Annotated in this window: 40 protein-coding genes, 6 pseudogenes and 1 riboswitch (2 of these 47 only partly in view); of the genes and pseudogenes, 18 read left to right on the plus strand and 28 right to left on the minus strand. The window is 45.2% G+C overall.

Going from position 1 to position 57,671, the window contains the following annotated elements; translation table 11 throughout:
• From VY86_RS13585 to ubiK, 3 genes and pseudogenes are all read right to left on the minus strand, one after another.
• On the minus strand, positions 1-97 hold the 5' portion of the coding sequence (locus VY86_RS13585) for a VRR-NUC domain-containing protein (protein WP_046975336.1). 1,262 nt of this gene lie to the left of the window's left edge; 97 of the gene's 1,359 nt are visible here — the first part of the coding sequence; its start codon is at positions 95-97; the stop codon falls past the left edge of the window.
• Between the two features lie 2 nt (positions 98-99).
• Positions 100-2,422, minus strand: a pseudogene (gene tssI, locus VY86_RS13590) (type VI secretion system tip protein TssI/VgrG).
• A gap of 381 nt (positions 2,423-2,803) precedes the next feature.
• Positions 2,804-3,103, minus strand: coding sequence for a ubiquinone biosynthesis accessory factor UbiK (ubiK, locus tag VY86_RS13595; protein ID WP_046975337.1), 300 nt, complete (start codon positions 3,101-3,103; stop codon positions 2,804-2,806).
• 135 nt (positions 3,104-3,238) lie between these two features.
• A riboswitch (FMN riboswitch) is annotated at positions 3,239-3,416 on the plus strand.
• Between the two features lie 154 nt (positions 3,417-3,570).
• Between ubiK and ribB the strand changes: the two genes are divergently transcribed.
• From ribB to VY86_RS13610, 3 genes are all read left to right on the plus strand, one after another.
• Positions 3,571-4,224, plus strand: a complete 654-nt coding sequence (ribB, locus tag VY86_RS13600) for a 3,4-dihydroxy-2-butanone-4-phosphate synthase (protein ID WP_046975338.1) — start codon at positions 3,571-3,573, stop codon at positions 4,222-4,224.
• Positions 4,225-4,418: 194 nt separating this feature from the next.
• Positions 4,419-5,204: a 4,5-DOPA-extradiol-dioxygenase gene (gene ygiD, locus VY86_RS13605; RefSeq protein WP_046975339.1), complete on the plus strand. Its 786-nt coding sequence runs from the start codon at positions 4,419-4,421 to the stop codon at positions 5,202-5,204.
• 101 nt (positions 5,205-5,305) lie between these two features.
• Entirely contained in the window at positions 5,306-5,638 is a 333-nt protein-coding gene (locus VY86_RS13610) for a hypothetical protein (protein ID WP_046975340.1), read from the plus strand.
• Between the two features lie 98 nt (positions 5,639-5,736).
• Here the strand turns inward: VY86_RS13610 and VY86_RS23525 are convergent.
• The 5 genes and pseudogenes from VY86_RS23525 to VY86_RS13630 form a co-directional block, all read right to left on the minus strand.
• Positions 5,737-5,910, minus strand: a pseudogene (locus VY86_RS23525) (type II toxin-antitoxin system RelE/ParE family toxin); the annotation flags it as partial.
• Complete coding sequence (locus tag VY86_RS13615; protein WP_338012151.1) at positions 5,873-6,787, minus strand: transposase; 915 nt, start codon at positions 6,785-6,787, stop codon at positions 5,873-5,875. The gene VY86_RS13615 and the pseudogene VY86_RS23525, both read right to left, overlap by 38 nt.
• A complete protein-coding gene (locus VY86_RS25925; protein ID WP_238591471.1) occupies positions 6,697-7,449 on the minus strand; it encodes a transposase in 753 nt (250 codons plus the stop codon). The genes VY86_RS13615 and VY86_RS25925 overlap by 91 nt, the downstream gene beginning before the upstream one ends.
• Before the next feature lie 84 nt (positions 7,450-7,533).
• Positions 7,534-7,638 (minus strand): annotated as a pseudogene (locus VY86_RS13625) (type II toxin-antitoxin system RelE/ParE family toxin); the annotation flags it as partial.
• Positions 7,639-7,640: 2 nt separating this feature from the next.
• Entirely contained in the window at positions 7,641-7,889 is a 249-nt protein-coding gene (locus tag VY86_RS13630; protein WP_021324144.1) for a CopG family ribbon-helix-helix protein, read from the minus strand.
• A gap of 301 nt (positions 7,890-8,190) precedes the next feature.
• Here VY86_RS13630 and VY86_RS13635 point away from each other — a divergent pair, with 301 nt between their 5' ends.
• Positions 8,191-8,856, plus strand: coding sequence for a hypothetical protein (locus tag VY86_RS13635; protein ID WP_046975342.1), 666 nt, complete (start codon positions 8,191-8,193; stop codon positions 8,854-8,856).
• The gene (locus VY86_RS22610) at positions 8,853-9,305 is read left to right on the plus strand and encodes a hypothetical protein (protein WP_052760838.1); all 453 of its coding nucleotides are present in this window, start codon (positions 8,853-8,855) and stop codon (positions 9,303-9,305) included. The genes VY86_RS13635 and VY86_RS22610 overlap by 4 nt, the downstream gene beginning before the upstream one ends.
• 134 nt (positions 9,306-9,439) lie before the next feature.
• Here the strand turns inward: VY86_RS22610 and VY86_RS13645 are convergent, their stop codons facing one another.
• The 3 genes from VY86_RS13645 to VY86_RS13655 all read right to left on the minus strand — a co-directional run bounded on the left by VY86_RS13645 (position 9,440) and on the right by VY86_RS13655 (position 11,915).
• On the minus strand, positions 9,440-9,919 hold the full coding sequence (locus VY86_RS13645) for an Hcp family type VI secretion system effector (RefSeq protein ID WP_046975343.1): 480 nt from the start codon (positions 9,917-9,919) through the stop codon (positions 9,440-9,442).
• A 112-nt stretch (positions 9,920-10,031) separates the two neighbouring features.
• Positions 10,032-11,192 carry a glutathionylspermidine synthase family protein gene (locus tag VY86_RS13650; RefSeq protein ID WP_046975344.1) on the minus strand — a complete coding sequence of 387 codons (1,161 nt, stop codon included), beginning with the start codon at positions 11,190-11,192 and terminating at the stop codon, positions 10,032-10,034.
• Between the two features lie 6 nt (positions 11,193-11,198).
• The gene (locus tag VY86_RS13655) at positions 11,199-11,915 is read right to left on the minus strand and encodes a DUF1190 family protein (protein WP_046975345.1); all 717 of its coding nucleotides are present in this window, start codon (positions 11,913-11,915) and stop codon (positions 11,199-11,201) included.
• Between the two features lie 436 nt (positions 11,916-12,351).
• Here VY86_RS13655 and VY86_RS13660 point away from each other — a divergent pair, with 436 nt between their 5' ends.
• On the plus strand, positions 12,352-12,753 hold the full coding sequence (locus tag VY86_RS13660) for a DUF2628 domain-containing protein (RefSeq protein ID WP_046975346.1): 402 nt from the start codon (positions 12,352-12,354) through the stop codon (positions 12,751-12,753).
• A 1,528-nt stretch (positions 12,754-14,281) separates the two neighbouring features.
• Here the strand turns inward: VY86_RS13660 and VY86_RS13665 are convergent.
• From VY86_RS13665 to VY86_RS13675, 3 genes are read right to left on the minus strand one after another with little or no spacing between them, the layout of a single operon-like run.
• On the minus strand, positions 14,282-14,671 hold the full coding sequence (locus VY86_RS13665) for a hypothetical protein (RefSeq protein WP_193386953.1): 390 nt from the start codon (positions 14,669-14,671) through the stop codon (positions 14,282-14,284).
• Complete coding sequence (locus VY86_RS25330; RefSeq protein WP_052760839.1) at positions 14,631-15,032, minus strand: beta/alpha barrel domain-containing protein; 402 nt, start codon at positions 15,030-15,032, stop codon at positions 14,631-14,633. The genes VY86_RS13665 and VY86_RS25330 overlap by 41 nt, the downstream gene beginning before the upstream one ends.
• The gene (locus VY86_RS13675; RefSeq protein WP_046975347.1) at positions 15,025-16,260 is read right to left on the minus strand and encodes a multidrug effflux MFS transporter; all 1,236 of its coding nucleotides are present in this window, start codon (positions 16,258-16,260) and stop codon (positions 15,025-15,027) included. The genes VY86_RS25330 and VY86_RS13675 overlap by 8 nt, the downstream gene beginning before the upstream one ends.
• 569 nt (positions 16,261-16,829) lie before the next feature.
• Between VY86_RS13675 and VY86_RS24825 the strand changes: the two are divergent.
• A pseudogene (locus tag VY86_RS24825) lies at positions 16,830-17,000 on the plus strand (IS5/IS1182 family transposase); the annotation flags it as partial.
• A 155-nt stretch (positions 17,001-17,155) separates the two neighbouring features.
• On the opposite strand, the gene tolC reads toward VY86_RS24825, so the two are convergent.
• The gene (tolC, locus tag VY86_RS13680) at positions 17,156-18,547 is read right to left on the minus strand and encodes an outer membrane channel protein TolC (RefSeq protein ID WP_046975348.1); all 1,392 of its coding nucleotides are present in this window, start codon (positions 18,545-18,547) and stop codon (positions 17,156-17,158) included.
• Between the two features lie 217 nt (positions 18,548-18,764).
• Here tolC and nudF point away from each other — a divergent pair, with 217 nt between their 5' ends.
• The 7 genes from nudF to ftsP all read left to right on the plus strand — a co-directional run bounded on the left by nudF (position 18,765) and on the right by ftsP (position 27,973).
• On the plus strand, positions 18,765-19,406 hold the full coding sequence (gene nudF / locus VY86_RS13685) for an ADP-ribose diphosphatase (protein WP_046975349.1): 642 nt from the start codon (positions 18,765-18,767) through the stop codon (positions 19,404-19,406).
• Positions 19,407-19,505: 99 nt separating this feature from the next.
• Positions 19,506-20,345: a 3',5'-cyclic-AMP phosphodiesterase gene (gene cpdA, locus VY86_RS13690; protein ID WP_046975350.1), complete on the plus strand. Its 840-nt coding sequence runs from the start codon at positions 19,506-19,508 to the stop codon at positions 20,343-20,345.
• A 131-nt stretch (positions 20,346-20,476) separates the two neighbouring features.
• On the plus strand, positions 20,477-21,085 hold the full coding sequence (yqiA, locus tag VY86_RS13695; protein ID WP_046975351.1) for an esterase YqiA: 609 nt from the start codon (positions 20,477-20,479) through the stop codon (positions 21,083-21,085).
• Positions 21,086-21,157: 72 nt separating this feature from the next.
• Entirely contained in the window at positions 21,158-23,053 is a 1,896-nt protein-coding gene (gene parE, locus VY86_RS13700) for a DNA topoisomerase IV subunit B (RefSeq protein ID WP_046975352.1), read from the plus strand.
• Positions 23,054-23,096: 43 nt separating this feature from the next.
• Positions 23,097-25,358, plus strand: a complete 2,262-nt coding sequence (parC, locus tag VY86_RS13705) for a DNA topoisomerase IV subunit A (RefSeq protein ID WP_046975353.1) — start codon at positions 23,097-23,099, stop codon at positions 25,356-25,358.
• A gap of 55 nt (positions 25,359-25,413) precedes the next feature.
• Positions 25,414-26,157 (plus strand): 1-acylglycerol-3-phosphate O-acyltransferase, encoded by a 744-nt coding sequence (locus VY86_RS13710; RefSeq protein WP_046975354.1) that lies wholly within the window; start codon positions 25,414-25,416, stop codon positions 26,155-26,157.
• 394 nt (positions 26,158-26,551) lie between these two features.
• On the plus strand, positions 26,552-27,973 hold the full coding sequence (gene ftsP, locus VY86_RS13715; RefSeq protein WP_046975355.1) for a cell division protein FtsP: 1,422 nt from the start codon (positions 26,552-26,554) through the stop codon (positions 27,971-27,973).
• A 51-nt stretch (positions 27,974-28,024) separates the two neighbouring features.
• On the opposite strand, the gene dkgA is transcribed toward ftsP, so the two are convergent.
• The 6 genes and pseudogenes from dkgA to metC all read right to left on the minus strand — a co-directional run bounded on the left by dkgA (position 28,025) and on the right by metC (position 33,713).
• The gene (gene dkgA, locus VY86_RS13720) at positions 28,025-28,870 is read right to left on the minus strand and encodes a 2,5-didehydrogluconate reductase DkgA (RefSeq protein ID WP_046975356.1); all 846 of its coding nucleotides are present in this window, start codon (positions 28,868-28,870) and stop codon (positions 28,025-28,027) included.
• A 290-nt stretch (positions 28,871-29,160) separates the two neighbouring features.
• Positions 29,161-29,832: a DedA family protein gene (locus VY86_RS13725; RefSeq protein WP_046975357.1), complete on the minus strand. Its 672-nt coding sequence runs from the start codon at positions 29,830-29,832 to the stop codon at positions 29,161-29,163.
• A 191-nt stretch (positions 29,833-30,023) separates the two neighbouring features.
• The gene (locus VY86_RS13730) at positions 30,024-30,944 is read right to left on the minus strand and encodes a nucleotidyl transferase AbiEii/AbiGii toxin family protein (protein WP_046975358.1); all 921 of its coding nucleotides are present in this window, start codon (positions 30,942-30,944) and stop codon (positions 30,024-30,026) included.
• Complete coding sequence (gene abiEi / locus VY86_RS13735) at positions 30,937-31,473, minus strand: type IV toxin-antitoxin system AbiEi family antitoxin (protein ID WP_046975359.1); 537 nt, start codon at positions 31,471-31,473, stop codon at positions 30,937-30,939. The genes VY86_RS13730 and abiEi overlap by 8 nt, the downstream gene beginning before the upstream one ends.
• Positions 31,474-31,650: 177 nt before the next feature.
• Positions 31,651-32,366, minus strand: a pseudogene (locus VY86_RS13740) (RNA-guided endonuclease TnpB family protein); the annotation flags it as partial.
• 153 nt (positions 32,367-32,519) lie between these two features.
• Positions 32,520-33,713, minus strand: a complete 1,194-nt coding sequence (metC, locus tag VY86_RS13745) for a cystathionine beta-lyase (RefSeq protein WP_046975360.1) — start codon at positions 33,711-33,713, stop codon at positions 32,520-32,522.
• A gap of 353 nt (positions 33,714-34,066) precedes the next feature.
• Between metC and exbB the strand changes: the two genes are divergently transcribed.
• Together exbB and exbD are read left to right on the plus strand one after the other, a co-directional pair.
• Positions 34,067-35,038 carry a tonB-system energizer ExbB gene (gene exbB / locus VY86_RS13750; RefSeq protein WP_046976876.1) on the plus strand — a complete coding sequence of 324 codons (972 nt, stop codon included), beginning with the start codon at positions 34,067-34,069 and terminating at the stop codon, positions 35,036-35,038.
• A 3-nt stretch (positions 35,039-35,041) separates the two neighbouring features.
• Positions 35,042-35,467, plus strand: a complete 426-nt coding sequence (gene exbD / locus VY86_RS13755; protein WP_046975361.1) for a TonB system transport protein ExbD — start codon at positions 35,042-35,044, stop codon at positions 35,465-35,467.
• A gap of 109 nt (positions 35,468-35,576) precedes the next feature.
• On the opposite strand, the gene VY86_RS13760 is transcribed toward exbD, so the two are convergent.
• Positions 35,577-36,200, minus strand: coding sequence for a transposase (locus tag VY86_RS13760; protein ID WP_162200375.1), 624 nt, complete (start codon positions 36,198-36,200; stop codon positions 35,577-35,579).
• Between the two features lie 308 nt (positions 36,201-36,508).
• On the opposite strand from VY86_RS13760, the gene VY86_RS13765 reads away from it, so the two are divergent.
• The gene (locus VY86_RS13765) at positions 36,509-37,678 is read left to right on the plus strand and encodes an RNA-guided endonuclease InsQ/TnpB family protein (protein WP_046975363.1); all 1,170 of its coding nucleotides are present in this window, start codon (positions 36,509-36,511) and stop codon (positions 37,676-37,678) included.
• 292 nt (positions 37,679-37,970) lie between these two features.
• Here VY86_RS13765 and VY86_RS13770 read toward each other — a convergent pair.
• A pseudogene (locus VY86_RS13770) lies at positions 37,971-38,351 on the minus strand (IS982 family transposase); the annotation flags it as partial.
• 1,344 nt (positions 38,352-39,695) lie between these two features.
• Here VY86_RS13770 and VY86_RS13775 point away from each other — a divergent pair.
• A complete protein-coding gene (locus VY86_RS13775; protein WP_046975364.1) occupies positions 39,696-41,450 on the plus strand; it encodes a GH39 family glycosyl hydrolase in 1,755 nt (584 codons plus the stop codon).
• A gap of 423 nt (positions 41,451-41,873) precedes the next feature.
• Here the strand turns inward: VY86_RS13775 and VY86_RS13780 are convergent, their stop codons facing one another.
• The 5 genes from VY86_RS13780 to VY86_RS13800 form a co-directional block, all read right to left on the minus strand.
• The gene (locus VY86_RS13780) at positions 41,874-44,888 is read right to left on the minus strand and encodes a PfaD family polyunsaturated fatty acid/polyketide biosynthesis protein (protein WP_046975365.1); all 3,015 of its coding nucleotides are present in this window, start codon (positions 44,886-44,888) and stop codon (positions 41,874-41,876) included.
• Between the two features lie 2 nt (positions 44,889-44,890).
• Positions 44,891-49,144 carry a hotdog fold thioesterase gene (locus VY86_RS13785; protein ID WP_046975366.1) on the minus strand — a complete coding sequence of 1,418 codons (4,254 nt, stop codon included), beginning with the start codon at positions 49,142-49,144 and terminating at the stop codon, positions 44,891-44,893.
• 79 nt (positions 49,145-49,223) lie between these two features.
• Entirely contained in the window at positions 49,224-55,898 is a 6,675-nt protein-coding gene (locus VY86_RS13790) for a type I polyketide synthase (protein WP_046975367.1), read from the minus strand.
• A 181-nt stretch (positions 55,899-56,079) separates the two neighbouring features.
• Positions 56,080-56,286 (minus strand): DUF6347 domain-containing protein, encoded by a 207-nt coding sequence (locus VY86_RS26540; RefSeq protein WP_046975368.1) that lies wholly within the window; start codon positions 56,284-56,286, stop codon positions 56,080-56,082.
• Between the two features lie 535 nt (positions 56,287-56,821).
• Positions 56,822-57,671, minus strand: the 3' portion of a protein-coding gene (locus VY86_RS13800; protein WP_238591473.1) for an IS4 family transposase. Its footprint extends 182 nt past the window's final position; the window shows 850 of its 1,032 coding nt (coding positions 183-1,032); the start codon falls outside the window, past its right edge; its stop codon occupies positions 56,822-56,824.

Consider the following 57,671-nt stretch of genomic DNA (forward strand, 5'->3'; position numbering starts at 1 on the left):
AACAGGGATCTTCATCGGCGGGAAAGACGCCGATTTCCATCGTGCAGGTGATTGATGTGACGGCAGGGCACATCTTGCCGCTGTTGGATATTGCCATACTTACTCCTCCATAAATTCCATAACATACTCTACGGGCGCGTTATCACTGACCTCGTATACGGTTTTCTTCGGCTTGGGTGTTGCTTGCGGTGAATTCAGTTGCAGATTTTCCTCTGCCGCACTCTGCACGGTCATCGTTCTGCCCAGCACGTCAGTTTTACCCGGGATGACCTGACCATCGCCAGTGGTGATGGTATAGCGGGTATTCACCAGCGGTTTATCGCTTTGCTCACTTCGCAGGGTATAGCGGGCTGAATAATCAAACAGCGCACCGGCGGATTTCTTGCCGGTGATGTGGTCGGTCATAGTGATGCTGACGCCCTCAATACGGATATTCCCCATGGGATCAATGACTATCTGTCCGCCTGCGTTCCCAATGGTGATTTGCCCGCTGTCAGAGTGCAGCGAGATATGTTTACCCACGGTAATTTGCTGGTTATCGGCGACGTTCAATTGATGACTTTTACTAATGGAAATAGCTTGCTGACCTTTAATGGTCACCGTTTGATTTTGACCGACTTCCAGCGTCTGGCAGCCCTGCACGGCTTCGTCATCATCGTTTTTAATTATCGCAGTGCGGTTATGCTTAACGTCTGTTTTCTGGTCATGGCCTATCTGCGTGGTTTTATCCCAGAGAACCTGGGTATTCATATTCCGCTGAGCATGAATAAACACTTCCTCGCTGCCTTTGGCATCCTCAAAGCGCAGCTCATTAAATCCCTGGCCCCGGTGGGTGCGGGTTTTAAAGGTGGTTCGGGTTTTCTCCGCCGGTAAATCAAGCGGCGGGCGGTTGAGGCCGTTGTAGGTACAGCCCGTCACAATCGGGCGGTCAATATCACCATTCAGATAGCTGACTATCACCTCCTGCCCGACGCGGGGTATCGCCATAAAACCGAAACCGTTGCCGTTCCAGCCCTGTGCGACCCGTACCCAGCAGGAAGCAAGGTCGTCCGCTTCATCGTAACGGTTCCAATGGAAGTGGATACGTATCTCGCCGTGTTTGTTCACATAAATCTCTTCGCTGCCCGCCCCGACCACCGTAGCGACTTCATCACCGTCCGCCAGCGGTTTGTAGCGGTAAGGTGGCCGCCAGTCCTGTCGCCCTGGAATAAAGGTGACATCGTTTGTCAGTGTTGTTCCTTCGCCACCGTCGTTTGACGGCGATAGGCTGCCGCCCATAATGAGTGACAGACAACACCTGCCAGCGGTCATTCATCGTTTCTATTGGATGGGATTGCAGCGTAAAAATTCTACCCGGACGAAGCCGGATACAGTTGGTTTGGGCTGTGCCGACTTTGCTGTAGTTTTGTAACTGCTCTAACCGCAGTTGGGTAAACGGTTTTCCTTCCGCATCCCACTGAAAACGCCCGTAGCTTTCAAATACCGAACCGTACCCACGATTGTCGGCTGTCTTCCGGTGTTCGAGCGAATATTTGGGGTTAAGAAAGTTATAGTCTTTCTGGACAGTGCCATTCGGGCACAGGTATTCGCCATAGCTCCACTGGTATGCCGTGGTATCGGTATCGTCCGTTTCAGGATGCGTATTGTAAGTAAGATCGATATCCGCCCGCATGCCCATGCGGCAATCACAGAACAACATCTGTACTTCATCAAACCAGAAAGCAATGCCCTCTTCCGCCGCCAGCCGGCACCAGAAGTCATAGTCTGATTCCCGTTTTTGCGTGGTGTATTCCCGTTCAGCATGGCGTTTATAGAGCGTATCACGGACAAATAAAATACGATGCTCTTTAAGCAATTGCGCCAGGATTTCCGGTACAGATTGTCGATGGAAGATACGGCTATTCTGATTCAGCGTCATTAGCCACATGGGAGGGCGAATGGTGAAGGTATAAAAAGTACGACGGCCATCGGTATTACCCTGTTCAGCGCCGGCGATTAAACCATTAATGGTGCGTTCGGTAACGCCATTACGGGTAATGGTCAATGATGCACTGCTCCCTAATTGGTCATTCAAAGGAATATCATCACGTGAGCTAACCCCCTTTAACGTCAGGCTATAAAGCTGTGACAGCTCTTCCTGCAAGGTAAATTGCGATACCTGAAAGGTTGTTTGGGGCAATGCGCCAATTTGGCAGGTGAAAACTAATCCATCCATATTTGAAACCTTACATAATTGAACCCTAATTCTGAAACGGGGATAACACAAGCAGCCATTAAACGCATAATCACGTTCAGCTCTTTTAAATAGCGTCGTGCCGCGCTTCTTCATATTATCGAGCCGGTATTTCAACTTTATAGCTCTGAATACAAAAACAGTTCCAGCCTGTTCCGCAGTAAAAAAATGAAAGCGGGGAACACTCATCACTTAATACGTGGCGTTTGAGAGCACAATAAACCGTTTCCAGCTGAGTAGTGTGGAAATAAATAACAGGGAATTTCGTCCTCTGAATGTTATGACCACAAGATCACGATATTTATCATATAAACATGACAAGAATGTGACCAATATCACATAAAATGGTTAATTAATCGCTATCCATCGTGTGGAATGAATAAAAATTGCCGTAAGTTTTTGCTTAATACGGGGGGAATCTAAAACCTCAAAAGCGTCAAGATATTAATCAGGTATATTTGGGCTGACGATATATGCTTTGAGTGTTTCTCTTTGAATGCGGTGACCGTCTTAACGATCACCTTTAATTGAATGGCAATGAGATAAAATGACGTCGGGGTTAATTGGCGATTAGCTTTCCCATGATTCTCTTTTTATTGAGTTGTTATCAGATGGCGTATTCTTATCTTCAAGTTTCTCCTCCAATTCATTTAAACGCTGCTCCATCGCCGTTAATTTTTCACGGGTACGCAGCAGAACCTGAGTTTGAATATCAAATTCTTCGCGGTTAACTAAATCAAGTTTGCCAAGCTGGGATTGCAAAATCATCCGTAATTTTTTCTCTATATCCTCACCAAATTCTTTAACTCCCTTGGGTAAGGAATCCTGGATCTGGCGGGCGATTTGTTCAATTTTTTTGGGATCGAGCATGATGCATCCTTTTTATGACATAAATAATCTCCGATAGTGTAATACCAGATGGTAAAACCACAAACCACTGTGAGCCAGGTTTCACATCTGATTTTGTTGATTGCCCCCGGTAAATATTAGCGTTATAGTTTGCTGGCTTATCTCAGGGCGGGGTGAAAGTCCCCACCGGCGGTAAACATCAGGTCATCTTACGGGTGACTGGGTGAAGCCCGCGAGCGCTCCGTTTGTGGTTATCTTTATGATAAATCGGAGGTCAGCAGATCCAGTGTAACTCTGGAGCCGACGGTTATAGTCCGGATGGGAGAGAATAACGGCATCTGTCGGGCATTTTGCCCGCCTGTTGTTCCGGCTATGGCATGTGAACATTATATTAATAATATTAATGTTATGATGTGGTGTCATAGTGAGAACTCCTCAAGACTGCCCTGATTCTGGTAATCCATAAATTTTAACGAGGTTTTTTTACCATGAATCAGACGCTACTTTTTGAATACGGCACATCATCAGAACGTGTTGAACGCGCTATTGACGCTTTACGTGATGGCGGCGGTGTGATGGTGCTGGATAATGAAGATCGTGAAAATGAAGGTGATATTATCTTTGCGGCCGAAACGATGACCGTAGAGCAAATGGCGCTGACTATCCGTCATGGCAGCGGTATTGTCTGCTTGTGTCTGACAGAAGACCGCCGGCAGCAATTGCAATTGCCAATGATGGTGGAAAATAATTCCAGCCCATTCCAGACAGCTTTTACTGTAACCATTGAGGCTGCTCAGGGGGTGACAACCGGCGTTTCTGCGGCTGACCGTATCACAACCATTCGTGCCGCGATTGCGGATCATGCGAAGCCGAGTGATTTGAACCGTCCGGGCCATGTTTTCCCACTGCGCGCGCAACCAGGAGGTGTCCTGGTCCGTCAGGGGCATACTGAAGCGACAATTGATTTGGTCAGTTTGGCAGGTTTCAAGCCAGCAGGTGTATTGTGTGAATTGACCAATGATGACGGTTCAATGGCTCGTACCCCTGAAGTGGTGCAATTTGCGAAATTACATAATATGCCGGTGGTAACCATTGAAGATCTGGTGGCTTATCGTCAGGCAGTAGATCTGAAAGCCAGTTAAAACGTAATCGTCTGATAATCGGCTGAAATATCGGTTATAACGCACAGATATTTACCAAAACCACAGTTCGCACAAGCTGTGGTTTTCAGTTTTTTTGAATAACTCCATCATCTTCTGCACACTGTTTTGCCTGTCTGAAAGGCGTAATCTCTCTGCAAGTATTAAAATTACCTATATTTGGTGTGAGAGGTCGTATGAATATTTCCAGAATGCCAGCTCTGTTTGTTGGTCATGGCAGCCCAATGAATGTACTGGAAGAAAATCGTTATACCAACGTCTGGCGTGAGCTTGGCGAACGATTGCCTGTCCCCAGAGCTATTCTGGTGATTTCTGCTCATTGGTACACCAATGGCACAGCTGTAACCGCCATGACTCAGCCGAAGACTATCCATGATTTTCGAGGTTTTCCACAGGCATTGCATGAAACTCAGTATCCGGCTAAAGGATTACCTGAACTGGCTGCTTTAGTGCAGGAACTACTGGAACCTGTGGCGGTTTATGCCGATCACCACCAATGGGGATTAGATCACGGGACTTGGGGTATTCTGATTAAGATGTATCCTCAGGCCAATATTCCTGTGGTGCAGTTGAGTATAGATGACGCTAAACCGGCGGCGTATCACTATGAATTGGGGAAAAAGCTGGCTGCTTTGCGAGATGAAGGTGTGTTGATCCTGGGAAGTGGTAATGTGGTACACAATCTTCGTGCTATGAAGCGGCAGGAACCTAATGCTGAACCGCACCCTTGGGCAGAAACGTTTAACTGTTATGTGCGTGATAACCTTACCAGCAATGAGCAGCCTTATCCTTTGGTTCATGCATTGGACAGGGAAGATGGTCAGTTATCTAATCCATCTCCTGAACACTTTTTGCCATTGCTGTATGTCATGGGAACATGGGATAGAAAAGAGGTGGTTTCTATTCCTGTGGATGGCATTGTGTCCGGGTCATTGAGTATGTTGTCTGTGCAGGTTGGTTAAATAGTCAATTTTCGGGCTGTATTGGTTGAAGTTTTTTACCCTTTTGTTAGGTTCCTGGTGGCGAGATCATCGCCACCTTGTCCGCGGAAAGGGCTGCAATCTTGACTCAACCCAAAACTTCATCTTTATTTTCCTCTTCACCATTCAGAATCAATCTTGAACAGCAGCGTAAGCGTGCAAAAGAGTTGTGTAATGCATTACGACAATCGTTTCCTGAGGCAATTGAACGTTTTCGTCGTTGTTATCCGCATTTGACACAAGAGGAATTAGTTCAACAGCACAGTCGATTGAGTGATGCTCAGTGGGTAATTGCCCGTGAACTGGGGCTTTCAAGTTGGGCCAAATTGAAAGCTCATGTGGAAGAGATGGAACAGGCGAGGATGGCTATTCAAACGCAGAATGCAGCGCCAGATAATGGATGCAGGCTTTGTTGAGGCAGAAGCGGTAGGTTGAAATATGCTAAAGAAACAAAACCATATTTCTACAATAACCAAGTTAAGCCACCCTCTTCTTTTGTGAGGACGGCTTTTAACTAACGGTTTTCGCGGGTATGCCAAAGGTCTACAATGTAAATTGTATCGTTGGATATCTCGTAATGGACTTCGTAATTACTAAAAAGTACTTTACGTACCTCGCGGGGTTTATATCTAGGCTGAGGAATCCCTATCTTAGGTTGCAGTGCCAGATCCGTAGTGCTGATAATTAGCAAAAACCGCCGTAAACCCTTGCCCAGTGCGAGGGTGTCGCAAAAGGGTTGAGGTCACTTTTTCAAGCATCAAGTTAAATTCAATCACTGACTTTGGGCAGCCTGTTATTTGTATGGATAACAGGCTAAAAATAATCCCTAATATCAGAGCCACCGCTCTTGATAAGTTATAGGCCATTGCATGCAGGGAAAACTCCAGCTTTACCGCTGACAATCCCTTACGCCGAAAGCGTTCCAGTCTCTGAATTCCCCGTAATGCCGAAAATACCGGTTCTACCAGGCTCTTCCGTTGACTCAATATCTGTTTTGACTCCGGTCGGGCCATATGCAAACGAAGTGTCTCCCGCTCTTCATCTTCCGGATAACGTTTTATTTTTCTTCCTCCTTTAGCCTTTGTGCAGCCCGCTTTCTGCGGGCATCCGGCACAATTGTCAGCGCGATAAACCCGATAGGTCCGCGTTTTTTCAGTGGCTTTCACTGTACTTTGCAGGGACAATTGGTGATGAGCAGGACAAATATAGCAATCTTGCTCAGCATCATAAGTAAATAAGGATTTAGGATAGATTTTTCGGGTACGCTGTCGGTCTGAATTTTCTGCACAAAACAGCCAGATCTGATGTTTCTTCGCCTCAGCAATCACATCGTCATGGAAATAACCGGCATCCAATAACAGCTTTTCCGGGTGACCTCCCGAGATAGTGAGATTCTGCGCCAATAACGCGGCCATCACTTGGGTTTCACTGGAGGGGTCGACCGTTTGAGCGACGATAATTCGTCTGTTGTTGACTAAAACAGACGGTTTATAGGAAGTTGAAAATCCCCTTCCCCGCTTGAGTTTCTGGACGACGGCGTCGGGTTCTGTTGGATTGATACGCAGTTGGCTGGCATCCTTCCTTTTTTTTCGCGATTTTCTTGTCGGCGCCGTAATACGTTGGCTCCCTGTTCCAATTGCTTTATGCGTTTTTCTGTCTGCGCTGTGGCAGGGGTAGCCGTGAGAGTATTTTTTTCACGTGAAATCGCTTCCTGAGTTAAAAGGTGGTAATGAGAACAGGCCGCCTCTATCACTGTCCCGTCACCGGCCAGGCACGAGCCGTCCGAACGACTGCGGTGCAAAATGGATAAGGTCAGTGCCTTAAAAAATGGTCCCGTCAGGACGGATTGGTGCTGATAAATAAAACGCCCAAGACTGGCATGATCGGGCGTAATTCCCTGGCTGACAAAAATACAGCCTAAATCTAAACGCGCAAGTCGTTCAAGTTCTCTGAGCGAGCAGTGTCCTTTCATGATCCCATAAAGCAGGATCCCCATCATGGAGCGTGGAGAATAAGGGGCTCTCCCTGTCGAAGCATAATGGCGTTCAAAGGGGCCCCAATCTTGCTCATCAAGAATGTCAGCAACAATAAATGCGCAACGCTCCCCCATTTGCCTGAGATAATCAGAAAGGGAAAGGGAGCCATCCAATACAGGTAAGTGCTGAGCTTTGACAAACTGACGTTTGGTGTAAGCAGACGGTTCCCGTTTTCGAATGAATAAGGTCATAAAAGAGCTGCGCCTAAAGGAAGAGCGCAGATTTTAATGGATAACATGACCTTTTGCGACACCCTCTTTACGGCGGGGAGCAGTCACATGGTCTAATACATCATTGGCATGTGATTTACTGTATTGACAGGCAAAATGATAGATGCGCTCCAAATCATTTTGAGCTTTAAGTGTCCAATAAACTTCCATGATTATGATGTTTTCAGCTTGGATGCAAAATTAATAACATCTGAATGATTCACAATACGGCCTGTATCGACATCCGCGAGGCCAGCCAAAATCATTTGGTGGCGATGTTCACGCTCCTCAATCATTGAGGTGAGAGCCTCTTTAATGATCCACGATTTTGAGCGGTCTAACTCTTTGGCTAAATCGTTTATAGCTGTAGCTAGTTTGATAGGTATCTGTGCGGTAATCGTTTGTTTTGCTGATATGGACATAAGAGCTCCCAATAAAAACCAATAATAATTATTGACCACTATAGCATCAATAACGGTCAGATTCTTTACTTTTTAAGGCTTGATAGCTGACCGATGAGACAGGGATTTTGTGTGAAAATGCATTGATGTTCTGCCACCAGAAATTTCATTGGCTCAATTATCTCTGTGTTATATAAAGGAATAGGTTTCGTGAGCAGATTAATAGAATGCGATCGAAAAAAAATGTAAAGTGAGTAACTTGAATTTTAGATGAGTAGCTGTAATTTTAATGTAATTAAACATTATATGGGCAGATTAGCGGATGACTAGTAGAAGAGATATAGAAAATGGTAGATTAATTTATACTGAAGATTTAGGGTGGATCGATTTGGGTCATGCGAAAGGTGATGACTCTAAGATGTTGTGGAATCAATTAATCACTGAAGGTAATGACTCACCTTATAAAAAAGGCTATTTCTTGGTTTACTATTTTCAGGGGATGAGTAAATATAATATTTCAACTAGAGTTGCTGCTCAGTGGATGGTAAAAAAAGGATTATCTATAGAAACTAAAAGGTCCATTGCATTTTCAATAATGTACTGTGTTTCATTGGAGTTTGAAAATTTACAATCAAACTCATTTTTTTCCCGTTTTAGCGATAGTGGATTTAGTTGTGAGGATTTGGTTTCAAATTTACTTGGTTTCTATAAATCTATATTACCAAGGGATTATATGTCTTTAATAAAGCCTAAATCTATAGAGTATGCATGTAAGATATGGGATTATTATGGACCAGTTGGTAAATATAAGAATAGAGAGCTAAGGCCTTGGATTTTCCCTGATCCTGACAAGTATCCTAATAATGCTTTTCCGTATAAGAAAAACCTTCCACATTATATGAATATAATTAAGCCTTTTTCTTCTTATGAAAAAGATATTGTTATCAGTCATTATAAACCTACAGCTATTTATGGGTTGAAATTATGAAAAAATTAACCGTGACAGTAATGGTAATGATATCAATAATAGTGTTTTCTTGTGTCGGAATATCATTATGGTTATTTATGATGCCGAATGTTATCTATAAAGAAAATGACTTCTTAAAATATCACCTGCTTACTCATAAAAAAATAAAAGAAGCTACTCGTAATTCTCAAAATTACTTCTTCGAATATTATCCAAATGATGAATCATCGCCTGTATATAGTTCTGTTTATTTTTGTGATTTTGATTTGAAACGTATGGATAATAACTATAATGAAATCATTAATTATATAAAATCAACTGGTTATACAGTAAATAATGACGACGTATGGTATATAAAAGGATTTGAAACTATATATGACGATTCTTTTATATTGTCAAAATCACCTGTGGTTGGAAATGAAAAGAAAGAAAATTGCTTAGGATTAACCTTTGCTGAAAATGTTAAATGACTTTAATAAGCTCTGGTTATCAACTGATATTATTAAGGAATTAATGGTTTTAATTAAGAATGTTTGGTGTCAGGTTTTTCAAAAGAAATAAAATGATCTGAATTATTTGGGGATTTCTCCCCAAAACATTAATTTTAACTAACCCTTTCATCCCATATGCTATATCCTGATGTACCTGCGGTATGGTGTTTCCAAGTTATATTTCCATAGGCAATGGATATAATCTCATAGGGCTGTGCATCATTATGGGTAAGTGAATTGGGGTAATGGGTAGATATATTGGTTATCGATGCATGCATGATTTCAATTGAATAATATTTCTCTTGAGAACCATTATTTGATGTTCTATAGAAATCTAATCTGCAATTTATTGATTCGTTTTCTGATATTGCTATGCCTAATAAAGGCGATGATTTGTCTATTGGCTTAGTGATTGAAATAGGTGAGTGATTAACATTTTGTTCTCGGCTGATATCATGGTCAAATGAATAAACATAAATTTCATTTTCATGACCCGTTTGATATTTATTACCGATGGAATCATAGGTAGAACAACCGCTGGATATCAGCCCTTGCTTTTTACCTATGATGGTTAAATATATTATGTTCGCCATATTATTTATCCTTTTTTATAAGCTTGTAAGGGTACAACGTTTTTTCATCGGATTTTAAAGGGAGGAATTTGCGGTATTTTACGATCTTCCTCATTCCTCCCTTGTCTGGATATTAATCCAAAATAATGTGCGGATAGAAGCGGGATAAATCTTGGGTTATTAGTTCACGGTCTTCACGCAAACCAATACCACAAGGCTGATCATTGACCAGCCAGCTACCAACCAGCGTATAACTGTCACCGAATTTTGGCAGTGTATGGAATTGCTGAACGATCATGCCTTCTTTACCATAAGGGCCATCAGCGCTGGCAATTTCCTTACCATTCTCAATGATGCGAATATTCGCCCCTTCCCGAGAGAACAGCGGCTTAATAACATAGCTGTCCATTGCTGGATGGTTATCATCAGCAAAATAAGCGGGTAACAGGTTTGGATGATTCGGAAACATCTTCCACAACATTGGCAGTAATGCTTTGTTAGAAATAATGCTCTTCCAGGCAGGTTCTAACCAGCGAACGCCGGCATCTTCCAGTTTGGTGGCGAAAATCTCACGGAACATCATCTCCCAAGGGTAGAGTTTGAACAGATTGCTGATCACCTGGTCTTGCAGATCAGTAAACTGGCCTTTCTCACCCAGACCGATATCTTCGATAAATAAGAATTCAGTCGGAACACCCGCTTCCAGCGCACAATCCTGTAAATACTGAATAGTACCGCGATCTTCTTGCGTATCTTGACAGCAGGTCATGTGTAATAAGCCAAAACCATGTTCATCACGCAATTGAGCAAAACGTTCAATCAACTGTTCTTGCATGCTGTTGAATTGATCGGCGTGTGCTGGCAACAAACCGGTATTCATCTGATCTTCCAACCAGATCCATTGGAAAAAAGCAGATTCATACAGTGAAGTTGGCGTATCGGCATTATTTTCCAACAATTTTGCCGGGCTTTTACCATCGTAAGCCAAATCCAACCGGGAATAGAGTGACGGCTGGCTGGTAATCCAGGAACTGCGGACAAAATCCCAGCAATGTTTTGGGATCTGGAATTTAGTCAACAGCTCTTCACTATCGACGACTTTCTCTACCACCTGCAAACACATCTGATGCAGCTCAGCAGTGGTGTTCTCGATTTCTTCAATTTGAGCAAGAGAAAACTGGTAATAAGCATCTTCACACCAGTATGGTTCACCATGCATGGTGTGAAAATTAAAGCCATATTCTGTCGCTTTTTCGCGCCAGTCCGGGCGCTCAGTAATAGCAATGCGTTTCATCCGTGATTAGCCTCCCATTGAACGTGAAGTAGAACCAGAGGAGGAACTACGCTGCATGGTTGACTGTTTTGCAACAGAGTTACCGAAGCCGCCACGGGTGATGGTTGTTGTCGTGGCAGGTTTTGGCGCCATAGCGGTTTTAGGAACCGTCATGGAACGGCCACCGGCGGTTGCAGGGCCATAGCTTTTGCCTGTCGCATCAACAAATTTACCGTTTGCCGGGCTGGTTGCGGATTTTGAGGTAAACAGCGGTTGTGATGGCGCTGCACCGCCGCCCATCAGACGTCCCATCATAAAACCTGCCATCAGAGGCATCCAGAAGCTGCCACTTTGCTGCGGTTGGGCTTGTGCATTGCTATTCGCGGCTGTGCTGGAGCCATCCGTGGTAGATGTGCTGCCAAGGCCCGCCTGTGCCGGAGCTTGGGTACATTGTGCTTCACCAAACTCAGCGATACAGTCTTCTTTGGTCGCATATTTAGGCGCTGTTTTTTCCGCTTCTTTCAACGCGTTGTTGTAAGTCAGCTTACATTGTTCACTTTGCGATGGGTTTGTCTGAGAACAGTCATCTGCATTCATGTAAAGAGAGACGGTTTCATCACTCTGTTCACAGGCAGATAACATGAAAACCGCACTGACAGCGATTGCCACAGGCGCAAGGCGATAACTGCGCCAGGCCTTACGGAATGTGTCGTGATTAATATTTTTGGTCCGCTTTATTGTCATAGTCGTATTATCCAGATTTTAGGTGTCTGTGATTCTTTAATGAAATAGCTCTAAGGTGTAAGGATAGGGGAAAGATGAGCAAAATTAAAGCATAAACCTTCGAATTGATAACCGAATTTTTTGTCTGACAAAGCGGTTGTCGGATATTGATTATCTGGTATTCCACTTAGTTTGGTTTGAATGTTGTAAAATATATATGAATCTTAAAAATCAGTGCTGTAATTGATATTTTGTGGTATTAATCCTACCCGTATAAGTTTCGGTAAATTAAAGATAATTAAATGGGTAACGTTATGATGTAAGTAAATCTACTAATTATATTATCTGCTGTTATAGCGCGAGAAAATAATCTCGGAAATATAATCTTAAATTAGTAACTGATTGTTATTATATTATTGGTTTTGTATTTTCTATTTTAATTAAGGAATTAAGTAGTATGGATAAAAGTCAATATTCAAAAAAATGGCAAGCGCGTTTTACATTCTTTGAACAGCACGGCGCTCCTAAGGCATCTGAGCATAAAGCTGCCATGAGAACAGAACCATTTGGTCGCCGTATCTTGTTGAACATGAATTTTATCGCCTTCTTTTTTGGTTTTATTTACTTCTTTGTTTTAGGTTTATGGCGAAAAAATTTGACCTTATTCGGCGTCTTTGTTGTCGTAATGATGTTATTAGGGGCCATTGAAGGTGTTCTGGGTATTGAGATCCCTCCAGCTGCTGACACGGGGATTAGTTGCGCTTTTGCGGCAATATGGGGAATGACCGCTAACTATGCCTATTATCTGAAAGAAACGGTGAATAGTCAGAGTTGGAATCCATTTGAAGGATTTTTCTGATTTATATATTTTCTGCATTAAGGTAAATATCGTATTTTCTTTCAGAACAAATTGTCGTTGGCAGTAAATAAAACAGCCCGCTTTCTGGCGGGCTCAGATTATTGACAAAGCGCCGCTTTTTAGCCGACACTTTGTTTTAGTCAAGTTCTGTTCGCTAAACGGAGTTTACCACCACGTTAAAACCCACCTTGAGGTAAAATCAGTGTGATTTTAGAATCTGTAAAAAGGGCAAACGCATCACGAAAAAACCGGTAAAAACGTTAGTCATTAAAGATAAAACCGAAAGTCATTAAAGATTTTTTAAAGCAGGTAGAAAACTCGGTACTATACTGATATTGGAAGAGAAAACATCAGGAAAAACGGCTTTTAAATCTATTAACTGCATTAAAAAAATTTTCTCAAACAAAATATTTCGCATGCCTGAAAGAAGTTTACGAAAAATGAGGATAATCGTTAAAAAAACTGAGAAGCTTTTAGATTAGACATGGAAAAAAGAACAAAAACGTTTAAAAGCATTAAAGATGATTAAAGAAATGAGCTATTTTCCTTTTTTGGCGATCGCAAGCACCTTTTTAGCGGTGATTAACTCAGTTATCCATCAGACAAAGGTTAAAAAAATAGGTTCCGATTAATACCAGATTTTTAAGCAAGACAGAATGACTAAAAAACAGTTTACTTCCCGCCATATTTAATGCATTTATCAGCGATGCTATACTCCGTTTATTTTATAATTACCTAATCTGCCATGACCATTTAAAAGCGAAAATACAGAGATATTAAAACTTTTATATAAAAGGTGGATTTAACTAAATACATGCAACTTTTCAAAAGGAGGGTTAATTATATTTAATCGAAGCCATCAACCATTAAGAGAAAGTCGAAAAGAAATCAGTACGCAAAGGAATATTATCCCAACAGATGGTATTAACACACTTTCTCATTGTATTTTATGAAGAAAATCATAAAAACAACGCAATAAAAAAATGGATAAAACAATTAATCTGGCAGGGTTAACACCCTGAAAAAACGGGGGGTTATCTGAAAAAACATCAAGGGTAGTGATTTATTAAAACTACTCAGAATTGCCGGTAAAACAGCGTCAGTAAAGGGTATGATTAACGTTGATTTAACGTAAAATACGATATCCTATAGTAATTAAACTTAATAAAAATCAGGTGGTAAAGTGGTCACAAACCGTCAAAACACTATATTGATTAAAACCCTAAATTAAAACAGTGACTTTAAATAACAGTTTAAAACCTGCTCATGATAAAACTCAAAGTGGGAGAGCCTGTAATATGGCTTTTCTACGGTTCGATTAAACCGTTCCTCTTTATAAAAACCATTGCCCGTGAACTTCACAAATGATTTGGATATTGCTATATCGTTTTTCAAAGCGCGAGCATGCTCATGTTCTAGTGGTGTTGTAGTCAAATAATTTCAGCTAGTTTCATAGATCTTTGTTGCAACTTTCCATATTCAACCAACAATGGATCATTATTGTCTTTTCAATCGATGAATATAATATCTAATCTGGAGCCAACATCCGCAGTGGATTCAGTAAACAGATATCTCGGATGTGTTCTTCACCAAGGCCAGCGGTTTTAAACCAGCGTTCACTATCGTTCAACCATTGCTCAACATCTGGCTGAACTGGCTGTCCAAGATCGGAGCTATAGACAACATTATTCACCTCCGATAACACTTCAAAAAAATCCTCAGTTGTCTGATAACCAAGATAAACAGTTAATGCCGTTTGCTCCACATAAAGCCAATCATGTTTACCCAACGCTTTAAGATCTTTCGCTTTTAATCCTGTCATAGGACTGGCAGGTTGGTTCAGCATGAACTTACAACCACCCGCAGCGGTAATCGCATCAATAATTAATACCCACAGCCATTCCAGTAGATCGAGCAATCTCGCACAACTCTAAGCATGGCTGCGGGTTATCAGCTTTAATACATAACCTAAGCAAACTAACGCCATTCATCTTCACTGCATAAATATCATCAGCATTAATATTGTGAGGATGAGCAATGACTACCAATCTTGCCTCAGGTACCGATTGATGAATATCTCGGATATAACTATCCGGAGACATACCTGTTAGACCAATATTAGAGATAGGTTTAAAAGAACCATTGCGATAACCGATTTCAGACCATTCCACGCCACTTTTAGTCAATGCTTCAACATGCTTTATAGCGTATTCTGTTGTAAAGTTGAAATTATTCAGGTATCCACCATCACGTAATGTGACATCTATATTATTAACCATTTTTCATTCCTATTTTAGTTTCTATTGTTTGTTTTTTACTTATTTCTTTATCACCTCTATTACCCGTTATATAAATAATACTACCGACCAAAGAAACAACTGTGATGATAGATGCCACTTTAATAGGTTCATGGTGAGAGATATAACCGATAAGCAATGACGCCAGTCCTGCACTACCTAATTGCAATGTTCCCATTACGCCGGAAGCTGCCCCAGCGGCTTGAGAATGAGTGGCAATTGCCGATGCAGTACCTAGTGGCAATAAAAAACCATTACCGAAAGTCAATACTGATATTGTTAGCACAGAAGTTATCAATGGGTAGGAACTAAAAAACATTTGTATCGTGAAAGCAATACCTCCAACAGCAAAGATGAGATAACCATGAGAAATTGTCTTTCTCACACCCTGCTGGCGACTTAATTTTTTAGCGGTAAGATTACCCAACACATAACTTAAAGAGAGCATTATATAGGTGTAACCAACATATTTTTCTGGTAATCCCATAGCTGTAAGAATAAATGGAGATTCAATCAAATAAGAAAAATATGCCGTATAAGCGAAGCAAGGTATTGCTGCATAGTAAAGAAACTCTTTATTTATTATCACTTGGTAAGTACTAACTAATACATTTTTAACACTCAATTTTTGACGTTTATTTATTGGTAGTGATTCTTTCAGCACTAGCAAACACAATACAAGCGTAGCTGTTATAAATAAAATAAGAAATAAAAAACAGGCTTTCCAGCCATAATATTCACTTAACATACCGCCGATCATTGGTGCGACAGCGGGTGACATTCCCACAAAAGGGAAAATAATCAGATAAAAATTGGCTGCCTCTTCCTTCCCCATTAAATCACTAATAATGGCACGACTTAATGTAATACCAGCACAAGCGCCTATTCCCTGGAATAAACGCAATAATAGCAACTCACTAATATGCGTACTGTAGAAAATACCGATTGTTGAAATCAGCCATATAATCATCCCAGAAATAAGAACCATTTTTCTTCCTAAACAATCAGTTAATGGTCCATAAATAAGTTGAGAAAAGGCTATACCAAATAGAAATATAGCTATTGCACTTTGTATACTAGATTCGCTAACGTGATAATAGTTTCCCATTTTACTCAAGGCGGGTAGGAATATATCCGATGAAACCAGCCCCCCCATAGAAAGAAAAGCCATTAAAACGATAAATAATAAAGATGAAGATTTATTGTTCATGGGCCATTAACCAATCAATATAATAAACATTATCCCAAAATAAATTCCGTATAAAATAAAAACCACGTGCCAGTTAAATTTACATTAAATGCACACAATCACTTATTTAATGAAAAAATTAACACCTTGCATGTAAGAACAACAAATTACTTTGCATATTATCTTGTGCTACAAGAATTAAGAGCTCTTTATAACAACATAAAGACAAAATCCCACCCACACTTTAGATTAATAATTTTTTACTCTATAAATACCCCCTCCAAATATTGAGATACTTTTACACAACTTATTCAATAATTAACTTTTACAAAAATAAACTCATATAAATATCAATTAAAAAAATAGTAACACCAACATCACTTTTAGCAAACAAAAAAACACAGAATTTAAGTTCAAAAATGAATAAAAAAAACACAAAGCACAACATATAATACTAAAAAAGTCATTTTTGAGATTCCAGCACGAACATGTACTTGCTCTTTTTGTACCAAGCACAATGCAGTCTGGACATCATTCCCAGCAGGGCAGCCTCGGCTGAGTATCAGAGAACAAAAACTTCTACATAAATGCAACATCACTGGCACCGCTATGCCTGTTTTCGTGGGTTGCAGAAAGTGCAAATACAGTGTCTTTTGGCAGCCACAACCCAAAATATCAAGAAGATAGCCTTGCTGGTTGCGATGCTTTGTTGTTTTTATCTCTGGAGAGCGAGCATTTCATTGCAGGAGAAGCGAAAATAACGCCTTGTCGGACGATTAAATTGGCTTAATGAGGAAAATGGATGGCACTATGATTCATAATGAAAGGAGCAAACCCCGTTATTTTCAACGAGGTTTGTCAGCGGTCTGAGCCCGCTTTCTGGCGGGCTGTTATTAGTGAAGGTAGAAAAACTGAATTAGTTACGGCCAGACGTTGCGGGTGTGTTTGTTTCCCGAACAATACTGCTGGCTGATGTTGAGATCTGTTTATCCAGCGTATTATTCAGAGCCGCTAAATCGTTCTCATTAAGCGTGCCAAGTGCGTGCTGAATGTTCAGTTGATTAATCAGATAATCATAGCGAGCATTGGACAGTTTTTGTTTGGCATCGTACAACGTTGTCGTCGCATTCAGCACATCAACAATGGTACGTGTACCGACCTGATAACCTGCTTCCATTGCATCCAGTGAGCTTTGCGCGGAAACAACAACCTGCTTGTAGGCGTTGATACTGCTGATGGAGGCAGAGATGTTGTTAAAAGAGGAACGGACAACCTGTACAACATTGCGATAGGTGCTTTCCAACTGTTCGCTGGCGCTGACAAAACCATATTGTGCCTGTTCAACGCGGGAACTGGTCGCACCGCCGCTGTAAATTGGCAGGCTGAGTGTCAGATCAACACTGTTTTCGCCATTATAGGCATTGCCGGGTTTTCTGCCTAGATCATAGCCGGAGCCATGAAACTGACTGTTTGAAACGCCGGTAGAGGCACCTAAATCGATGGTTGGCATATGACCAGCTTGTGCTGCTTTGATTTGCTCACGGGCCAGATCCTGACCTAAACGTGCAGATAACAGGCTTAAATTACGTTTCTCCGCTTCTTTCAGCAGAAGGTCTACTGCTTCTGGTTTATGCGTTTTGAAACGATCAATGTTCAGCGAGGATAACTGAGGGTAATAAGTACCGGTTACCTGACGCAGAGCCTCTAATGCATTATCCAGATCATTGCGGCCGACCACTTCCTGAGCGAGTACGCTGTCGTAGTTAGCCCGGGCGTTCTGGACATCAGTGATTGCGACTAAACCGACATTAAAACGCTGAGTGATTTGATCCAACTGGCGGTAAACCGCTGCTTTCTGTGCTTCAATGTAGGAGAGTGAATCAATAGCGCGCAGTACTTTGAAATACGCTGTTGCACTATCCAAAATCAGTTTTTGTTCACTGCTCTGATAGCTAACGTCAGCAATACCCGCCGTTTTTTCTTGTAAGTTCAACTGGCGCCATTTAGACATATCAAAAATGGTTTGAGTCAGCTTAAGCGTCGCGCGCAAGGCATTGTTTTCTGTGTCGCGTGTATCGCGGTAACCACTGTTATAGGTGTATCCCGTATTTAATCCCAACTGAGGTAATAATGGACTACGGGATTCATTAATTTTCTCAAAAGCCGCATTACGCTCAGCCATTGATTTACGTAGCTCAGGGTTACTTTCTTTTGCTTGCTTATAAACCTGCAAAAGATCTTCAGCCTGACTGACAGAGCTAAATCCCGCTAGGCTCATAGCGATAAAAAGGGAGAGCAGTTTCTTCATTTGCATTCCTTGTTGTGCAGCTATTTTGCTTGTTGCCTTGATGAAAAACGAAATATCACTGATTCTAGCAGAGTATGCTATCAGTCGAAGGTAGCCGTTTGTGCCATATTGCCTTAATTTAGCTTAACTTTACACCACCAAAAGATGAATTTTTTAACTCTGCTTGATTAATATCATGTAGTGGCTAGCAAATAAGGAAGTATATCAGGAGAATCTCATGAATAAAAAACCATCCATGCCAGTTATGCTGAATAAACAGGATGTGGAAATTATAGCGAAAAAGAGTTTGTACAAAGGATTCTTCAAACTGACAAATTACCGCTTTCGTCATCGTCTGTTTGCTGGTGGTTGGAGTGAAGAAGTCAGTCGCGAAGTTTTTGAACGGGGGCATGCGGGGGCTCTGTTGCCTTATGATCCACGTCGTGATGAAGTTGTATTGATCGAACAGATACGAATTCCGGCGATAGAAACTAAAGCAACGCCGTGGTTGCTGGAAATTATTGCCGGTATGATTGAAGAGGGTGAGGATATAGAGCGTGTGGTGCGCCGCGAAGCGATGGAAGAGGCGGGAATTGAAGTTAAACGTTGTAAACCGGTGTTGAGTTATCTCTCCAGCCCTGGAGGAACAACTGAACGCATCTCTGTCATGGTGGGTGAAGTGGATGCCACTAAAGCTGCCGGTATTCATGGATTGTCGGGTGAACATGAAGATATTCGGGTGCATGTGGTCAGCCGTGAGCAGGCTTATCAATGGATGGAAGAGGGAATTATTGATAATGCCGCTTCAGTGATTGCAATACAATGGTTAGCATTGCACCATGAAAAGTTAAAAAAAGCGTGGAATTCAGATAATTCCTGATTTTTAACCGAGAAAAGGGAAGTGTGTGCCAGTCAGCAGATCTCTTGCGTTAAAACGGGTTATGATGCCCGTCAATGATTTATAGGACAAGGAAACCATTTGGAAAGCCAGTTTAAACTGCCTGTGGTAGAAGGAACCACAGCCAAAATATTGCAAATAACAGATACGCATCTTTTTGCCGGCAGAGAAGAGACTTTGTTGGGTGTTAATACTTATCGCAGTTACCACGCGGTGCTGGATGCCATCCTCAAACAAAATGCTGATATTGATTTAATCGTTGCGACAGGTGATTTGGCACAGGATCAGTCGCTGGAAGCTTATTGGCATTTTGCCGATGGTATTGCCCGTTTGCCGGCACCTTGTGTCTGGTTGCCCGGTAACCATGATTACCAGCCTGCTATGGTAGATGCCCTGGCGGCCGCGGGCGTTTCTCCATCGAAACAGATTTTGATCGGTGAGTACTGGCAACTCTTGATGCTTGATAGTCAGGTATCGGGCGTTCCGCACGGCGAGCTGTCGGAATATCAGCTTGAATGGATGAAAAAGTGCCTAGATATGTATCCTGAACGCTACACGGTGATCCTGCTGCATCATCATCCATTACCATCGGGTTGCACCTGGCTGGATCAGCATAGTTTGCGTAACTCACATATCTTGGCTCAGTATCTGCAAGGTTATACCCGGGTTAAAGCGATGCTTTGCGGGCATATCCATCAGGAGATGGATCTGGATTGGAATGGCATCCATATGATGGCGACACCATCAACAAGCGTGCAATTCAAGCCACATTGCACTAATTTTACCCTTGATACGGTCGCGCCGGGGTGGCGTTATCTCGAATTGTCTATTTCTGACCGTGGCGAATTTAGTTTGACAACTCAGGTTCACAGACTGGAGAGCAATGAATTCTGCCCTGATTTAGATTCGGATGGATACTAGGTTGTGTTTGTCTCCTTGTGCCGCTGTGTTACTCTCTGCTTATTGGGTCTGCCAAGCCTCATAATTTGTGGCTTGTCGCATAGGAGCATAGCGGCCAGTGGTATTTACGCACAATTGAGGGACACAGCCTGATGTCAACATTACTCTATCTGCATGGTTTTAACAGCTCCCCACAATCCGTAAAAGCGAATGCCCTGAAAAAGTGGCTGCATCAGCATCATCCTGACATTGACATGTTGGTGCCTCAGTTACCGCCTTATCCTGAAGAAACGGCTGAACTGCTGGAAAATCTGGTGATGGAACGCGCCGGGGATAATTTGGGTATTGTTGGCTCTTCTCTCGGCGGTTATCTGGCGATATGGCTTTCACAATGCTTCAGTTTGCCCGCGGTTGTTGTCAATCCGGCTGTTCGCCCGTTTGAGTTACTGCGGGATTATCTTGGGGAAAATATTAACCCCTATACCAATCAACGGTATACTTTGGAACAGCGCCATATCCATGATCTCAAAATCATGCATATTGAACCGCTAGAATCACCGGATCTTATCTGGTTATTGCAACAAACCGGGGATGAGGTGCTGGATTATCGTCAGGCCGTTGCCTATCTTGTATTATGTAAGCAAACTATTGAATCTGGTGGTAACCACACTTTTATCGGGTTTGAGCACTATTTCCCGCAAATCATCAACTTTCTTGGGTTTTCCAGTGATGGCGAGAAAAAACTTGCCAAAAATGTTTGAACGACTGTTATTATCAACAGTATACAAAACTGATTAGCCCTTTAATCAAGAAGCAACCGACAGAATTACAACATGACTCAATCTAGTTACAACGCAGATGCCATTGAAGTTCTCAGTGGTCTGGAGCCGGTTCGCCGTCGTCCGGGAATGTACACTGATACAACGCGTCCGAACCATTTGGCACAAGAAGTGATCGATAACAGCGTGGATGAAGCTTTGGCGGGCCACGCTAAACATATTGAAGTGATCCTTCATAGCGATCAGTCACTGGAGGTCATTGATGATGGCCGTGGTATGCCGGTTGATATTCATCAGGAAGAAGGGGTTTCAGCGGTTGAACTGATCCTGAGCCGCTTACATGCCGGTGGTAAGTTTTCTAATAAAAACTATCAGTTTTCCGGTGGTCTTCACGGTGTGGGGATCTCGGTGGTTAACGCTTTGTCCAAGCGAATTGAAGTCACCGTCCGCCGTGACAGCCAGGTTTATCAAATCGCTTTTGAGAATGGCGATAAAGTGCAGGAGCTGGCGGTGATCGGCAGTTGTGGTAAACGCAATACCGGTACCAGTGTTCACTTCTGGCCTGATGAAAGTTTCTTTGACAGCCCACGTTTCTCGGTTTCCCGTCTGACGCATTTGCTGAAAGCGAAGGCGGTTTTGTGTCCGGGGGTGGAAATTGTTTTTAAAGATAAAATCAACGATACCGAGCAAAAATGGTGTTATGCCGATGGTCTGACCGACTATCTGATGGCGGCGGTTAATGGCCTGATAACATTGCCGGAAACCCCTTTTGTCGGCACTTTTAGCGGTGAAACCGAAGCGGTTGACTGGGCGCTGCTCTGGTTGCCGGAAGGGGGAGAACTCCTGACTGAAAGTTATGTGAACCTGATCCCGACGATGCAGGGCGGTACCCATGTAAATGGGTTGCGTCAGGGGTTACTGGATGCCATGCGTGAATTTTGTGAATTCCGCAGTATCCTGCCACGTGGTGTGAAGCTTTCTGCTGATGATATCTGGGATCGCTGTGCTTACGTTCTGTCTGTAAAAATGCAGGACCCGCAATTTGCCGGTCAGACGAAAGAACGTCTTTCTTCCCGTAAATCTGCTGCCTTTGTTTCCGGTGTTGTTAAAGATGCGTTCAGTTTGTGGCTGAACCAGAATGTTCAGGAAGCAGAGCAATTGGCTGAACTGGCGATCGCCAGTGCACAGCGTAGAATGCGCGCCGCGAAAAAAGTTGTGCGTAAAAAACTGACCAGTGGCCCTGCGTTGCCGGGAAAATTAGCTGACTGCACATCACAGGATCTGAATCTCACCGAGTTATTTTTGGTGGAAGGGGATTCTGCGGGCGGCTCGGCGAAACAGGCCCGTGATCGTGAGTATCAGGCGATCATGCCGTTGAAAGGGAAAATTCTGAATACCTGGGAAGTCTCTTCGGATGAAGTGTTAGCGTCACAGGAAGTTCATGATATCTCAGTTGCTATTGGCATCGACCCGGATAGCAATGATCTCAGCCAGTTACGCTATGGTAAAGTCTGTATTCTGGCGGATGCCGACTCGGATGGCTTGCATATTGCGACGCTGTTGTGTGCATTGTTTGTCCGTCACTTCCCAACATTGGTTAAGAATGGCCATGTTTATATGGCAATGCCGCCTTTATATCGTATCGATTTGGGCAAAGAAGTGTATTACGCACTGGATGAAGAGGAAAAGATCGCGGTGTTAGATCGCCTGAGCCGCAAACGGGGTAAGCCTAACGTACAGCGTTTTAAAGGGTTGGGTGAGATGAACCCACTGCAACTGCGTGAGACGACGTTAGACCCGAATACCCGCCGTCTGGTGCAATTGACTATCAATGATGAAAACTACCAGGAAACCTTCTCTGTGATGGATATGCTTTTGGCGAAGAAGCGTTCAGAAGATCGCCGTAACTGGCTGCAAGATAAGGGTGATACTGTGGAAATTGAAGTGTAACGCCCACAGGGATAGTCAAAGAAGATTCTGAGGAAATTAACGAATGAGTGAGATAACTCACGATGGCGTGGAGCGTTTACCGCTCCACTCGTTTACTGAAAACGCCTATCTGAACTACTCCATGTACGTCATCATGGACAGGGCGCTACCTTTTATCGGTGACGGTTTGAAGCCGGTTCAGCGCCGTATTGTTTATGCCATGTCAGAACTTGGTCTGAACAATACTGCTAAATTTAAGAAATCCGCCCGTACCGTAGGTGATGTATTGGGTAAATACCATCCACATGGTGATGGCGCCTGTTATGAAGCGATGGTACTGATGGCGCAGCCATTCTCTTACCGTTATCCGCTGGTGGATGGACAAGGGAACTGGGGGGCGCCGGATGATCCTAAATCTTTCGCCGCGATGCGTTATACAGAATCCCGTCTGTCCAAATATGCAGAGTTGTTGCTGACGGAATTAGGTCACGGCACTGTTGACTGGGTACCGAATTTTGACGGCACGTTGCAGGAACCGAAAATGCTGCCGGCGCGTTTGCCAAATATTTTGCTGAATGGCACCACCGGTATTGCGGTAGGTATGGCGACAGATATCCCGCCTCATAACGCCCGTGAAGTGGCTAATGCACTGATAACGTTGCTGGATAAGCCGCAAAGCTCCCTTGATGAACTGATGGAACACGTTAAAGGTCCTGATTATCCGACCGAAGCGGAGATCATCACGTCGCACGAAGATATCCGTAAAATTTATAAAAGTGGCCGCGGTTCGGTACGAATGCGTGCAGTTTGGTCAAAAGAAGATGGCAATGTGGTGATCACTGCGCTGCCACATCAGGTTTCTGGCGCCAAAGTGCTGGAACAGATCGCCAACCAGATGCGGGCTAAAAAATTGCCTATGGTTGATGATTTACGTGATGAATCTGATCATGAAAATCCAACTCGTCTAGTGATTGTTCCCCGGACAAACCGGGTGGATGTGGAGCAGGTAATGAACCACCTGTTCGCGACAACCGATCTGGAAAAGAGTTATCGCGTTAACCTGAATATGATCGGATTGGATAACCGCCCGACTGTAAAAGGTTTGGTTGAGATCCTTTCCGAATGGCTGGTATTCCGCCGGGAAACTGTACGTAAGCGTTTGAACCATCGCCTGGAAAAAGTCCTTAAACGCCTGCATGTGCTGGAAGGCTTACTGATCGCGTTTCTCAATATTGATGAAGTCATCCATATTATCCGTAGTGAGGATGAGCCAAAACCGGTGTTAATGGAACGTTTTGGTTTAAGTGAGACTCAGACGGAAGCCATTCTGGAACTGAAATTACGCCACTTAGCTAAATTGGAAGAGGTGAAAATCCGTGGTGAGCAGGATGAATTGGCGAAAGAGCGTGATAAGTTACAGGCAATTTTAGGTTCTGAGCGCAAACTGAACACGTTATTGAAGAAAGAGATTATTGCTGATGCGACGACTTATGGCGATGAGCGTCGTTCTCCGATGAGAGAGCGTGATGAAGCCAAGGCCATGAGCGAGCACGACATTACACCTTGTGAGCCGGTGACCATTGTACTGTCAGAGATGGGCTGGGTACGCAGTGCGAAAGGCCATGAGATCGATCCGGCCGGGCTGAATTACAAAGCGGGCGACAGCTTCCGTGGCGCGGCTCGTGGTAAGAGCAATCAGCCGGTGGTTTTTATTGATACAACGGGCCGCAGCTACTCTCTTGATCCGCGGGATATGCCTTCTGCCAGAGGTCAAGGGGAGCCACTGACGGGTAAATTGACTCTGCCCGCGGGTGCGACAGTAGAACATGTGCTGATGGCGCCTGATGAACAGAAATTTTTGATGGCATCTGATGCCGGTTACGGTTTTATCTGTACTTTTAGTGACTTGGTAGCCAAAAACCGGGCGGGTAAGGCATTGATTACATTGCCGGAAAAGGCTGGCGTCATGACACCGTTGGAATTAAATAACCCGCAGGATGATATGCTGCTGGCAATCACTAGCGCAGGCCGGATGTTAATGTTTCCGGTTGCGGATTTACCTCAGCTTTCCAAAGGGAAAGGCAATAAGATCATCTCTGTTCAGTCAGCGACAGAAAATGATCTATTGAGTTGGTTATTGATACTACCGCCACAATCGTCAATTACACTTTACTTTGGTAAACGTAAACTGACTCTGCGTCCTGAGGATTTACAGAAATTCCGTGCAGAGCGTGGGCGTAAAGGAACATCTCTACCTCGTGGGTTGCAACGTATTGAGCGGGTTCAGGTTGATACACCCCCCTCTGCTATCGGTGTAACTAAATAGTGGAATTAAATGAAACTAACGGGCTTGAGTGAGGCCCGTTAAACAAGAGGCAGCTATGTTAGCTATTATTCGTGGCATTATTGTTATTCTGTTTTCGATTGTGGTGTGTGTATTCGGTGGTATTTACTGTTTGTTCAAACCACGTCATCCGGACCATGTCATGGTATTTGGTAATATGTTTGGTCGGTTGTCGAAAATATTTGGCATCAAAATAATTGAGCGTATTCCTGCTGACGCCAAAAATTATGGTCCGAGTATCTATATAGGCAACCATCAGAACAACTATGACATGATAACCATGTCCAATGCGGTTCAGCCGGGTACGGTGACGGTAGGTAAAAAAAGTCTGGTGTTGATCCCATTTTTTGGTCAGCTTTATTGGCTAACCGGTAATATTCTGATTGATCGAAATAACCGTGCTAAAGCACATGGCACTATTACCCAGGTTGTCGAGCAGATTCAGAAACGCCGTATTTCTGTCTGGATGTTCCCGGAAGGGACGCGCAGCCGTGGCCGTGGCTTATTGCCGTTTAAAACCGGTGCTTTCCATGCCGCTATCTCTGCGGGAGTGCCGATTGTCCCGGTCTGTGTCTCTTCCATCACTAATGGCAATATTAAGTTGAATCGCTGGAATAATGGCACCGTCATTGTGGAAATGTTGCCGCCCATTGATACTTCTGGGTATACCAAAGAGCAGGTGCGTGAATTGGCAGAGTATTGTCATCAGATGATGAAAGACAAAATAGACGCGCTGGATGAGGAATTAGCTGCAATGAAGAAGCTGGGTAAGTACTCATAATAGGTTATTTTGTCTGCCGTCTTTTTTGTAATTAAGAGTGGGCCTGACAAAAGCGAACGTACTTTAATCCTTACATACCTGGTGTATGTGAGGATTTTTGCTTGTTGTCCGTGTCCACATTGTCCGTGTCCACAATATATTGATAGAAATGATATGTACTGATTGCTTGCAGAGATAGATTCGTGTAATGCATTCGGATAGTTTAATTCCCAGTCTATTCGCGTTATGATGAGCGCTTGATAAATAATACTTTTGTTAAATGCAATCAAAAGGATAATAAACTTTAATAACTTCAATAATGAGTTATTAGCTTCCAGGTGAATGATTGCAATATTTCAGGTATTTCTGAGGCAGATAATACCCGGAATTTCATTAAGTTTGTCGCGGAGAAAATATGTCATTTAGTCGGCGCCAATTTATTCAGGCATCAGGCTTGGCAATGTGTATCGGAGCTGCTCCTTTTGTGGTTAGGGCCAGCAAAAATCAGCAAACTGCTTTGCCGATTCCCCCTTTATTGGAATCCCGTGGTGGGCAGCCGCTATTTCTGACTTTACAAAAAGCACACTGGACTTTTGATGGGCAATATAAAACCAGTGTGTGGGGGATTAATGGTCAATATCTTGGTCCGACGGTACGGGTTCATAAAAACGATGATGTCAAACTGATATACAGTAATCGGTTGGCAGAGCCGGTTTCGATGACCGTCAGCGGATTGCAATTACCGGGAACGCTGACCGGTGGGGTTGCCCGTCAAATTTCTCCAGGAGCTGATTGGTCGCCGGTGTTGCCTATTCGTCAGCAGGCGGCGACTTGCTGGTATCATGCCAATACACCTAACCGGATGGCTCCCCATATTTATAACGGTTTGGCTGGCATGTGGCTGGTGGAAGATGAAACCAGCCGTAATTTGCCGCTGCCAAAACATTATGGTGTTAATGACCTTCCGGTTATTTTGCAGGACAAACGGCTGGATAATTTTGGTGTTCCTGAGTATCAACCCGTCGCGGGTGGTGGGTTTATCGGTAATACATTGTTGGTTAATGGGGTACAGAATCCTTTTATTGAGGTATCCCGTGGCTGGATCCGTCTGCGTTTACTGAATGCGTCCAATGCCCGCCGATATCAGCTACAGATCAGTGATGGTCGTCCTTTCTATATGATAGGCACTGATTTGGGGTTGTTACCTGCGCCGGTAGCGGTTCCACAGCTGTCCCTTGCGCCAGGTGAACGGCGTGAAATATTGATTGATATGTCTGAAGGGGATGAAGTCTCTGTTACTGCGGGTGAATCAGCCGGCATACTTGACAGGCTGCGTGGGTTGTTTGAACCCTCTACTATGCTGATTTCCAGCACTGTTCTGACCATTAAGCCGACAGGTTTGTTATCTTTAGTGACAGATGCTTTGCCATCTCGTTTGGTCGATGATGTTATGCCGGTTTCTAACGCAATCCGTAACCGGGAAATTTATCTTGATGATAATACGCCGGGAATTAACGGTGTGTTGTGGGATATGAACCGGGTAGATATTACCAGCCAGCAGGGAACATGGGAGCGTTGGATCGTGAATGCCTCCTCTCCACAGCCGTTCCATATTGGCGGTGTACAGTTTAAAGTGATTAATCACAATGGTGAGACACCTCAGCCACAGGATTATGGTTGGAAAGATACTGTCTGGGTTGATGGGCGCGTGGAATTACTGGTTTATATGAACCAACCATCTTATAAACACTTCCCATTCCTGTATTACAGCCAGATCCTGGAAATGGCCGATCGCGGCTCTGTGGGGCAGTTAGTGACCATGCCTGCTAATCAGTGAATCAAAATTTGGTGCGCGATATTAATACCGCGCACGTTTTAACTTTCAGCATTACTCACTGAAATCACTGAAATCAACGAATGTCTCGGGGGTTGGCCCCAGACGTTTGCCGATATCTAGTGTTGTCATAGCGGTCAGATCTTCTTTGTCCAATTTGAAGTCGAATACCTCAAAATTCTCTCTGAGTCTTGATGGCGTGGTTGATTTTGGGATCACAATCATACCGTTATCAATGTGCCAGCGAATAACTATCTGAGCCGGTGTCTTGCTGTACTTTTGCGCCAGATGTTGAACCAATGAATTATCAAATACGCCTTCACCACCTTGTGCCAGCGGACTCCAGGATTCGGTAACAATATTATGAGTGGCATTCCAGGCATGAAGCTGGCGTTGTTGCAGTAGTGGGTGTAATTCAATCTGATTAATCACGGGGTGAACGCCGGTTTCATTGATCAGCTGTTGGAGGTGCTCGGTGTGGAAGTTAGAAACCCCGATACTGCGGATAAGCCCCTCTTTCTGTAATTCAATAAATTGCTGCCAGGCTTCTACATATTGATCCTGCGGTGGTGCAGGCCAGTGCATTAGATAAAGATCAATATAATCCAGTTGCAACTTCTCCAGACTTTCTGTCAAAGCAGCACGAACATCACGATGCCTGTCATTCCACAATTTGGTTGTAACAAAGATATCTTCACGGGGGATATCAGTTTCTTGCAACGCTTTGCCTACTCCTTTCTCATTATTGTAAATAGCGGCGGTGTCGATTGCCCGATAACCGATATCCAGAGCAGCATGGATTGTGGTAACTACCTGTTGATTATCTGCGGCCCATGACCCAAGCCCCAATTGTGGCATATGGTTTCCATCAGCGAGTCTGATGATTGGTTGATTTTCCATGACTGCCTCCTAAAAGATAGATTTAAATTATCAGCTAAAATTAATAAAGTAGCCTCATAGCAGGGTGGTTGATATTAAGTTGATGTTAAAGGTAATTGAAGAAAGTAATACGACTAGCGTGATCTAAGCCATGCATTTTGACTAAGATATGGCTCAATACATGAATTAACCGATTTTATGGAGCAGCGACACCAGGAATATCACCCATTGACTGGGCCGCAGTTCACATAATATTGACGCATTAAGTTAAGAATAAAAATCCTGTTGCGGCTTGTAAACCATAATGACTTTTATTTACGTTTTACCGCAGTGATTTTTCTGTGGTGCCAGTACATCAGCAGAGAGGCGATTAAACCACTTAACAACAGCACGATGGGTAAAATGATCAAAATGTTTATCACCAGATCCTGGTGGTTTTTAATAAACGGGATCTGATTAAGGAGATAACCAAACCCGACCATGGTGCTTACCCACAGTAAGCCACTCAGCCAGTTAAAAATTTGAAAACGCTTATTGTTGAGCCCGGATATACCTGCCAGTGTTGGTAACAGAGTACGGACAAAAGCCAGAAAACGACCAATCAGCAAAGCGGCCAGACCATGTTTGAAAAACAGCATATTGGCCCGTTGGCGGTACTGAATGGGAAGTTGCGCCAGCCAACCTTTAACCCGTTTAGTATCACCAAGCCATCTTCCTTGAAGATAGCCGAGCCAGCAACCGATACTTGCCGCGGCTGTCAATATGAAAACGGTTGGGATAAAACTCATTACCTCTTTGGCAATCAACGCGCCGGCGAGGATTAAGAGCGTATCACCGGGCAGAAAAGCGGCGGGTAATAAACCATTTTCCAGAACCAGTGTTACAAACAGAATGCCATAGATAATCCAGAGAACATCGGGGTTGGCAAGTTTGGAAAAATCATGCTGCCATAATGCCTGCATGATCTCGTTTAGCACTTCCATTGTTTATCCTGTGACTGTTATAAGTGAATTTATTGCAATTGCATTATAAAAGTCAGTTTACCGTAAAATCTTAACCATGGCTTGCTTGATCCTTGATTAATGGTTTTATTGGCTTACCACGACAGCTTTGACAAGAACCCAGAACAACATGAAAATTTATCTGCACATAAATATAAAAATAATTAACTTATCTACATATTGAATTCGTTCTCGGATGTTAAGCTACGGTTTAATACATTTTGTACTTGTTGTAGCAGGCCAGTAATTTCAGTCGTTAAAAATATAAAAAACTTTTCTTTGTGCAGCGTACGTTCCTGTACATCATGAGGGATAAAACGCGTCATTTCATTACGAAAAGCATCACCTTTAATGATTTCAGGTAAATGTGTCAGTATATTGGCTAGCTTTGCCGGATAGTCATTAATACGATAGTCCATAATCTTGTTGTTCACCCAATCCATACGCAGGCTGGCTCCTTGCTGTTTTAGCCAGCGCAAATCCCAGATATCACGGTGGCGTACATAGCGTTGTGTATTAACCAGAGAAACCAGTTTGTCCGCCATGATTTCATCCAGTGATTCTGTTAAGACTAGTGTATCGGTGTAGCCATCAGGTAAGAAGTTGTAATTATTCATCAGTGCCTTTGGTTCCCGTGAATAAGAGGGGATATTGGCAACTTCAATTTTGATTTTCTGTTTGGGGAGATCTTTACGTTTAGGCGCAGTGACAATGGAAACTTGCCACTTATCTACATTAAGGCCTGCATATTCAGGTTCGTTTCTTAAATTGGCTGGTTCTTTAACTGAAACTTCAAAACCGTAACGCTTGCCAATGTAGTGTTCCAAACACGTTTTCATGGCCTGTAATTGATTACGGTTAAAGTTAACACCGCCGGAAAAGTCCAGGTCTTCACTAAAACGCGGGGCACCGTGACACAAACGCAAAGATGTTCCGCCTTGGAAAGTCAATTGATCTAATAGTCCATCAGTATCAAGACCATAGAGAATATCGTAATGCAGCAGTTCCTTCTCAATAACTGGTCGCATATGGGAACGCCCCGGTACCTGCATTGCCAGCTCGGTAAGTTGGGTAAAATTCGCTTTATTAACCATGTATGAGTTCCCGTTTATTGACTAAATCGATATTGCGACCAACTCGCTTTAAGTCACGTAGTGCACATTCAGGTTTGGCGAGTCTTAAAGGGCGGCCTGTTTGCGTGATACTGGCTAAAATATCTTCCTGTTGGCGTTTAGTATGGGTGAATTCAATAGTGCCAAGTGGAGTGTAATAAACACCTTTCCTGCCTGTTGTCATCACGGTGAGTCTGTCGATAGGGATCTGTGAAATGATCCCATATTCACTTAATGCGGATTCAAGGCTAACGTAGTTGTATTCACCGCGTCGTAGTGCTTTGGCGATATGTTCAATGGTGTAACTATCGCGGCTGTGAGCAAAGTTAAATAGATAAACTCCGCGTACAGGCCGCGAGAGCACCGATTCTTTAACCAAGCGATTTAAGCCTGCCTGAAGTGTTTTAGTGCCATCTTCAGGAAAGATTTTTCTGAGATCGGCAAGGGTGAAGATATATCGTCCTTTTTTGTCCCAGTCAGTTAATCGATTAAGTGCAGTGGATCTATCCATTAGTAGACAGTAGCTCTATGTATTCGTGGTTTTAATGTTTACTTAATTAACGATAGTTTGATTTTAAGTAGACATTAAAACTACATTATTATGGTGTTAATGTCCACTTAATGCGCTTGCTCAAAAATAGTGAAGGAGATTCGTATTTCACTAAAAAACGGCGAGGCTTCCCACTTCTCAGGCCGCAACCGTCTTTATGACGGATTTACACTGGCCTCCGTGGGCAGAAACGACGAGTCCCGCCGCCTGTAATGCTGTTATGCCCTTGCGCTGGATGTTGAGCGCCGCATTGATATCGCGATCATGTTCGACTCGACAGAAAGGGCATTGCCAGAGCCGCTTATGCAGCGGCATTTCCGGCATTTTGTGACCGCAGCAATGACAGGTTTTCGAACTGGCGAACCACTGATCCCGTTTGACCAGATGGACGCCCGCTGCTGCGGCTTTGTATTCCCGTTTCTTGATGAAACCATGCCAGCCCGCATCCCCGATAGCACGGGCAATGCGGTGATTCTTCATCATGTTGGCCGATTTTAGTGTCTCAACAATGAGCGCTGGGTTTTCGTCAACCATTGTCCGAGAGAGTTTGTGTTGAAAATCGGCGCGGGCATTGGCTACCCGCTCATGGACTGCCGCCAGACGTAATCGGGCCTTCCCGCGGTTAGCGCTGCCCTTTTGTTTGCGATAGCGGCGAAATATTTTCCCGTGGCGGTTCGGGACAGCGTAATGCTCTTCACTTCCCCTTCAATTTCTCGGTGTATGCGCGCCTTTATCGGTGACAATTTCGGGAGCTTCACCGCACCCTCCAGCACTTTCACCCCAACACAGTGATAGCTCGATTGCTTGCCCTGTTTGCGTTTGAACGTGGGAAATTGGGCGCGCAACTTCGGATTCCTGTTTTACCGGCAGATATCAATTCAGTCAGGATACGTCGCAGTAGCCCGCCTTAAAGCCCTTTGGGCTTTTCGCCTGATATCCCCGCCCGCACTGGGCAAGGGTTTACGGCAGTTTTTGCTAAACTTAAATGCAACGTGAAATCAATAATATTAATCAGCAAAAATTCGACTAAATCCCTCAGCTAAATCATCAATCAAATCCTGAACATTTTCCAGCCCGACATGCAAGCGGAACAGAGTGCCTGTTTTTTGTGGGGTATTGTACTGGCGCACTGTTTTTATCTCTTCTGGTTGATAACCCAGGATCAGCGATTCGAAACCACCCCATGAAAATGCCATTTTAAAATGGTGAAAATTATCCAGATAATTTGAAAATTGCTGGTGTGTTAATCTTTCTTTCAATTGAAAAGAGAACAGGCCATTACTGCCGCTAAAATCACGAATAAAATTGTCGTGGCCGGGGCAGGAGGGTAAGGCCGGATGATAAACCGCTGCAACCTCGGATCTTTGTTGCAGCCACCGCGCTATCTCGATACTGCTTTTTTCATGCTGTTTCAGGCGAATGGCCAAAGTCCGCAACCCGCGACTTGCCATATACACCGTATCGGCATCCGCCATTTGCCCCATCAAGTAGGAGCTTTCTCTCAGTTGCACCCAACAGCGTTCGTTTGCGACGGCAATACCTAACATTGCATCTGAGTGACCAACAATGTATTTGGTGCCGGATTGAATAGAAATATCGATGCCGAACTCCAATGCTTTAAACAGCACACCCGCGGCCCAGGTATTATCGATCATGATGACAATATCTGGATTGACTTGCCGTACCGCGCGGACAATCGCCGGAATATCCTGTACTTCCATGGTGATTGAGCCTGGGGATTCAAGAAACACCACTTTGGTATTGGGCTTAATCAGTTCAGCAATTTCTTCACCAATCATCGGATCGAAATAATCGGTAGTCATATTCATCCGTGACAATATCTTGTCACAAAAGCCTTGTGTCGGATCGTAAGCTGAACCAGTTAACAGAATATGATCGCCGGCGGCGGCAAAAGAGAGGATGGCGCTGCTGATCGCGGCGGCGCCAGAAGGATAAAGCGTACAGCCTGCGCCCCCTTCCAGTTCAGCCATGGCTTCCTGAAAAGAGAAATGGGTTTGTGTGCCACGCCGGCCATAAAACAGTTCGCCATTGGCGCGGTTGTGTGTTGCCTGCCTTTTAGATGCGACCGAATCGAAAATTACAGATGATGTTCGTTGAATGATCGGATTAACTGCGCCTTGAGTAAATTTACGGCTTCTGCCTGCATTGACCAGTGAAGTTTCCAGTTTTTTTTCTGTCATGATCCATTGCCACCTTAATTTCAAAGTTTGAAATGGTGTAAAAAAATAGAGTTAACACGTTAAAATATTTAGTCCTTTTTGTACAAAAGGATTAGGCCAACTTGACGAAAATTCATCTGATTACCGGTGTGTGAGGTTTCTTTGACTTTATTTTGTGAAGGGGTAACACTTTTTTATTAAACAATAATGATAATTACTATCAAATCACTTAATGTTTGATATCATCAGCCTTCATTTTCATTCAATTTGTTGAAGATGAGTTAAGACTCAGCGTAAATAAGGTTAGTGAGATGACGAAAGGTAATTCACTGCTAAATAACAAGGTTTATAAGAAAGGGAGTAAAGGCCAACTGATGCGTAATTTGACTGCTTCAATTATCTTAGCGTTCGGGCTGACAGGTTCAGCGTTGGCTGATACAACACCAGCATCTGCAACAGACAACAATACCACAACAAAAACCGCACAGATTGCAGCATCTGCTCCGGCGGCTACCTCAACAACTTCGGGCACAACGACACCGTCGGCAAATCAGGTTGCGCCACAAACTGGACCCGCAACAGACTCTACCCAAGTGACTCCGGTTACCACTGATATTGCTGCGCCTAACGTTTCAGCCGATGAAACCAATCTTTCCAGTGGTTTTGCTACTGATTTGTCTATCTGGGGCATGTATAAGAACGCTGACATTGTTGTTAAGACCGTAATGGTTGGCCTGGTGATTGCTTCTGTTATTACCTGGGCACTGTTCTTCTCAAAAGGAGCTGAACTGTTGGCTGCCGGTCGTCGTTTACGTAAAGAGCGATTGGCTCTGGCGGAAGTTAAGAATCTTGATCAGGCTGCAGAAATTGCAGAAGGTTTCAGTAAACTCAGTATCAGCCGTTTACTGCTGAGTGAAGCACAGGCTGAACGCCAGTTATCTTCTGAGAGTACTGATCTGAATAGCACAAAAGAACGTGTCTCTTTCCGTCTGGAACGCTCAGTTGCGGCTATCAGCCGTCATATGGGGCGTGGTAACGGCTATTTGGCGACTATTGGCGCGATTTCTCCTTTCGTGGGTCTGTTTGGTACGGTGTGGGGGATCATGAACAGCTTTATTGGTATCGCACACTCACAGACAACTAACCTCGCAGTAGTGGCGCCGGGTATCGCGGAAGCGTTGTTAGCGACAGCGCTTGGCTTGGTAGCGGCGATTCCGGCCGTTGTGATTTACAACATCTTCGCCCGTATGATCGCGTCTTACCGTGGTCAGGTTGGTGACATGGCGGCACAGGCATTATTACTGCTTGGCCGTGATCTGGATTTGGCAAATAGCAAGACAAGGTGATTTATGGCAATGCGTCTTAATGAAAATTTGGACGATAGCGGCGAATTACACGAAATCAACGTCACACCATTTATTGACGTGATGTTGGTGCTGCTGATTATCTTCATGGTAGCGGCACCACTGGCAACCGTTGATATTAAAGTGGATTTACCCGCGTCGTCGGCAAAACCGCAACCCCGTCCTGAAAAACCGGTATTCCTGACAGTTAAGGCTGATCGTCAGCTTTACGTCGGAGATCAACGGGTAGATCATGATACTCTGGCGGCGGTATTGGATCAGACAACCCAATCCAATAAAGAGACAACAATTTTCTTTCAGGCTGATAAAACCGTGGATTATGAAACACTGATGAGTGTGATGGATGCTCTGCGTAAATCGGGCTATCTGAAAGTGGGATTGGTGGGAATGGAAGCGGTTTCATCGGGTTAGTGATTCTTCCAATAAATAACCGCGCTGGAAAGCGCGGTTGAGATTAAAGGATAATTGGTTCGTGTAATGAGAGCCTAATTTGATCAAGGTAGGGAATAATCACGCTATTTTAGCAAAAACCGCCGTAAACCCTCGTCCAGTGCGAGGGTGTCGCAAAAGGCCAGCATTGACAATAAACCCACAGAGATTTATCGCCTGTTATTGGAACTGACAACCCAGACAGGCTAAAAATAGCCCATAATATCAGGGCAACGGCCCTTGATAAGTTATACGCTATGGCGTGCAAGGTAAATTCCACTCTGACTGCCGATAAACCTCTGCGCCGAAAACGCTCCAGTCCCTGGATACCCCGTAAGGCAGAAAATACCGGTTCTACCATGACTTTTCGTTGACTCAATATCCGCTTTGACTCCGGTTTGGTCATAGGTGAACGCAGTTTATCCCGCGCTTCATCTTCCCGGTAACGTTTAATTTTTCTGCCCTTTTTCGCCTGCGTCCATTTTTCTTTTTTCAGGCAATTGGCACAATTTGCTCCCGTATAAACCCGATGCCCACGGCTCTTTTCAGACGGTTTGACTGTCCTCACAAGACGTAACTTGTCATTGGCCGGGCAGAGATAAAGGTCTTTCTCTGCATGATAAATAAACCGCGAAGCAGACTGCTCCAGTTGTCTGATTTTATCTGCTTTTTGGGGATTGGCGGGGGCGGTAGTTAAAGCCTTTTTTTCTCGCAAAATCGCTTCCTGAGTCAGGAGATTATAGTGAGAACACGCCGCTGCTATCACTGTTCCCTCCCATGAACGGAAGGTGTCAGTTGCCGTAGGAATTTAGTCATATAAGGTCTCGTTTGGAATATTAACCCAGAGCTTAACTGATATTAGCTGATAAGGGTTAACTTTTGCGACACCCTCAGTGCGGACGGGGATATCAGGCGAAAAGCCCAGAGGGCTTTAGGGCTGGCGACTCTGACGTCTCCTGACTGAATTGATATCTGCCGGTAAAACAGGCTAAAATGAATGCACTTTATCAATGAGCGCTGAACATGTTAAGAGCGACCAAAGTCCGCCTCTACCCCACACCCGAACAGGCCGAGTATCTTAACGGCCAGTTCGGTGCGGTCCGTTTTGCGTACAACAAGGCGCTGTACATCAAAAAGCATACTTACAAACGTCACGGCGTAAGTTTAAATCCGCGCAAAGACCTCAAACCGCTCCTGGCGGTCGCGAAGAAATCCCGCAAGTATGCCTGGCTCAAGACATATGACGCCATCGCGTTACAGCAGGCGGTGATCAATCTGCATACCGCATTTGATAATTTCTTCAATCCGAAGTTGCGCGCCCAATTTCCCACGTTCAAACGCAAACAAGGCAGGCAATCCAGCTACCATTGTGTTGGGGTGAAAGTGCTGGAGGGCGCAGTGAAGATCCCGAAATTGTCACCGATAGAAGCGTGCATACACCGAGAAATTGAAGGGGAGGTGAAGAGCATTACGCTCTCTCGCACCGCCACGGGAAAATATTTCGCCGCTATCCTGTGTGACGATGGTCGGGATGCGCCGGAAAAGCCGGGCGTTATCACCCGCGTAACCGGTTGCGATATGGGTTTGTCCCACTATCTTATCCAGTCGACCGGAGAGAAGGTCAATAACCCGCGTCACCTTATCAACGCCACCCGTAACCTGCGTCGAAAGCAGAAATCGCTGTCCCGCAAACAAAAGGGCAGCGCTAACCGTAGCAAGGCCCGATTACGTCTGGCGGTAGTCCATGAGCGGATAGCCAATGCCCGCGCCGATTTTCAACACAAACTCTCCCAAACAATGGTTGACGAAAACCAAGCGATAATTGTTGAGACGCTGAAATCGGCCAGCATGATGAAGAATCACCACCTTGCCCGCGCTATCGGGGATGCGGGCTGGAATAGTTTCCTGATGAAATTGGAATACAAAGCCGCAGCAGCGGGGGTCCACCTGGTGAAACTGGATCAGTGGTTCGCCAGTTCGAAAACCTGTCATTGTTGCGGTCACAAAGTGCCGGAAATGCCGCTGCATAAGCGGATCTGGCCATGCCCTTTCTGCCGAGTCGAACATGACCGCGATATCAATGCGGCGCTCAACATCCAGAGCAAGGGCACGAGAGAATTACAGGCGGCGGGGTTCGTCGTCTCTGCCCACGGAGGCCAGCGTAAATCCGTCATAAAGACGGTTGCGGCCTGAGAAGTGGGAAGCCTCGCCGTTTTTTACGGCGGGGAGCAGTCACAGGAGTCTTCCAGGTTGTACTCATATGTTATTGAAAACTTTTTATATGCTTCTTTGAGCCTTTTGATTGGGTTATTGAGCTGATCAACCTTGCGAATTACGACAAAGATCTTTGCATATGATTTGCTTTTCATATTTCATTCTTTTTTTAACTTTGTAAATGTATATTTAACGTATAAGTGCTTTGCATAAAATACATTTCACATATACTAACTATTTGGCGTTTTTTTATTATTATTTGATAATTTTTTCCATATATACTTCGGTGGCGCGAGTGTTCTATTTGAGAAATGATTTCTAATTGCCCATTAATTGTTTCAATGATAAAACGCCTTGATAACATTACCTTATCCCATTCAGCTTGCATGTGAACTTTCATATTTCGGCGCTTTTTGGTGATGAAAGTGATCCCCGTTTTAGCTAAATCGTCAGCCAGTTCCTGACTGAGATAACCTTTATCACCATAAAGAGAACCCGTTAATTTTTTTGTTAATTCATGAACAGGTTCCCGATCATCCACATTACCCGCCGTCACTTTAAGCGCCAGAATTTCCCCCTGATGGTTTATAACCCAGTGTAATTTGAAACCGTAAAACCAACCCATTGAGGTTTTTCCTCGTTGCGCTATCCCATAGGTTGATAACACTTTTTTTAAGGTGTAGACTGATTGCGTTAGCAGGAGAATGTCGCGCTAGAACCGAGGCTACCAATCTCGTATAGCACAAAGACAAACCGCCCTATCCAAGGGTAAAAGCAAAAAACCAACCTCATCAGTTGGTTTTTTTATTTTTATCTACTCATCATTTTAATTGATTGAATCATCTGAAAATAAACCTATAATCAACGGCTGTTAGTTTGGGTTAGCGTTCTGGCCTGTGTATCTCTGACGCAAGTTTTCTTAAGTCCTGGCTGAGTACAGGTGGTGCTGATTCAGTGCCTCGGTCAGAGCGCGATATTCTCCTGCTAACACAGATAAGGGCCAGCCGGACAGGCAGCGTAAAGGCAATGGTTGGTTAAGTCGTGCTCCTAACAGGAGCAAACGGGTAAAAGCATTTATTGATATTGCTATCATCGTTCTCAAAGCGTTAGTTGCGCTTTGAGAGCTGATCCGTGCATTTCTGAAATAGATAACGGAAACGTAGCTAAGGTCATCGGGTTAACCTCCCGGTGGCCTTTAACATTTATGGTGCATTGGTTAATCTCTTTATCTTTCAATTTATTACCTTCAGTAAAACGTAACCATATGCTTCTTCGAGCCTTTTGATTGAGTTGTTGAACTGATCAACCTTGCGAATTACGACAAAGATCTTTGCATATGATTTGGTTTTCATATTTCATTCTTTTTTTTACTTTGTAAATGTATATTTAACGTATAAGTGCTTTGCATAAAATGCAAAAATACATTTCACATATACTAACTATTTGGCATTTTTTTATTATTATCTGATAATTTTTTCTATAGATAATAGAATTAGTATTGCGATTATTATAAATATAGTCATTTATTTTTTTTAATATTGCTTGGTAATGGATAATTTAAAAAAGAAAGAGGTTTTATTAAATCATTAATATGCTAAGTATACTTGCAGTACATATTAATGACTTTTAATTATATATTAATTGATAAAGTTTACTAACTGTATGGTTTTACTTTGTGCTATTTTATGGTTATTATTAATATTAATTTCTTACTGGGGGTTTTATTTTTGTGATTATTTTAACTCTGATGTTATCAAGTAAATTACAGTGTTGTTCTTATTGTCGTTGATAATTATATCAATGTATTTAATTGATTAATGAAATAAATTTAAAGTAATAGATGATAACTTTAATGTGTAGTTAAAAGAGATATTTAACCATTATCTAAGTATTCGCCTCATTTATTATTATTGAATTGTCAGCGAGATATATTTATTCTCTGATATTGTTTTTGTTTTATAAACATTAATATTATTAATTAATATAGAGATTTATTATGACTAAAATTTTTTCTTTTAATAAGAATCGTCGAGATTTATCAGCTGGGCATAACTCACTTCTTAAGGAAGTTAATGGTGTGAATGGATTGCCTAAATCTCTGGCGCCTGGCTTCCCTGATTTAGATGATCAGTTTAATCAGATGGGAGTCAAACATCTCCGGCTTCATGATGGTTTTGGTATTGGTGATATGGATAACTATTTCCAGGTGGACAGAAAAAATAATCAAAATCAAATGATTGTCAATGTTCCAGAGGAGAATCACCCAGCGGCTAAAAAACTTGTCGCTGATATTGCAAATGTTAGAAGTATTTTTCCCAATGCGGCTATTGGGATGAGAAATCATGATGTTAATCTTGCATTAAAAGAGGCTAATTATGAAATGACGGATGCTTATCTGCGCGATGTTCTGAATAATCAAGCAGATCTGAATCCGGATAATATTCAGCGCCAAATCATGTTTCGTATCGGGCGTTCTCTTGATGGCGGTTATGAAATACCAGAAGACTTTGATATTTATGCAAAATTAGTTAAAGCTTTGGTGAATCGTTATGCTGTAAACTATGCCAACATTGGAATGCCGAAAAAAATAATTTATTGGGAGGTTTGGAACGAGCCTGATTTACTGTTTTTCTGGAATAGTGATGATCCACAAAAATATTATGCATTATATGAAAAAGTAGTGAGAGTGATTAAGGCTGTTGATCCTGATGCTAAAGTCGGTGGTGCTGGCATTTCGTTTAGTAATAATGCAGGGGGTGATTATATTGATGGGTTTTTCCGGTATTGTAAGAATAATAATGTACCGTTAGATTTCTTTTCTTGGCATGGGTACGTTGACACTGGAGACCCGCAAAACATTATTGATATGGGTAATACGATTCAGAAAAGTTTGCGTACTTATGGCTTTACCAAGACAGAAAGTATTTGTACTGAGTGGAATTCCAGTCCTTTTGGGTCGAGAAATACATTTACAAAAGTGCAGAGTGCTAAAAATGCAGCATATATCGCTTCGTCACTTATTTATATGCAATATACGAAAGTTGACCTGGCGCATTATTATCGGGGCGATGGTTTATCTTTTGGCTTGTTTAATGATCAACCTAACCCTAAAAATCCAAATATCAGAAATTTTTGTACCTATTCAGCTCAATCTTTTGGCCTTTTTGCCAAAATGTTAAAAACACCTTATATATTGAGTGGTCATAAAGATTTTTCAACGGGTTTAACGGTCTTAGCAACCGAGAATGAATCAGGTAATAGAATTAATATTCTCGCAGCAAACTATAAAGTAGACAAGAGTTTTTCAGATGGTAATGTAGCGCCAGTTCCTGCGGATTTATATCGACAATATTATTTTGATAGCAGCCGATCATTGGACCAATTAACAGATACCTATAGTAAGAATAAATGGTTTGGTGGTATTGATCCCACGACAATTCATCCTAATAATGCAGTAGTACAAAATGACCCTGTACAACAAATCCCGATTGATACTCTTTTGAGACCTAAAAGTCGCGATTATACTCATAGTGACCAAGGTGTTACTGTAGTGATTGATAATATCGGTTGTAAAAAAGTGAGAGTTAAAGCATACCGTATTCAAGAAGGAGGATCTTTAGAACGAATGCGACCACCAGAGATAACTAACCAGATTACTGTGTCTATATCTAATAATAAATTAACATTAGTGGATAAAATGGCAAAACCTTCAACGGTGACATTATATTCATTAGAATTAAATCATCATTAGTTCTTATGAAATGAAAATATTATAGTAAGTTATTTTCATTTATTTTATTATTAATTGGGAAAATAAAATCATTATAATCATGTGCAAGAGATTTATTTTAATCCATCAGGCTCTGGAATGAGCCTTTTTTAATAATGAATGGTTGTCATAAACGTATTTAATTCAGAATCCATACAATGTCTATTATTGGTGGTTTTCGTGTTTTTTTATATTCAATTGTTTTTTTAATTTATAGAATGTAATTTCTTAATTAAAGGTTTTTTATGACTAAAATTTTTTCATTCAACAAAAATCATCGAGATTTATCGACTGGGCATCACTCATTGCTTAAAGAGGTTAATGGTTTGAATGGTGTGCCTAAATCTCTAGCACCTGGCTTCCCTGATTTAGATGATCAATTTAAAATGAGGGCAATTTGCCGACTCATGTATCAATCCCTTCTTTGAAAGTCGTGTCGATGATCTTGCGGGTGTTAACCATGGCATCGAAGATGCGTTCTTCGAAGAAGCGCACATCATCCTGTGACATCAGTAAGTTAGAATAGATACGCGACAACGGTGAGAACTGGATGCCGTAGTGTTTAGCCGTCTCGCGGATGATGATGCCGCAGAACTTTACCTTATCTCTGTAACCCAGGGATTGCTCGACCGGCTCCTGCTGAGAGTGGTACACCAGCGCGGTTGGCATGCCCTGAATCACCAGAGGTAGATCAACCGCTTCAGCCGCCTTGACGAAGACATTGGCGAGTTGACGAGTAATGCCGGCCATGCGGTCGTAACAACCCAGATCACGCTCAATCAGTGAAAAGGTTGCCTTGATAGCCGCCAGCCCCAGCGGATAACCGTTGAAAGTACCGGTATGAATTACTTTGCCACGGGTATACAGGTTCATAATGTCGCGGCGGCCAGCAATGGCGGAAATCGGCATTGCACCACCACCCAACGCCTTGCCGAAGGTCGCCAGGTGCGGGGTGACGCCCAGCAGTTGTTGCGCACCGCCGAGGCCCAGGCGCACGCCAGTGATAACTTCATCGAAAATCAGCACAATATTGTATTTTTCACACAGTGCCTTGGCCTTTTCCAGATAGCCTTCACGCGGAAAAATGCCGCCACCGTTGATACAGATGGGCTCCATCAGCACAGCAGCGATTTCGTTGTGATAGCGCTCAATAGTCGTCTCAAGCACATCAATGTCATTCCACGGCAGCATAAAAGACTGACCAGCAATCGAACCGCTCTCTTGTCCCCAGGTATCGGGCAAATCGCCCTGAAACTGCTCCGGCACCGGGTAGTGAAGATCCTGCTCATTACACCACCCCACCATGTTATCGGCATTGCCATGGTAATGGCCGTGGAAACGAATAAAGCAATTTTTGCCGGTAAAGCCGCGTGCCAAACGTAACGCGTTCTGTACTGCCTCGGTACCACTCAGGCAGAAACGGACCATCTCGGCACAGGGGATGTGCTTCACCATGGTTTCACACACTTCTATTTCCAGATCGCAGGTATCCACCGATGTGACCTTGCCCATGTACTGAATTAACGACTCGTTGTAGGCTTCATTGTGATGACCAACAAACAGTGCGCCGAACTTACAGAATAGATCGAGGTGTTCATTACCATCCAAGTCCCAGACGCGCGAGTTGCGCCCACGGTTGAACGGGATCACCAGTGACCGTTCAGGATCGCCGAAGTTGTAATGAGTACCACCAGGCAGCAGATCACAGCACTTTTTATAAAACTCCGTTGAACTTTTCAATGACAGTTTTGTTACTGTGTTTATAGATTGCTTACTTTCCGCCTGTGTTTGTGGTGTCGAATTACCGTTAGCATAATCTACACCTTTGGATAAGTTAAACGGCGCATACCGCTTAACCGGTTCCGGAAGCGTGACATACATAAGCTCAAGCAATGCAATGCGAGTCAGGTAGGCGGTGCCACTCATCAGCAGGTGGGCAAGTTCCGCCACCTTGCGCTGCGCCACATCCTCCAGTGGCGTGCCCTGTAGCCACTCGTTCATCGCTCCCATCGCCGAACCGCACCAGATTTGATAATCCATATGGCGCGTTGCTTCGCCGCTTATCGCCCAACGTGATGACTGGCCGAGATACCACTGAAACAGCAGCGCCATTTTTTTCTTTGGCTGCTGCTCCGCCTTTTCAATCACCGCAGACAGGTTACAACGCTGGAAATAAGCCACCGTCTCCTGCCAGATTTCAGCCAGCGGCTTATGGAAGAGCTGCTTTTCCAATTGGGTCACGTCCTGAGCCGGGAGCACGTCCAGGCTGTCGTACTGCTTATACAGCGCGTAGAGTTTCTGGGCGCGTATCGCATACATACTGCCCAGTTTCAGCACCTGAACTTTAGCACCCAACTCAAACATATCTGCCGACGGTGCCATCGCCACGTCACCTATCTGCGCCTTGCCTAACATCTGTTTCACTGCGTCAGAAGTGCCGGCCTCCACGCAAGCCTGGTTTACTGAGCCGGTCACTACATACGCCGCGCCGAGGGCAAAAGCAGCCAGAATGGCGTGAGGGGTTCCCAAGCCGCCTGCTGCGCCAATCCGCACCCGGAAACGGTGGCCGGATTCGAGCTCAATGTCGTCGCGTAGCTGCACCACGGAGCGGAAGATGCAGGACAGCACCCCTTGATCAGTATGGCCGCCTGAGTCTCCTTCCACGGTAATGTCATCCGCCATCGGCACCTGACGCGCCAACACTGCCTGCTCTGCGGTAATCACCCCCTCAGCCAGCAGTTTTTCCAGAATATTTTCCGGTGCCGGACGCAAAAAACACTCGGCAACCTCACGGCGTGATACCTTAGCAATAATGCGGTTTTGGCGCAGGATGCCGCCATCTTGTTGCCGCTTCAGCCCACAAGTGCGGTAGTACACCAGTGCCATGCTCAGTTTGATATAGGCTGAGGCCTCAACCACCCTGACCTGGTGCTCCATGCACAACCGCACACAGGCCATTTCCCACTCCGGGTTGCTGGGGTTGTGTAGCAGGTTGACACCAAATGGCCCGTTGGGCAGGTGCTGGCGCAGCGTGGTAATCGCCTCGGCAATGCGCGGAATGCTCAACCCGCCGGCACCTAAAATGCCGAGGATACCGTGCTGACCTAGGGCGATCACCATCTCTTCTGAATGAATGCCATTTGCCATCGCCCCGGCGTAATAGGCCAGACGTACGCCATAATCCTGGCGGAAACTGATATCCCCCAGATCGGCTTCCGTCATCGCCGGTAACATACCGAGCACGACCGTCTGCCCGGAGGGAAGGGGTTCATTGGCCGGTAACAGCGCCACCCCGTCACCCAATTGCACCACTTGCAGGGCGTGCTCAAGATCATACAAACTGGCGGAACCCGCCATCAGCGGCAGCGCAGATGCTGGGTATCGGCTACCGGATTGGTTAACAGATAAACGATGACTCATTTTCATGCTCCTGGTGTCAACAGCGCCGCAGAGGCAGTGGAAGGCATAGACAGGCGCCGGGTAAAGCCTGTACCCAGGTTATCACACAGACCAATGACGTTGCCGCGATAGATGATTTCAGCGATGAAGATCAGCGAGATAGCCGTCAAGGTCGTGCTATCATCCTGATACTGAGCATCGATCGATTTACAGGTCAGGCGATAACGCAACACGTCACGTTCGCACTTCACTTCACTGCGGAATTTGGCGCTGCACTGAAGGTTGTACAGCGTGTGGGAGACCAAATCGCTTTGCGAGTTCAGCCCAAGATAATACAGGTAGAACTTTACCAACTGTTCGCAGCCCTCAACCAATAACGTGCCCGGCATGACCGGATCGTTTTTGAAATGCACTTTGAATACCCAGTGTTCGGGATCAATATCCACCTCACCGATCACCTCCCCCAAGCCAAAAGCGCCGCCGGACAAATCAACATTCAGCACCCGACTAAGCATGCGTGAATGTGGAGCAGAAAATTTGACGGCACCTTCATGGGCATACTGCGGACCAAAACAGGCGGCGATGTCCCCTTGCATCAGGGCACTGATATGCTGTTCGTCAAAGCGTTGACGCTGGCAACGCAGTGGCGGCGTGAAGGGTTGGGCCAGTTTTGCTGCGGCAAAATACGGCGCGGTATCTATCTGCCTGACTTTGGCGATCTCGCGCATGGTGAAGAAGCCGGAGTTACCTGCCTGTTTTAACACCAGTCGCTCACCGACGTAGCAGGAGTATTCATAGGCAATCAAGACCATCCCTCCGGCGCGCACGCAGGAGTTGATATCGACCCGACCACGCAGCACCTCACCCGCCTTTGGCATTTCACTGTACACCGTGGTCTGACTGTCTACGGCGCGGTAGCCCAATAGCCCTTTGAACAGGTGGTCGCAGCCGATGACAGTGAAGGCCACTATCAGCGCGTGGGAGGATTCCAGGACAATAAAAGCCGGAGCCTTGCCGTCCACCGCATACCAGGTATCAATAGGAATGTCGTACTCCCACTCAATGTAGCAAGGCTCAAGCCGATCCTTAACCGCTGACAGCGCGGTAATACGCGAGACAAACAGATACGGCGGGGACGGCATGCGAGTGCGTACCGGATAACAGTCTACCTTGGCATACTCTGCCCCCAGCACATTTGCGACTAAACCGTCAGTCAGCTCAATAATCTGGCTCTCATCGAACAGCGGCGCACTAGCAGCTGCGGAGGAATGATCACTGAGGATGTGATTGAGCAACTGATAATAGGACTGCTCAAGGCGCAGATACTGTAGTTGGGTTTGTGCATTGCGCACCAAGTACTTGAGCGCGGTAGCCGCAGGAGTCACCGGGGTGTCAGGGTTCGTCGCGATGTTCACCGCCCCCGAGAAATATGCCAGATTGGTCTCGTTGATGATGAAATCAGCCAGTGTTTTCTCCCTGGCGGTATAGACCGTGACCTTAAACTCCCCCGCAGTCGGTGCCGTGGCTTTTGCAGGTCGGGCACGTGGCCCAACCTGCGATTCGCGCAGGATCATATGACTGTAGGCGCGGTCGATACCGATATGGTTGATTGCTGCACGCCGCAGCCCCTGTGCCGGTTGCGGCCAGAACTGTGTTTGTTTTGGCAGAGAAAAACGATCTCCGGCGCTGTAGGTCAACTGAGTGGATTGTGCATAATCGGGCAACGCCGGCAGATAGCGCTGGGTAAGTTGCAACGCCGCTTTGATAATTCCTAGCAAGCCATTGGCCGCCGACAAATGACCATAGTGCGCCTTCAGTGTACCGAGGGTCAGCGGCGCCTGGCGCTGTGGCGAAGCATACACCCGGCTCAATGCGGCCAGCTCGGTGGCAATCTCATCAGGCCGCCCGCCAGCGTAAATCTCAAGGTAGTCTATCTGTTCCGCGGTGCAGCCCACTGCCGCCAGCCCCTGCGTCATTGCCATAACCATCTCATTTTCATCGGCGTTGAACGCCAGTTGGCGATCCGACGCATGACCGATCGCCAAGCCTTCAACCACCGCATAAATGGGAATGGCCTCGCGCAAAGCATCCTGTTCGCGCCGCAACACTACGACACCGCCACCATCACCCACCGCCTGATTCGCCTGGCACGATTGATGATCCCACAAGACGTTTTCTACCCCGCCGGCAAAACTACAGCTGGCAACAATCACGGCATCAACCTGTTGGCGGGCAAGCATGAACTGTGCCAGTTCAAAAGCTTTGAACGGCGCACTCTCTTCACTGTACAACGAGAATACCGGGCCGCTCAGATGCAGGTGAGCGGCAAGTCGGCTTGCCACCACGTTACCAATTCCACCGGTAATACCCTCCGGGTACGGGGTCGGGCACAAGCTATCTTTCAGGATGGTTTGTAACGCCTGCACATCGGTGTCAGGCAGTTCGATGCCGTGACTGCACAGACTCTGCGCCAATTGCCAGCTGATTTCATTGCGTGCCTGACTACGTAAGCAGCCATAGTCCACTCCTCCGGCTACAATCACGGCAATGTTGCGTTTACTGCCGTCTAACACATAACCCGCATCGATGAAGGCACGCTCGGCCACCGGCAATAAAAATAGATGGGAAAGCAGATATGGGCCGACTACGTTCGGCGGCAGCTTGAAACGTTTGCAGTCGAACTCAAATTTCTCAATGTAGGAACCTAGCGGTGGTTGCTCTACCCCGCGCATCGTCAACACATCGGCACGCTGTTCAATGCCCATCCAGCGCGTTGGCGGCAGCGTATACAAATGCTGTGTCCCTTGTTGCACTGCCTGATCCAGGGTATCGGTATCCTCCGTCTGCGCCAAGTGTACGCCAATACCCACCAGTGCCAGAGGCGCAATCACCAACGGGCTCCAGGATTCGCTTTGCGCGGCACGCAACCGTGGATGATCCTCACTGATCACCATATGGGCATTGACACCGCCGAAGCCGAACGCGTTAATTCCGGCACGCTTTGGCCGGCCATTGGCAGGCCACGGCTGGGTTCTACGAACCACGTGTTCCAGACCAAGCTGGCCGGCCGGCGTGGTCACCAGTTGTTGCACACCAAGGGTCGCAGGGATCAGATCGTGCTGCATGGACAGGATCACCTTCAACAGGCTGCCCATACCAGACGCCGTCAGCATGTGACCATTGTTAGCCTTGTTAGCCCCCAGTAGTGGCCTCTTTTTTGCACAATCAAAGAATGTTTCGACCGTCGCCAATTCGATTTGATCACCTACCGGGGTACCGGTGGCATGGCATTCGAGATAATCTATCTCAAGGCTGCTGTTGCGGTAGGCGCGCTCCAGCGCCAACCGCTGTCCGTTGACGTCCGGCACCAGAATATGTTTAACCCCAGCGTCGTTGGATAAACCGATCGATTCAATTACGCCATAAATTTTGTCATTATCACGAATGGCATCGGCATAACGTTTGATCGCCACAATGCCAGCTCCCTCACCGGCTTTCAACCCTTCGGAGGTGCGCTCAAAAGGCACCGACGCGCCACGGTCCGGGAAAGCCCGGAGGATATTAAACCCTTGGTTAATATAGATATGATCGGCATGGCAAACAGCGCCGACCAGCATCATCTCTGCCTTGCCGCAAGCAAGGTAATCTGCTGCTATTTTTATTGCGTAAAGCGCCGATGAACAAGCGGCATCCAGGGCATAACTCGGCCCCTGCAAGCCCAATGCCTGGGCGGCGATGGTGGCATTATGCCCACCCGTTATCAGGTTAAGATCTGAATGCGCTTCTTCCGGCCAGAATTGATCGAAACTGAAATCTGGGCGCCCAATTAATTGCTGGACATATGGTGTTAATAAACGATGGTAAAACGGACTCATCAAACGCTTACCACTATGCGTCGGCATACCTATATTACCAATTAACAACCCTGTCTTTTTTAACACGGCCTGTTTATCACGGTATCCACTATCATTCAGCGCTTCTGCCGCCGTATAAAGCGTCCATTTAAACAAATTGTCCAAAGTAAGTATTTCATTCTCAGGCAACGCATAGCCTTTCGCGTCAAAGTGAAAATCGCGAACATGTCCATTTCGGTTATAGCTTATTTTATCAACTGTGCCTGAAACCGGATGATAATAAAATGCAGGATCGACACCGACTTCCTTAGCAGATAACGGGGTTGTACTATCATTTTCTAGGCAAAGGTTCGCCCAGTACTTTTCAATGGTATCTGCCTCAGGAAACAGACAGCCCAGCCCCACAATCGCAATATTTTCCATGACAGAGTAACTCCTAAGCATGACAAGATTCTCCTGAGTGCTATGGTTGCACCCAGGTACATATCAAACTGATTTTGTTTTATCCGGAAAGATTACCTTGTGTTTTTTCCACCTGTTTTGAATCGGCTTGGATGAATAATTCCCCCAACGCAGCCGAGACGGTAAATTTGACATTATGCAAGCGACCGTAAACATTCCCCATGGCGTCATGCAAGGTAATATCAACAACCAGCGCCAAGGCAGTTTTGGTATTAATTCGCATAGAAACATAGAATTCTTCACCAAATGCCAAGGTAGCATATTGTTCAATTTTCCCAATTGCGCATGGCAGGCCTGCTTTATCCAAACGCTGTATCAGCCAGAATAAGGGCAGTTGCAGAGCGACATCATAAATAAACAGGTTGAAGGAATTGACCGGGAACTGTCCCTGTAATTCAGGCGCTACGTCATCCAGTCGGCATTTCAATATCAGGTATTGATCATCAATATGGATAACCTGACGTATTCCCTGAAATATGCTGCCGTGGAACAACGTTCTGCCCTGGCGCATATCGCCATACAAAGGGTGCGCCAGGGTAATCTGAGTGTGCAAATCGGTATACAGTTCTTCGCAGGCCGCTGCCCGGCGTTGAGTGGTGAGGAATAGCGTGGCCTGATAGTGTTCAACCGTGCCTTTTCCCTGCTGACTGGTGATGGAAATATCTACCGCTAGCCGCTCATCCCCACGCACATAGCCGCAGTTGGGCGTCAACACCACGGTGTAGTCGTCAGGCTGGGTACCATCAAACACAATCCCCTGCAATACGCTGAAATTCACCACGTCCTGAAGCTGGTAGCCCGGAAAATGCTCTTCACAAATGCGCGTCATCCAGCCAATAGCGGCAGTGGCCGGCAATACCGGATTGTCGCAGATGACATAGTGGTGCAGGAACGGATTGGCTTCCAGCGTCAACAAACGCTTAACTTGTTCCTCATCCGGCAGCGATTTCACCTGACGCATGGGCTTGTAGTTTTCACCACCAACAATTACCTGCTTAGATTCAGTATCAGCAAATTCCTGTACGAAATAACGGGTTCCGACGTTACCGGGAATGATCACCATATTGCGGGCACTATAGGTACGTTTTAATGTGTCGTTGACCATACCTCCGTCCCACGGCCCCCAGTTGATGGCACGGACGACCAGACGGCTGCCGCCCTTCAGTGGTAAGTAAGCAAATTTACTCAGGGTTTCATTGGCCATCGCATAATCGGCTTGCCCGGCATTACCGAAATAGCCGACAACGGATGAGAACAGCATTACATAGCGCAGGCTGGTGATATCCACGGCTTGGCACAGGTTTTCCAACCCTTTGACCTTAACGTCAAACACCGAGCGTAAATCATCCAGCGTTTTCTTCTCAATACGCTTGTCCGCTAGGTTGCCGGCACCGTGAATGATACCCGTCACGGGTCCAAATGCCTGCTGTGCCGCGGCAACCGCCGCCGAAACCTGCTGTATATCGGTAATATCACAGTGCAGGTAACAGGCATCTCCCCCAGCCTGCCTGATCTCTTGCAAGGTTTGGTTAATCTCATCGGCATATAACATCCCGCTCAACATGGCATCAATTTTCACCGGCGTTGGTTGGACTTGTTGGGATTGCAGATAGGCGATCGCCGCAGCCTTGCGCTCATTGAGCGTGGTGGTACTCTGTGCCCATGTCGGCAAAGGCGCGTCCAAATCGGTTCTTCCCAGCAGGACAAAGCGTGCCTGGCTGAGTTTCGCCATCTTGATGATACATTGGGCCGTGATGCCACGCCCCCCGCCGGTCACCACAAAAACGTCTTCACGGCTGACTTGGAGTGGTGTATCAATGGTCTCCTTCGCTGCAAGCGCCAGCGTCATGCGCTCACCATTCACACCGCGGCCAACTTCGGTCAGATCGGTACAACTATCCTGCAACTCTTCAATCAGGATCAGGGCAACGTCATGCGGTTTCACTTGGGCGTCGATGTCGAGAGTACGGCAGAATACGTTTTTCCACTCGATGTTCAATGACTTGGTCAGCCCACTGACCCCACTTGCGACGACTTCAGCCAGCCCATTGTCATCCGATATGGACAGCGCACCATCCCCACGGCCTATGATAAAGAAGTAGCCCGCATGGTTTTCATTTCGGTTCAGGCTGCCTTGCAAACGCTTAGCCAGCAGGAACGTGGTTTTAACCGAGAGATAACCCTGCGCGCTGAACACCTTAGCCAGCGTTTTCACACTCTGCCGTGGCGTCTGAAGGTAGATCACGCCATCGATCGGCCCTTGCTCCTGTTCAATTTTACTGATTGCCGTATCCAATGTGGCTTCATCAGCGCAGTTCAGCACGTAGTAGCCGGCGGTTTTGACATGCTTTTCATTTTTTGCCATTCCCGCACTCAGAGTCAGTACTGCCACCCGCTGGCCCTGCTGTTTTAGCTGGTTAACCACTTCATCGACAACTGTTTTACCCTCGTCCACCACCAACCAAAGGCGCGACAACGCAAACGCCAGCGGGTAACAGTCTGGAGTCGGTAACGATCGTAATATTACCGTATAACGAGCAACCCGAGGTTCAACCGGTGCAACCTCTTCGGCAGGAATAGGCTGAACCGCAGGTGTAACACTCAGTTGCGGTTCAGCTAAAGACTTTTTTGCGCTGGCGGCCTTTGACACAGAGGCGGTTGAGGTAACAAAGCCCAGCGTGCGCAGCGGTGTTTCTGCCCTCACATCTTCTGACGCTCTCAGGCTGTGCAGGACTTGGCCGCTATCCTGTCCACGGACATTGTCTTCAATAAAGGAACCTTTTGGCGATGTTGCTTCCACCGGCGCATAGCCCGAATTTTTACGACGGATATCGGCGATAATCTCATCGTTCATTTGTTTAAAGAACGCGGAGATCTTGCTGATATTGCTCAATACTTCGATATCGAAGGTTTCCAGATACTCGTTCTTCAACGCATCATGATAAATGCCGGTGTCTGCGGAAAAGGCATCAAACATCGCGCCGAAAATTTCCAGACGTTTGATAGAATCAATGCCGAGATCGGCCTCAAGATCCATTTCCGCATCGATCATATCCTGCGGGTAACCGGTTCTGTCGCTGACGATGGCAACCAGTTTGCCAATGATTTTCGCCTCGGTAATTTGCTCAAAATGTTTGATTTGTTTTTCCAGTTCAGGGTCGCTCACGCTGGATTTAATCGGTGCAACCGGCTGGCTCACTATCGGCTCAGAAGTGACGGCTGGCACGGTCAGGCGCGGCGCGGCAATTTCTCCCATCGTTGGGGCCTGCGCGGTGACAGGGGCAGCCTTAGGCGCCACGACGGCAACTACCGGCTGCATGGCCTGCCCAGACTGGAATAAGCTCTGCTGGGTGGCAAAATATCGCTCATGGTTGGCGTGATACAGCTCTAGGTTTTTATCCAACAACTGCACACTTTGCCCCAGACTAGACAACATGGCCGGCAAGTTCTGGTGATCCTGGAACTTCTCCAACAGGGTATATTGCTTGTTCAACAGTGACCCCAGCAGTTGAATATACTCTTTCTGGTTGGTTTGGAACTGTTCATGCAGCTGGCTCATGACCCGTTGCGCCTGCAACAGCTCATCCAAATTGCTCTTACCCACGTTCTCATTCAATTGATTATTCTGTCCCATAGCGTTGCCTCGCTTCTGAATTGCAACCGACGTGCTTTGTTGAATAAATGGAGAAGGACCCTTTAGCGATTCTGTCTTTACCCCCGACGCCTGAGCCGGCCTGGAGATCGCTGGTGCTGCCTTAGGCGCACGGTTGGTGATGAACCGTTCCACCACAGCGGTGTCGCCGTCACGCATCGCGCGCGCGCGCCGTTCCTGATTCTTATCTGACATGAAAAAACCGCCACTGAGCTTGAAAGTCAGACGATTGTTTTTTTCCTCCGATGGTGGTTGTACACGGGCATGCCGGTCCAGGGCATTTAACCTGACTCCTTCTGCCAGTAACTTGGCCTGGGCTCGCGCCAGTTGTAACCTCTCCTCGCCTTTATTACTGGTACTGACCGAGATGATGCTATGCTCTCTGCCATTGAGGATGTCCGCGACCAGCTTGCTCAATACCCCTTTTGGCCCAATTTCGACAAACAGGCGGCCACCATGCTGATAGAGGGTTTCGATCGTTTCACGGAAACGCACTGGCATGACCAACTGTTCCGCCAGCAGGCTGGCAATATCCGCAGGTGACTCGCCATAAGGTGCCGCCGTCGCGCTTGAAAACAGTGAGCACTGAGGTGGCTGGAAGTTGATTTGCGCCAAATGTTCGCGAAATGGCGCATAAGCTGACTGGATAAATTTGGTATGGAATGCGGCCGACACGGGTAAAATGCGGCAATGAATCTGGCTGGCCTTCAGTTCATCATGCAGCTGATGGATCACTCTTGTGGCACCGGCCAGCACCACCTGCGAGGCAGAGTTATCGTTGGCGACGGTAATCCCCGGATAGAGCTTGAGTACATCTTCACGTTGCTCTGGTGTTAGAGAGGCCGCCAGCATTGCCCCGGCATCTGAGTCTGCGCCCTGGTCAGCAGCGGCAAACGCCGCAGCCGTTCCCCGTGCCAGTGACACACGGTAAAAATCAGCATCAGACAGCACGCCAGCCGCCCATAAAGCGGTAACTTCACCATAGCTGTGACCAGCAACAAAATCTGGGTTAAAACCATTCTCTTTCAAAATCGCAAAATAGCCGGCGCTGATAGCCCCCAATGCCGGTTGAGCATTGGCCGTATCAGTCAGGAGCTCGTTTTGTTGCTGCCGTTCAGCATCGGAAAATACAGGGGTGGGATAAATCACGTGCGACAGTCCCTGACCACGCTCGTTGGCTGCCAGCACATCCAAAGCCTCCAGCGCTTGGCGCATTTCAGGGTAATCATTGGCAATGTCACGGCCCATATTGACATACTGCGATCCTTGTCCAGGGAACAGCGCCACCACTTTACCATCCAAGTCTTTGGCCGCCGGCTGGTAGTAAATTCCCAGTGGATGTTCCCAGCCACTTTCACTCTTTTGCTTCAACTGGTTCACTGCCGCCGCCATTATCTCCGCCGCCTGTGCGCCAGATGTAGCAACAAACAACAGACGTGCTTGATGAGGTTGCAACCCGTTAAGATCCTGATGTGCAAGATGCTCGCGTAACGCCTGCCCGGCAGACGACGCGCTGCCAAAACGCGCCAGCGCCACCTCACACTTAGCCAGCAGTTGCTCAGGGTTCTCACCGCTGAACAGCAACGTGACTACCTGTCCATTCAAACGATAAGCGCCACGCGGCTCTCGTTCATACTCCTCCAGGATCGCATGGAAATTTGTTCCTCCAAAACCAAAAGCACTGAGGGCAGCACGGCGTGGTGCAGCGTTGAGAGGTCGTAACCAGGGACGAGGCTCACTGTTGACATAGAATGGTCCGTTATCCCCGGCCAGCATTTCGCCAGGCTGAGTGACGTTGATCGTGGGAGGTAACACTTTGTGATGCAGGGCAAGCGTCGCTTTGATCATTGATGCTGCTCCCGCCGCACTGCGGGTATGACCAATCTGTGACTTAATGCTGCCTATGGCCACCGATTTCGCCGCCACCCTGTGCTCATCGAAAACCATGCGCAAGCTTTTCAGCTCTGTATTGTCACCGGTGGCCGTCCCGGTGCCATGCGCCTCAACCAGTTGAATGTCCGCTGGAGTGAGGCCGGCACGAGCATAAGCACGCTTGAGTGCTTTTACCTGGCCTTCATAACGGGGGGCAAAAATGCTTTTCGCTTTACCATCACTGGATGCCTCAAGCGATTTGATCACCGCATAGATATTATCACCATCCAACTCGGCGTCTTTCAGACGTTTCAGCACCAGCATGCCAACACCATCACCGAGCATGATGCCATCGGAGTCACGATCGAAAGGGCGCGACAAGTTGCTTTTCGACAGTGCCGGGGTTTTGCTGAAACACACGAAAGAGAACGCTGAATTTTCCAGGTTGACGCCCCCTGTCAGCACAGCATCACAGCTGCCTGAATTGAGTTCACCGATAGCAGCTTTGATCGCCGCCAGGCTGCTCGCACAGGCGGCATCCACCATGTAGGACGTCCCACCAAGGTCAAAATAGCTGGCGATACGGCCACAGGCCACATTACCGAGGAAACCGGGTAAACAGTCCTCATTCCATTCAAGGCATGAATCATGCACCCGGTCGATCACTTCGTCCACAACCGCCTCCGGCAAGCCGGACTTGATCATGATTTTACGCAGATACGGGGTTTGTTGACGGCCCGCCAGCGAGAATAAGGTATTGCCGTTACCGCCGCCGCCCAGAATAACGCCGATGCGATCGCGGTTCACCCGCTTGTTTTTTTGACCAATTAATCCCGCATCCTGCATTGCCTGTTTGGCCACGTACAATGAAAATAATTGGACGGTACTAATTGAATCAACAATGGCCGGTGGAATTTTAAATTCCACCGGGTCAAAATCAATAGCAGGGACAAAACCGGCTTTATGACTATACGTTTTATCCGCAGCCGACGTATCTGGATCATAAAAATCCTCTTTGCTCCAATATTCTACCTCTGACACGGTGGTAATATCGGTCAAAGAATCTCTTTTAGCCATGATGTTTTCCCAGAACTCATGCAGGTTTGAGGCATCAGGGAAATGGCTGGCCATGCCGATAATAGCAATATCGCCCTGGCCTTTCTTACCATGCATTAAATATGTCTCAGACATATATTCCTCACGCTTTAGGTGAAATAATCTCATGCGCAACACACCAATAAATTGTGCTATGCAGAGTGAACTCACCGCTGTTGTTTACACCAAAATGATCTTTCCATGATCGTTTAATGACTCATCAAAAATTATTCACTGCAATATTGTTATATTTCCTGTGATAACAGCTGAGTTTTCCTCATGCCTGATAACCTTGATTTTTTATAAGGATATTATTACTGAGACTATTATTATCCTCGCGTTCATATTTTCTGACAGTTTGCATCGCACCATCAAAAATAATTTCCGCTGAAAAAGAAATAATCACAACCAGTAAATAGAATGCCAGAAAAACGCCAATGAAAGGTGGCCTCCTGCCATGTAGTGAGGAAAAAATAAATACCACCAATAGGTACAGTGTCAATGACGCTACGAATCACAGTTTTAATTTTTATAGGTAACTGGTATACATCGGTTTAACTTAACTTTCAAACCTCAGTGAAAATTGGCTTGTATTAAAAGATAAAGACAATATAATCCTTTTAAATCAATTGAATGCAAAAACAACAAAACATGAATAAATAATTATATGTATTAACAATGGTAAAAAAATGGAAGATAAGACCACAAAAACCATAAAAAAAACAAAAAATAAAATTTTATATCAAATTAAATTAAAATTTAAAAAATACAATAAAATAGATAATAAAGCTGCAATAATTACGTGAGGTAGATTGGATTTTAATAAAAAATCCATCAAAAACCTTTACATAAAATGATACGAGGTGCGATAGTTGGAAATATTTTCACCTTATCGATTAATTTAATTTTTTTATATTTTCGGGAGTAAACTTTATTGCAAAGATATTAAAACTACATAGAAATTACATAATGGGGTTCTACGCCGGACAATGGCATTCGGTTAACCTCTTGCTGGGGCATCAAAAGAGTTCCATCGGGTTCTGGGACGCATAGATTTTCGTGGATAGTGCCTCCCACACCCGTTGAGTCATTCCGGCAAGTCCCTCTGAAAGAGCACAATAAAATGATTTTAAATATTTTTTTATCCCCTGCATCAGCAAAGACAAGTGTTTTACAACGAGAAACAAACAGTTTTTGAAATTCAATTTCTGTTTATTTTCTCTGCTATCAATGCAGTCGCTATCGTTACCTCTGTGATTAATATCATTTTCCGATATCCTTGCCAGGTTTAGTAATAATATATGCGCTTGGATTTCTTGTCTGACACCTTTCTCACTCTGTGAATGGAAATCCTCAATGCAAAGGATTGACTTTGACAATTTATATAACTCTTCTATATTCCATCGATGATGATATAAATCATGAAAGGCTTCAGCTTCATAATATCCTTGTTCAACAAGAGTAGTGGCAAGAATATATTCACCATTTCGGTCAGTATGCTTTATTAGTCTTAATGTTAAGCATGGGAATTCTGAAAGAAGTTTTCTCTTTCTAAGATCTGACTTTACTGCTTCCGATGGCGTATAACTAACAATAAGATCATCTGAATTACTGTCAGAAAAATCTCTAATAGCCTTATTCCTGTTTCCCTCCTGTACTCTGAATACGGCATTCAGATTGTTTTGCATTACTTGATATAGCAAGTAATAGCTAAAGTATCCCCGATCGAAGATCACGATAGCATTGCTATCTAAACACTGGAGATGCTTTTCGACACAAGCCCTCTCATTATTATGGTTAACAAAATCAACGTCATATATGATCGAATTCAATACATCATAGAGACAACTCATCATTGCATAGGGATAA

It is taken from the genome of Photorhabdus thracensis (genome assembly GCF_001010285.1).
GTDB classification, from domain to species: domain Bacteria; phylum Pseudomonadota; class Gammaproteobacteria; order Enterobacterales; family Enterobacteriaceae; genus Photorhabdus; species Photorhabdus temperata.

Coding starts and splice junctions, on each gene's coding strand:
- ygiD (WP_046975339.1), top strand. CDS start 4,419: ATGAATATTTCCAGAATGCCAGCTCTGTTTGTTGGTCATGGCAGCCCA.
- ftsP (WP_046975355.1), top strand. CDS start 26,552: ATGTCATTTAGTCGGCGCCAATTTATTCAGGCATCAGGCTTGGCAATG.
- yqiA (WP_046975351.1), top strand. CDS start 20,477: ATGTCAACATTACTCTATCTGCATGGTTTTAACAGCTCCCCACAATCC.
- VY86_RS13725 (WP_046975357.1), bottom strand. CDS start 29,832: ATGGAAGTGCTAAACGAGATCATGCAGGCATTATGGCAGCATGATTTT.
- ribB (WP_046975338.1), top strand. CDS start 3,571: ATGAATCAGACGCTACTTTTTGAATACGGCACATCATCAGAACGTGTT.
- VY86_RS13790 (WP_046975367.1), bottom strand. CDS start 55,898: ATGTCTGAGACATATTTAATGCATGGTAAGAAAGGCCAGGGCGATATT.
- VY86_RS13775 (WP_046975364.1), top strand. CDS start 39,696: ATGACTAAAATTTTTTCTTTTAATAAGAATCGTCGAGATTTATCAGCT.
- VY86_RS13765 (WP_046975363.1), top strand. CDS start 36,509: ATGTTAAGAGCGACCAAAGTCCGCCTCTACCCCACACCCGAACAGGCC.
- abiEi (WP_046975359.1), bottom strand. CDS start 31,473: ATGGATAGATCCACTGCACTTAATCGATTAACTGACTGGGACAAAAAA.
- VY86_RS13785 (WP_046975366.1), bottom strand. CDS start 49,144: ATGGAAAATATTGCGATTGTGGGGCTGGGCTGTCTGTTTCCTGAGGCA.
- VY86_RS13675 (WP_046975347.1), bottom strand. CDS start 16,260: ATGAACAATAAATCTTCATCTTTATTATTTATCGTTTTAATGGCTTTT.
- VY86_RS13630 (WP_021324144.1), bottom strand. CDS start 7,889: ATGTCCATATCAGCAAAACAAACGATTACCGCACAGATACCTATCAAA.
- dkgA (WP_046975356.1), bottom strand. CDS start 28,870: ATGGAAAATCAACCAATCATCAGACTCGCTGATGGAAACCATATGCCA.
- parC (WP_046975353.1), top strand. CDS start 23,097: ATGAGTGAGATAACTCACGATGGCGTGGAGCGTTTACCGCTCCACTCG.
- VY86_RS13710 (WP_046975354.1), top strand. CDS start 25,414: ATGTTAGCTATTATTCGTGGCATTATTGTTATTCTGTTTTCGATTGTG.
- VY86_RS13730 (WP_046975358.1), bottom strand. CDS start 30,944: ATGGTTAATAAAGCGAATTTTACCCAACTTACCGAGCTGGCAATGCAG.
- parE (WP_046975352.1), top strand. CDS start 21,158: ATGACTCAATCTAGTTACAACGCAGATGCCATTGAAGTTCTCAGTGGT.
- VY86_RS25925 (WP_238591471.1), bottom strand. CDS start 7,449: ATGACCTTATTCATTCGAAAACGGGAACCGTCTGCTTACACCAAACGT.
- exbB (WP_046976876.1), top strand. CDS start 34,067: ATGCGTAATTTGACTGCTTCAATTATCTTAGCGTTCGGGCTGACAGGT.
- VY86_RS13645 (WP_046975343.1), bottom strand. CDS start 9,919: ATGGCGAACATAATATATTTAACCATCATAGGTAAAAAGCAAGGGCTG.
- VY86_RS13655 (WP_046975345.1), bottom strand. CDS start 11,915: ATGACAATAAAGCGGACCAAAAATATTAATCACGACACATTCCGTAAG.
- VY86_RS13660 (WP_046975346.1), top strand. CDS start 12,352: ATGGATAAAAGTCAATATTCAAAAAAATGGCAAGCGCGTTTTACATTC.
- VY86_RS13650 (WP_046975344.1), bottom strand. CDS start 11,192: ATGAAACGCATTGCTATTACTGAGCGCCCGGACTGGCGCGAAAAAGCG.
- metC (WP_046975360.1), bottom strand. CDS start 33,713: ATGACAGAAAAAAAACTGGAAACTTCACTGGTCAATGCAGGCAGAAGC.
- VY86_RS13635 (WP_046975342.1), top strand. CDS start 8,191: ATGACTAGTAGAAGAGATATAGAAAATGGTAGATTAATTTATACTGAA.
- VY86_RS13780 (WP_046975365.1), bottom strand. CDS start 44,888: ATGAGTCATCGTTTATCTGTTAACCAATCCGGTAGCCGATACCCAGCA.
- exbD (WP_046975361.1), top strand. CDS start 35,042: ATGGCAATGCGTCTTAATGAAAATTTGGACGATAGCGGCGAATTACAC.
- VY86_RS25330 (WP_052760839.1), bottom strand. CDS start 15,032: ATGGTTAATAATATAGATGTCACATTACGTGATGGTGGATACCTGAAT.
- VY86_RS22610 (WP_052760838.1), top strand. CDS start 8,853: ATGAAAAAATTAACCGTGACAGTAATGGTAATGATATCAATAATAGTG.
- ubiK (WP_046975337.1), bottom strand. CDS start 3,103: ATGCTCGATCCCAAAAAAATTGAACAAATCGCCCGCCAGATCCAGGAT.
- nudF (WP_046975349.1), top strand. CDS start 18,765: ATGAATAAAAAACCATCCATGCCAGTTATGCTGAATAAACAGGATGTG.
- tolC (WP_046975348.1), bottom strand. CDS start 18,547: ATGAAGAAACTGCTCTCCCTTTTTATCGCTATGAGCCTAGCGGGATTT.